Raw genomic sequence first — 56119 nt, 5'->3', positions numbered from 1 at the left:
GGCTAATGCCTTTTTTTTTGGCATGAACGCCGTCTCTTTTTTGGTGATCCCCATCTTAATCTGGTTGACGGTGAGTGAAAATATTGTCAGCTATTATTTGCTAGCCCTGACAGGGGCATGGGCTTATATGATTGTGACCTATATCATTAAACGCACTTTGTTAATCAATACTGCCGCCAGCATGGTGCTTAGCCTGACCTATTTTGCCACCACTTATTATGGCGCGTTTGCTTTGGGGCAGCTGTTGTAATGTCGGGTGATCGCGTTGTCGTCATTTTTTGTAAAGCACCGGTAGCAGGGCAGGTTAAGACCCGTCTCATGCCTTTTCTTAACGGTGAACAGGCGGCGCAAATCCATAGGGAGCTGAGCCTAAGAACCCTGCAATGGGTAACGGACAGCCAATTATGCCCTGTGCAATTGTGGTGTGCGCCCAGTATTGACCACCCTTTTTTTGCGGAAACCGCCGCGCAATTTCCTGTCACCCTGCATCAGCAGCACGGCCAGCATTTGGGCGAACGCATGCATCATGCCTTTACCAGCGCGTTGCAACATTATCGCCAAGTGTTGCTGATGGGCTGTGATTGCCCTTCGTTGACAGCTGACGATTTGCGCGCCGCTTTTTTGGCGTTGGATAGCCATGATGTTGTACTTGCTCCCGCTGAAGACGGCGGCTATACCTTAATCGGCTTAAAGCAAGCCCATCCTGCTTTGTTCACCGATATAGCTTGGGGAAGTGACCAAGTGTTGGCGCAAACGCGCTTGCGTATCGCCCAACAACAGCTGACGCTGGGCTTGTTATCCGAACAGTGGGATGTCGATCGGCCTGAAGATTTGCAGCGTTACCGTTTGTTGGTGGCTAAACCCGATTAGGATGTGGCGATGCAAACCGCCCGAACCTACCCTTAACTTAAAGATAAAAATATGCCCGGAATCAACAACGATCATGCCAAGCCTGTGCATCTTTATCTGAAAGTGTTGCTGGCGATAGGCCTGGGTGTGGCTTTAGGCCATTTTTATGCCGATTGGGCAGTGCTAATGAAGCCTTTGGGCGATGGCTTTATCAAGCTTATCAAAATGATGATTGCGCCGATTATTTTCTGCACGGTGGTTACTGGCATTGCCGGTATGCAGGGCTTGGATAAGGCGGGTCGGGTAGGCGTTAAAGCCTTGTTGTATTTTGAAGTGGTCAGCACATTGGCATTGGTGTTAGGTTTGCTGGTTGTGCATCTTGTGCAACCTGGCGCGGGTATGCATGTCGATGCCAGTACTTTGGACAGCAAAGCCTTGGCTGCTTTTACTGATCCTGCCAAGCAGGTTTCAATGGTCGATTTTTTGCTCAACATCATTCCCGCTAGCGTGGTGGATGCCTTTGCCAAAGGCGAGATTTTGCAGGTATTGCTGTTTTCCGTGTTGTTTGGTTTTGCACTGACGGCGATGGGTGAGCTTGGGCAGCCGGTGACGGCGGCTATCAATAAAGTATCCCTCGCCTTATTCGGTGTCGTTGAAATGATAATGAAGCTTGCGCCTATTGGCGCGTTTGGGGCGATGGCTTTTACTATCGGAAAATACGGCGTGGCCTCGTTGTTGCCTATGGCGAAACTGATGGGCTGTTTTTATCTGACTTGCGTGTTGTTTGTGGTTTTTGTATTGGGTTCGATTGCCCGTTTGGCGGGCTTTAAGCTTTTTAAACTGATTGCTTATTTCAAGGAAGAATTGCTGATTGTACTGGGAACATCCTCATCGGAATCGGTATTGCCGCGCATGATGGTGAAGTTGGAGCGCTTGGGGTGCGCGCGTTCGGTGGTCGGATTGGTGGTTCCTGCCGGTTATTCTTTTAATTTGGATGGCACGTCGATTTATCTGTCGATGGCGGCTATTTTTGTCGCCCAAGCGACGGATACGTCGTTAAGCTTTACGCAGGAGCTGACCTTATTTACGGTTTTATTGCTGACATCAAAAGGTGCGGCAGGTGTGACCGGAAGCGGTTTTATTACCTTGGCGGCTACTTTATCGGCAGTGCCCAGCATTCCTGTAGCAGGTTTGGCATTAATTTTAGGCATTGACCGCTTCATGTCAGAGGCGCGTGCGTTGACCAATTTGCTGGGTAATGCCGTTGCTACCGTGGTTGCCGCCCATTGGGAAGGCGAGCTGGATAAGGCCAAATTAACCGAGGAATTAAGTGTAGGACCGAAAGCTTAATGCGAGGCAGTGCTTGCAAAGTGTGGGGGCGTTCCGGCAGTTTCCTGCCGGCGCGGGGTGTAAATCTCTATTTATTCGTCGGTTAACAATTCGTCTTTATAAGCGGCGTGGTCTTCTGTTTTTTGCAGCTTAGGATGGGTTTGGAGTTTTAAGGCGATAGCCGCTTCATGCACGGCTTCAGACAAGGTGGGATGGGCGTGGATGGTGCGCGCCAAATCTTCACTGCTGGCGGAAAACTCCATGGCCAGCGTGGCTTCAGCGATCAGTTCCGAGGCTTGTGCGCCAATGATGTGGATGCCCAAAATACTGTCGTTATCGGCATGGGCGATGATTTTTACCATGCCTTCGGTTGCGCCCAAGGTTTGCGCCCGGGCCGTGGCGTTTAAGGGATAAATGCCAATTTTGATGGGTTCGCCCATTGCGCGTAAGGCTTGTTCGGTTTGCCCTACCCAGGCAATTTCCGGATCGGTGTAAATGACGCTCGGTAGGATGTTGTAATTGATCGGGCTGTGCAGTCCGGCAATTTGTTCGGCAACAAAAATGCCTTCTTCAATGCCTTTGTGCGCTAGCATGGGGCCGAGCAAGGTCAAATCGCCAATGGCGTAGACGTTTGGTAAATTGGTACGGCAATTTTCGTTGACGTGCGCATAACCGTTTTCGTCCAGCAGTAAGTTGGCTTCAGGTGCGGCAAGGTTTTCGGTGTTGGGCTTGCGTCCGCAAGCGACAATCAGTTTGTCCACACGCAAACTGTGTTGGCCTTCTTGGTCTTGGTATTCGACGACCACTTTTTTGCCGCTTTTCTTGGTGGAAGTCACCCGCGCACCCAGGCGCAAATCCAGCCCTTGCGCGGTGTAAATGCGGTAGGCTTCGCGGGCAATTTGTTGGTCCGGCAGCGATAAAAAGCTTTCTTGCGCTTCCAGCAAAATGGTTTCTGCGCCTAAGCGGTTCCAAATGCCGGCAATCTCCAAACCAATGACGCCAGCGCCAATAATTGCGAGTTTTTTAGGTACAGCGTTGAGGTTTAATGCGCCTATCGAATCAAAAATGAATTCATTGTCGATAGGTGCACAACGCAGCTTCACGGGCGAGGCACCTGTCGCCAAAATGATATGTTTACCTTCAATGACGCTGGGCGCGGATGCCAGCTCACCATTTGTGCTGGGAACAGGAGTTATTTCTACCCGTCTTGGCCCCAGCAATTTGGCTTTGGCATGGATGCGGTCAATTTTGTACAGTGCAAAGTCATCGGCGATTTTTTTCCGTAACCCATCGACAATGTTGTCTTTGCGTTGAACCATGGCGGCAATGTCGACGCTGATGTTGTCGGCTTGTATGCCGTGTTTGCCCAAGCCATGTTTGATGAATTGGTAGGCTTTTGCCGATTCCAGTAAGGCGACTCCGGCTACACAACCGGAGTTGAGATAAAAGCCCCCCAAGCCACTTTGCCCGTGTTTGTCACGCCAATTGTCCACGCAGGCGGTTTTTAGCCCCAATTGCGCACAGCGGATGGCGCTGGAGTAGCCCGCAGGTCCTGCGCCGATGACGATCACGTCGTAAACCGTCGCAGTGGGTTGGGTTTTGCTGGCAGAAGTGGGCTTTTTTGACATAGTTAAATGTTAAGCAAAAGGTGGGCGGGAGATTCCAAGCATTCCTTAATGGTCACTAAGAATTGCACAGCTTCGCGACCATCGACCAAGCGGTGGTCATAAGACAAGGCCAAATACATGATGGGGCGGATGACGATTTGCCCGTTTTCCACCACGGCGCGTTCTTTAATGGCGTGCATGCCTAAAATCGCGCACTGTGGCGGGTTAAGGATGGGCGTGGATAGCATCGAACCAAAGACACCGCCGTTGGTGATGGTAAACGTGCCGCCTTTCAAGTCATCGTAGCTGAGCGTACCGGCACGGGCTTTTTCGCCGAAGTCGACAATTGTTTTTTCGATGCCGGCAAAGTCGAGTTGGTCAACATCATGCAAGACCGGCACAATCAGGCCACGTGGTGTGCTGACGGCGATCCCCAAATCGTAATAGCCGTGGTAAATGATGTCGTTGCCGTCAATGGAGGCGTTGATGGCGGGGAATTTTTTTAAGGCTTCGATGGAGGCCTTAACGAAAAATGACATAAAGCCGAGTTTGACTTTGTGTTTTTCTTCAAAGCGGTTTTTGTATTGGTTGCGCAAGTCGATGACGTTTTGCATGTTGACTTCGTTAAACGTTGTCAACATGGCGGCGTTTTGCTGCGCCTGCAATAAACGCTCGGCCACTTTGGCTCGCAAGCGGGTCATCGGTACGCGCTGTTCGGGGCGGTGTCCGGCTGCGCTGGTGCTGATGGTTTCGGCAGGCGTTATTGGCGCAGGGATGGGTTCAGCGGGCGGTGGCGTACTTGGCGTCGGTACGGCCTCGGTGGGGGCTTGTACGGCGCTTTGTTTGCTTAAATGCTCCAAGATGTCGGATTTGGTCAGCCGACCGCTTTTGCCGGTGCCGACGATGGCGCTCGGGTCTAAGGTGTTTTCTTGAACCAAGCGGCGCACGGAAGGACTCAGTGCCAGATTGCTGGCAGTTTCGGAAGCCCCACTATTGCTGCTGGCGGCAGCTTCTGTGACAGGGGCTGTTGCTTGGGTGTCTATCAATGCCAGCAATTCGCCACTGGTGACGATGCTGCCATCTAGTTTAAGGATTTGGCTGAGCACACCACTGTCAGGCGCAGTGACTTCCAAAACAACCTTGTCTGTTTCCAGATCGACCAAGTTGTCATTTTTGTTGACGGTTTCACCGGCTTTTTTGTGCCAAGTGATTAAGGTCGCGTCAGCAACAGATTCGGGTAGGGTAGGGACTAGGACTTCAATGCTCATGTTATTTTCCTGAGGGTGTGCCGTAAAGGGCTGATTGTACGACAGCCTTTTGCTGTTCTATATGGACGTGGAAGCTGCCGACCGCAGGCGATGCCGAAGCGTCACGACCAGCATAAGTTACTTTGATTGCAGGGGGAAGGTTGTCAACGAAATGGTGGTTGGAATTATACCAAGCGCCTTGGTTTTTCGGCTCTTCCTGACACCAGACAAATTCTTTCAGGTTTGGATATTTGGCGATTTCCGCTTTGAACAAAGTGCCTGGGAACGGGTATATCTGTTCCAGTCGGGCAATCGCGACGTGTTTTAAGTCGTCTTGGCGGCGCACTTCCAATAAGTCGTAATAGACTTTGCCGGAACATAACACAAAGCGCGTGACTTTTTTGGCGTTGACTTCGTCTTGTTCGCCAATAATGGGTTCAAACTGCCCGCTGGTCAGGTCTTCTAAAGTGGAAACTGCCAGCTTGTGGCGCAGCAAGCTTTTTGGGCTCATCACCACCAAAGGCTTGCGGTAGGGCCGTATCAGCTGGCGGCGCAATAAATGGAAGATTTGTGAAGGCGTGGTGGGGTTGCAGACTTGGATGTTATGTTCGGCGCATAATTGCAAATAGCGCTCCAAGCGTGCCGATGAATGCTCTGGGCCTTGGCCTTCAAAACCGTGCGGCAATAGCATGGTCAAGCCGCATAAGCGGCCCCATTTGGTTTCGCCGGAGCTGATGAATTGGTCGATCAGCACTTGCGCGCCGTTAGCAAAATCACCAAACTGGGCTTCCCAAATGACCAATGTGTTGGGTGTAGTGGTGCTATAGCCGTATTCAAAACCCAATACGCCCGCTTCGGATAGCAGCGAGTCAAAAATCTGCGCGCGGCCTTGGTTTTTATCCAAGTGTTTAAGCGGCGTGTAGGTTTTGTGGTTGATTTGGTTATGCAACACGGCATGGCGATGCACAAACGTGCCACGTCCGACATCCTGACCGGTCAGCCGGATATTGTGGTTTTCCATTAACAACGTCGCGTACGCCATGTTTTCAGCAAAGCCCCAGTCCAAAGGCATGGCGCCCGCTGCCATTTTGCGGCGGTTTTCCATGACTTTCGCCACGCGCGGATGCAATTCAAAATTGCTGGGCAACCGCTGCATGCGGTCATTACAGAAGCGTATGCGGTCTAATGAAACAGCGGTATGGCAGTCTTGGTTCCAATGTTTGTTTAAGAACTGCTGCCATTGGCTGGAGTAAGAATAAGTCGGGTTGGGAATGACCGGACGCGAAACAATTTCGCCGGCATCGAGTTGCTTTTGGTAATCCTGTTCCATTGCCAAAGCTTCGTCGGCACTGACCACACCTTCTTTCAGCAAGCGTTCGGCGTACAGTTTGCGCGTGGTTTTATGCTTGCGGATGGTTTGGTACATCATCGGTTGGGTTGCTGCCGGTTCGTCGGCTTCGTTATGGCCTAGACGGCGGTAGCAAATCAGGTCGATGACGACGTCGCGGTTAAAGGTCATGCGGTATTCGACTGCCAGCTTGGTGACAAAAATGACGGCTTCCGGATCATCACCATTCACATGGAAGACCGGCGCCTGGATCATGCTGGCGACATCGGTGCAATATAAAGTGGAGCGGGCGTCTTTAGGGTTGCTGGTGGTAAAGCCGATTTGGTTGTTGATGACAATATGGATAGTGCCGCCGGTTGAAAACCCTCGGGTTTGTGACATGTTCAGGGTTTCCATAACAATGCCTTGGCCTGCAAAGGCAGCGTCACCGTGGATGAGTACAGGGATGACGGTATTGATCGCCCCTTCACCAGCACGGTCTTGGCGCGCACGAACGGAACCTTCTACCACGGGGTTGATGATTTCCAGATGCGATGGGTTAAAGGCCAAGGTCAAGTGTATCGGGCCTGCTTCGGATTCGATGTTGGAGGAAAAGCCCATGTGGTATTTCACGTCACCTGAGTTCATCCCTGGCGTGGCTTTGAATGTGCCGGCAAATTCGTCAAACAGGCTGGCAGGGCTTTTGCCCAAGATGTTGACCAGCACATTCAAGCGTCCACGGTGCGCCATGCCCAACACAATTTCTTTTGCGCCTTGGCTGCCCGAGCATTGGATCAGTTCGTCTAAAATGGGGATCAGCGCTTCGCCACCTTCCAGTGAAAAGCGTTTTTGTCCGACAAAACGGTTTTGCAGATGATGTTCAATGCCTTCGGCGGAGGTCAGTAGTTTTAATAACCAACGTTTTTTGTCGGCACTGAGGGCGGAGGTCAGTTTGGGGCTTTCCAAACGGTTGATGAGCCAGCGCCGTTCTTTGGTGTCGACAATGTGCATGAACTCGGAGCCGATGCTGCCGCAGTAGATGGTTTTAAGGCGGGCAATAATCTCGCGTAAAGGCTGGCGGCTATCGCCGTATAAGGAGCCGGTGTCAAACAAGGTATCCATATCCGGCTCGGTCAGGCCGTAATACGAAGGCTCCATATCTAACGGCGCTGGCGTGGTTTTGCCTAGCGGGTTGTTGTTGGCAATTTGGTGTCCGCGCACGCGATAATGGTTGATAAGCCGTGCCACCGCCGATTGTTTTTTGACGCTTTGTTCGGTGTAGCCTTGCAGCTGCGCCAGCTTTGCCGGTGATTTGGCCAGTTTGGCAAAGCGCTCTACAACAGGGCTGTGCGGCGTTTCGTAATCAACGCCCCGATGGATTTGGCGGAATTGTTGCTGCCAGCTTGGATCGACCGATTCAGGGTCTTCAAGATATTGTTCGTAAAGGTCTTCAATAAAGGTGGCGTTACTACCATATAAAGAAGAAGAGTCTTGAAAAAGTTTAAGCAAAGTACTCATTAGGGCTATCCAAAGGCTGCGGCGTGGGTTGACTGTGCGGATTGGGGCGATTGACCAGCGTTTGTGCCGATGCTGGATTGAAAATATCGGCTATTTTAGCAGTAAAGGCAAGCCTTGGGGGTAACAGAGTTGACTGCTTGGCAAGCCTTCACGGTGTTAAGCTGCGCAATTGGTCTGCTGGGTAATGCTAATAGTTCATTGTTATCGTATTTAAAGCAAAAATAAGCGCATTTTTAAAAGAGTTTGCCGTAAAATAGCCAGCTTGTTTTGCCGGGCATCCAATGTTATGTTCGGACGTTTTAATTAATAATAGTTTAGTAGTCATAAGACGACGGAGTCATACATGCGCATCATCCTGTTAGGGAGCCCAGGTTCAGGTAAAGGAACACAAGCCCAGTTTATTACCAAAAAATTTGCCATTCCACAAATTTCAACCGGTGATATGTTGCGGGCTGCGGTCAGGGAAGGCTCGCCACTGGGTGTTGAGGCCAAAAAAGTGATGGACGCAGGTGGCTTGGTATCGGATGACATTATCTTAGGTTTGATGAAAGAGCGTATCGCCCAGTCCGATTGCGCCAATGGCTTTTTATTGGATGGTTTTCCCCGTACCATTGCCCAGGCCGAAGGTTTGGACGCGATGAACATCACCATCGATAACGTTGTTGAAATTGTTGTTGCCGATGAAGAAATCGTCAAACGCATGGCGGGCAGACGCGTACACATGGCATCAGGCCGCACCTACCATATTGAATACAATCCGCCAAAAAACGAAGGCGTTGATGATGAAACGGGCGAACCATTAATCTTGCGCGATGACGACAAAGAAGAAACTGTCCGCAAGCGCTTGGACGTTTATCACCAACAAACCAAACCTTTGGTCGGGTTTTATTCTGACCCTTCCCGCCAAAACCGTTTCGCTTCCATTGCGGGCGTCGGTTCGGTGGACGAAATTACGGCTAAAGTATTTGCCGTTCTTGCTTAACTCCTCTTTACAAATCAAAGCCAACGCTTATGCCGGGTAAAACTTTATACGACAAATTATGGGAAGACCACGTCGTCCACAGCGAGGATGATGGTTCTTCATTGATCTACATTGACCGCCATTTGGTACACGAAGTCACTTCGCCGCAAGCCTTTGACGGCTTGCGTTTGGCGGGCAGAAAACCTTGGCGTGTTGCCCGCAATTTGGCGGTTGCCGACCATAACGTTCCCACTACGGACAGGGACAAAGGCATTGCCGACCCGATCTCGCGCCTTCAAGTGGAGACTTTGGATAAAAATTGCGCCGAATTTGGAATCACCGAATTTGGCATGGCAGATTTGCGCCAAGGCATCGTCCACGTAGTCGGTCCCGAGCAAGGCGCAACGTTGCCTGGCATGACCGTTGTTTGCGGTGATTCGCATACTTCCACGCATGGCGCATCGGGCGCTTTGGCGTTTGGTATTGGTACGTCAGAAGTGGAACATGCCTTGGCGACACAATGCTTAGTGCAGAAAAAAGCCAAAAATTTGTTGATTAAGCTGAATGGTCAAGTCGGCTTAGGCGTCACCGCGAAAGATATTGTCTTGGCAATCATCGGCAAGATTGGTACAGCGGGCGGCAATGGCTATACCATTGAGTTTGCCGGCGAGGCGATCCGCGCTTTATCAATGGAAGGCCGCATGACGGTCTGCAATATGGCCATTGAAGCGGGCGCAAGGGCCGGTTTGATTGCGGTCGATGACGTTACCATCGATTATTACCGTGACCGTACTTACTCGCCTAAAGGTGATCATTGGTTTATGGCGGAACGCTATTGGCAACGATTGCATTCCGATGCCGATGCTGTTTTTGATAAGGTGATTGAACTCGACGCGACCGCAATCAAGCCACAAGTCACTTGGGGAACGTCACCGGAGTTGGTCGCAGCGGTGGACGCTTGCGTACCTGACCCTGCTTTAGAAGCCGATGAGGTTAAACGCCAAAGTATGATCCGGGCATTGGAATACATGGGTCTGGAAGCCAATCAGGCAATCAATGCAATTTACGTTGATAAGGTCTTTATTGGCTCTTGTACCAATTCCAGGATTGAAGATTTGCGCGCCGCCGCCGCTGTTGCCAAAGGCAAAAAAATTGCCGGTAACATCAAATTGGCGATGGTTGTTCCAGGTTCCGGTTTGGTCAAGCGCCAGGCCGAAGCGGAAGGTTTGGACAAAATTTTTACCGAAGCAGGCTTTGAATGGCGCGATCCGGGTTGTTCGATGTGTTTGGCGATGAATGCCGACAAGCTGGAAGAAGGTGAACGTTGCGCGTCAACCTCCAACCGCAACTTTGAAGGCCGCCAAGGTTATGGCGGGCGTACCCATTTGGTCAGTCCGGCTATGGCGGCTGCCGCTGCTGTGGCAGGTCATTTTGTGGATGTCCGCGATTTATAACACTTCATTTGAGGAGTTGATGATGAGCAAAGGCGTTATCCTTGTTTTATGCATCGTTGCCGTTTTTACCGTGGCTGGCTGCAATACGATGGCTGGCATCGGTAAGGACATTCAAAAAGCTGGTGAAGCTATCCAAAAAACAACTAAATAATACTATGCAAGCTTTTACTTTATTAAACGGTTTGGTCGCGCCTTTAGACCGTGCCAATGTTGATACCGACGCGATCATTCCCAAACAATTTTTAAAATCCATCCGCCGTACCGGTTTTGGCCCTTATTTGTTTGACGAATGGCGTTATCTCGATCACGGCGAGCCAGAAATGGATTGCACAAACCGTCCGCGCAATCCCGATTTTGTACTTAACAAGCCGCAATACCAAGGTGCGCAAATTTTACTGGCACGGGAAAATTTTGGCTGCGGTTCATCGCGTGAACACGCACCGTGGGCTTTGGAAGATTTTGGTTTTCGTGCCATTATCGCCCCTAGTTTTGCTGATATTTTCTACAACAATTGCTTTAAAAATGGCCTGCTGCCGATTGCTCTGGCTGCAGATATAGTCGATATCCTGTTTAAGGAATTAAGCGAAGGTTATCGTTTGGTGATTGATTTGGATGCGCAAACGATTATTACGCCAAGTGGGAAAAGCATTACTTTTGCGGTAGACGAAACCCGTAAATACCGTTTGTTAAATGGCTTGGATGACATTGCTTTGTCGTTATTAAATGCCGATAAAATTGCCGCTTATGAAGCAGAACGCGCTAAACGCGCGCCTTGGTTGTTTGCCGAACTCTAAAAAATAAAAAAGGTTTTCAATGACAAAAAAAATTGTGGTGTTGCCAGGTGATGGCATTGGCCCGGAAATTATTGCCGAAGCGTTAAAGGTGCTGGATGTAGTTAGCACCGAAATGAAGTTAGGATTGGTGTTTGAAAGTGGCCTGATTGGCGGTGCCGCCTATGATGTTTATGGCACGCCTTTCCCGCAACAAACCATCGATCAAGTGAAAGCCGCTGATGCTATTTTGTTGGGTGCGGTGGGCGGCCCTAAATGGGAAGGCTTGGATATTTCAGTGCGTCCTGAAAAAGGCTTGCTGGGCTTGCGTTCCACTTTGGGTTTGTTTTCCAATCTGCGCCCTGCGATTTTGTACCCGCAGTTGGCGGATGCTTCCACGTTGAAGCCTGAGGTTGTATCGGGCCTAGATATAATGATCGTGCGTGAATTGACGGGCGGTATTTATTTCGGTCAGCCGCGCGGTGTGCGTGTGTTAGAAAATGGCGAAAAACAAGGTTTCAACACACTGGTTTATACCGAGTCGGAAATTCGCCGCATTGCCCATTCCGCTTTCCGTATCGCGCAAAAACGAAACCATAAAGTCTGTTCGGTTGATAAAGCCAATGTGTTGGAATGTACAGAATTATGGCGTCAGGTTGTGACCGAAGTTGGCAAAGATTATCCTGATGTTGCGCTTAGCCATATGTATGTTGATAATGCAGCTATGCAATTGGTGCGCGCTCCCAAACAATTTGACGTTTTAGTGACGTCCAATATGTTTGGCGACATTTTGTCCGACGCGGCCGCTATGCTTACCGGTTCAATCGGCATGTTGCCTTCCGCTTCCTTAGATGCCAATAACAAAGGCATGTACGAACCTATTCACGGTTCCGCCCCCGATATTGCCGGACAAGGCGTTGCCAATCCGTTGGCGACCATATTGTCGGCGGCTATGATGTTGCGGTATACGTTTAACGAAATCGAAGCGGCGGATCGTATTGAGGCTGCGGTTAGTGGGGCACTGGATGCCGGTTTCCGTACGGCGGATATTTATTCTGAAGGTACGCAAAAAGTGGGTACTGCACAAATGGGCGATGCTGTCGTCGCCGCTTTAAAAGGGTCATTGCATGAGTAAAGTTTATAATGTTGCCGTTGTTGGCGCGACGGGTGCGGTAGGCGAGGCCATGCTATCCATCTTGGAAGAGCGTAATTTTCCGGTCGGTGAGGTGTATGCGCTAGCTAGCAGTAATTCGGTAGGAAAACGCATCCCATTTAAAGGTGGTTCGCTAAAAGTGCAAGACTTGGCAACCTTTGATTTTTCTAAAGCCCAAATAGGCCTGTTTTCACCCGGTGCGTCAGTTTCGGAAGTGTATGCGCCGATTGCCGCTGCAGCTGGCTGTATTGTCATAGATAATACTTCCCAATTCCGCTATGATGATGACATCCCGTTGGTGGTGCCGGAAGTCAATCCCGAAAAAATTGCCGATTATAAAAATCGAGGCATTATCGCCAACCCGAATTGTTCTACGATTCAAATGCTTGTGGCGTTGAAACCCATTTACGACGCCGTCGGCATTACCCGCATCAATGTTTGTACTTATCAGGCCGTTTCCGGAACGGGTAAAGAAGCTATCGAAGAGCTGGGTCGGCAAACTCGTGATCTTTTGAACCTGCAACCCATAGAAAGTAAAGTTTATCCTAAACAAATTGCATTTAATGTCTTGCCTCAGATCGATGTTTTCTTAGACAATGGCTACACCAAAGAAGAAATGAAAATGGTTTGGGAAACCCAAAAAATCCTAGGCGACCCAACAATCAAAGTAAATGCTACGGCTGTACGTGTGCCTGTCTTCTATGGGCATTCGGAAGCGGTACACATCGAAACCCGCGAAAAAATAAGTGTGGAAGCCGTTAGGGCTTTGCTAGAGAAAGCTCCAGGATTGACTGTGATTGACGAGCGCGTCAATGGTGGTTATCCCACAGCAGTCACTGACTCGTCAGGCAATGATAATGTGTTTGTCGGTAGGATTAGGGAAGATATATCCCATCCTACAGGCATAGATTTGTGGGTGGTTGGCGACAACGTCCGTAAAGGCGCGGCTTTAAACAGCGTGCAAATAGCCGAAGAGCTGGTAAAAAATCACATCTAGGCTAAGCTTGTTCCTATATTTTACTATCGGTGGTATGAGACTGTGGCGACTATTGTGAAGGAGAGCATCGTGCGCAATTTAACAAAAACTATTGTGGTGGCATCGTTAATGTTACCCGTTAGTGCTTATCCGCTAGGAATTGGTGACATTAAGTTGCACTCGGCACTCAACGAAAACTTGAAAGCTGATATATCTTTAATGTTAGCACCCGGTGAAAAACCCGCTGATGTTAAAGTTAAGTTAGCTTCACCTGAAAAATTTATTGAAGCGGGCATACCTTGGACGAGTGTTTTATCAGATATTAAATTTGAAACAGTTGCGGGTGATAATGGTGTCGTTCTGGTCAAACTCAGCACCAGAAATGCCTTAAAAGAACCATTTTTAGATTTAATGTTGGAAGTAACTTGGCCGAAAGGAAGCTTGTTCCGTGAATTTACCGTGCTAGTGGATCCGCCGGCAGTTTATGAGCAACCGACAATTCCTGTAGCCAATAGTTATGACACGTATCAATCCAATCCTTACTTCCCTTCAGAAAGACCTCAAGCTGTAAGGCAGCAATCCAGATCAAAACCTCGGAGAACGGCAGCAGCTGTTAGCCATGATGGATCATTGGTTACTAGCAAAAATGACACGCTGTGGGGAATTGCGCAACGTGTCAACCGGGGCAGCGATGCATCGGTTGAACAGATGATGATTGCCATTTATCAGAACAATCCCCAGGCATTCTTTAAGCAAAATGTGAACGCCCTAATGGCGGGCAAAAGGATCAAAGTACCTGATCGAAACACCGTCATACAATTATCAAGAAAGCAGGCTTTAGCAGAGTTTAATCAGCAAAATAATGCTTGGAATAACCGCCAAGTTACCGATGTACCCGCTATGGCGCATAGTAACGCCGATTCAGAGCCTGATAACGAACTGACGCTGCATGCACCGAATCAAGCAACAGTAGCTGATAAAGTCGAAATCAGTGCTGAATCCCAGCAAACGGCGGAAGCCAAAAATACTTCAAAGCCAGTCGAGGTTGATGCGGGTACAGAAGATAAAGCGGATACTTCAGAACCTCTTGCAGGCAAATCAGGTGCTGATGCAGAAATAAAAGCCAAAATTGCTGAATTGGAAAAGCAGTTGGCAACTATGCAACAAATTGTGGCTTTAAAAGATCAGCAATTAGCCATTTTGCAAAATAAGCCCCAGCCCCAGCCCCAGGCTCAAGCGCAACAAGCCCCCGTTCAAAATCCTGAGCCTGTTGTGACACCGGCTCCGGTCACCGAAGCGCAGCCCCAGCCTGATACTGAGAAGCCAGTAGTTGCCCCAATAAAACCAAAGCCAGTTATTAAACCTGCACAAATAAAACCAGTAGAACCCAATGAGTCATATTACTACTTGGGAGTTATAGGTATTGGTAGTGGTTTACTAACTGTTTTGGGGTGGTTTTGGTTTAGAAATCGTCGTTTAGATCGAGATAGTGGTCTTGATGCTATCCGCGCTTACACAAGTGCATCAAAAGGCCAAACTAGTAAACCTACAGCTGAGTTAGAAAAAGCGGTTGATAACAATTTTGGTGCAGGATCCGACAATTTATTCTTGGCAGAATTTATTCCTGGCGAGTTTGATACCTTCGATATGGATCATGATGAAATTGATCCAATATCAGAAGCTGATGTTTATCTCGCTTATGGGCGCTATCAACAAGCGGAAGAGTTGATGCGTCAGGCTATCGAAGATCAGCCTGATCATGATGAGTACAAGCTTAAATTATTGGAAATTTATTACAGCAATAATAACAGCAAAGATTTTGAAAACTACGCGTGGCAATTATCCGATACAGGTAAAAAAGATGACCGTTTGTTCTGGTCAAAAGTTATCGAAATGGGTAGTGAGATTTGTGCTGATTCGGCATTGTTTAATCCGAATGGATCCAAGCTCAATCTTACAAAGCCTAGCTTTGATGTTAGCCCAGCAGCTACAGAACCGACTCCTGCAATCGAGGAGCAAAGTGTTGACATGTTTGCCTCTGAGTCTTTTGAAAGCCTTATCGAGTCAAGTGCTAAACAAGAAGAAACTGATGTATCAGGCGAGTTGTTTGATTTCGATTTAAGCTTCTTTGAAGAAGAGAGCAATGAAAGAAGTGGGGAAAGCGCAGAGAATCGCACAGTTGAGTTTGAGCTGTTTGATGAACCCAAGCCTTTGCAACAAGATTTTGCTGTCGAAGACAGTGAGCCATTTTCAACAAATATCATCGAATTTGATAAGCCTTCAGAACCTAAGATTGATGCCTCGCCTTTAAGTTATTCTTTCGAAGATGAATTTGATTTTGGCTTGTTAGGGGATGATAAAGGAAAGGGCGAGATACCTCCTCCTGCAATAGATCTTGGTAATATCGATGAAATTGAAACCAAGTTAGATTTGGCTATTGCTTATATTGATATGGGCGATAAAGAATCTGCAATTGAAATAGTTCAGGAGATCTTAGAAAAAGGTAATGATAAGCAACGTGATGTTGCGCAATCGTTATTGGCAGGATTGTAAAAACAGCGCTGTTTTTGTTAAGGCGATAAAAGCTCCTATAAATAGAGGCTTTGTACATATCTAAGAGCCGTTTATTTATGAGCGGTTCTTATCAATCCATACGGAGATATTTTTGACTGTTCTTGTGACGGGTGCTGCTGGTTTTATAGGGGCGGCTCTCTGTCTGAAGTTGTTGCTGCGTGGTGATAAGGTTGTCGGCATTGACAATTTAAATGGGTACTACGACGTCAATTTGAAATTGGCTAGGCTTGGACGTTTAGAGCAATTTCCCCATTTTCAGTTTTTAGAATTGGATATTGCCGATAGGAGTGGGCTTAATGCGTTGTTCTTGAGCCATTGCTTTAGTCATGTCGTTAATCTTGCCGCACAAGCTGGCGTCCGTTATTCCCTTGAAAACCCCCATGCGTATATTGATGCCAATATCGTTGGTTTTACCAACCTGTTGGAATGCTGCCGCCATTTCAAAATAGGCCATTTGGTTTACGCGTCATCAAGTTCGGTGTACGGGGCTAATACTAAAATCCCTTTCTCTGTGCGCGACAATGTCGACCACCCGGTCTCTTTATATGCGGCAACCAAAAAAGCCAATGAATTAATGGCGCATACCTACAGCCATCTTTTTAACATACCTACTACTGGCCTAAGGTTTTTTACTGTTTATGGGCCTTGGGGTAGGCCGGATATGTCGCCGTTTTTATTTACCCGGAATATCCTTGCCGGTAAGCCCATTGATGTATTTAACTTTGGCAATCACCGTAGGGATTTTACTTTTATTGATGATATTGTTGATGGTGTTGTTAATGTATTGGACAAGCCATCTGTCGCCAATCCGCGTTGGTCAGGTAGTTTGCCAGATCCAAGCAGCAGCCTCGCACCTTACCGCGTCTATAATATTGGCAACCATAACCCCGTAAAATTATTGGACTTTATTGAGTTATTGGAGTCATGCCTAGGTAGGAAAGCCATTAAGAACTTATTGCCGATGCAACCTGGTGACGTCCAAGATACCTGTGCCGATGTGGCTGATTTGGAAAATGATTTTGCTTTTAAGCCAAGTATCAGTCTGGCCGATGGTATTGCCCAGTTTGTTGCTTGGTATAAAAGCTACTATCGTTGTTGAAGATAGGGCGGGGGCAAGCCGATAAGGCCTTGCTTCGCCTTATTTTTGACGGCTAGTTAACTGTTTAAAAATGATGTCACGTCATTCTTGATGTTATCTGCATGTAGGCCGCATTCTTTTTTTGCACCTGACTCCCACCACCAGCGTCCTGACCTTTCGTGTTGGTTCGGTAGAACCGCCCTTGTGCAAGGTTCGCAGCCAATGCTAATAAAACCTTTTTCGTGCAATTCGTTAAAGGGGACTTCGTAAGCTTCAATGTAATCCCAGACTTGTGCCGATGTCCAATTGAGCAACGGGTTGAATTTAACTAATTGATGTTCTTCTGTTGAGAAGGTGGTGTCAATTTGAACCTCAGGCAAATCTTGGCGCGTTTCTAAGCTTTGGTCACGGCGCTGTCCGGTTATCCATGCGTCCAAATGGGCGACACGGCGTGATAGCGGCTCCACTTTGCGGATTTGGCAGCAATCCTGATGCCCATCTTCGTAAAAACTGAACAAGCCCTTTTGTTTGACGAACCGGTCTAATACATCGCGATCCGGTGTCAGCAGTTCAATGTCAAGATGATAATGTTTCCTGACTTTTTCAATAAAACGGTAGGTTTCAGGGTGAAGCCTTCCTGTGTCCAAGCAAAATACTTGAATGTTTTTGCGCAGGGCGACAGCCATGTCGATCAGCACCACATCTTCCGAACCACTGAAAGAAATGGCAATGTTGTCATAAAGTTCCAGTGCTTTTTTAAGGATAGCCCTGGGCTTTTTTTGGTTCAGTTCAACTTGTAGTTGCTGAATATCAATATCGGTCATGGTTTAAGCGCAAGTTTGCGTGAAATAACGGTTCAAAAATTCGTCGAAAGGCAATTGTGCTTGGCTTTCGATGGCTTGTTGTTTGGCATGGGACTCTTGTGCCATACCAATAAATTGTTGATTTTTTGAAGGCTTTAGTGTGCGGCCTGCAAAATAGTTTTTATGTTCGGCAGATTTGTTGATGCCAAAGCGTGCAAATGGCATTTTTAATTCCCCCATTTGCGCCAGCATTCGTGCTGATGCGGTCAGGTCTGGATTACTTGCAACGGCTTGCTGTGCTTGCAGCGCCTTGCTATAGGGCTGTTCAGGGTTATTTTGATCCAGTATGGCACAGAGTGGCTGCATGGATTCAAGAATTTCATGTACCCAATCTTGTAAGCCAATAGAGTTTCCGTTGTTGTTGAGCAACAAGCCGGGTTGTCTGCCTTTATTGGCAACCGCGAGTTGGTTATTGTTGAAAACTTCCCGGTTTTTTTCATCAACCGGAGGGCTGTCAGTACACAAACACGTCAGTAACAACGCTTCGATAAAACGAGCTTTGTCTTCATCGATGCCAATCGGATTAAATAAGTCCAGGTCGAGTGATCGCATCTCTACATAGCGCACACCGCGACGCCTTAAGGCAACGGTGGGTTTTTCACAAGATTCGGCAATTTGCTTGGGCCGCATCGTGCTGTAAAACTCGTTTTCAATCTGCAAAATGTTGCTGTTTAACTGGCGGTATTCGCCATTGACGACCGTGCCGATATTTTCATAATCGGGATAAGGCGTGTTGATAGCGGCACTTAGGCTGCTGACGTAGCCGTCGATGCTGTTGTAATCAATTTTAAGATTGGCTTGGTTTTGGCTTTTATAACCAATATCACTCATCCGTAATGAGGTGGCGTAGGGATGGTAAAGCGTGCCTTGGTCAAACTCTTCAAATTGCGCCATCAATTGCGGGCGGCTTTTGAAGAAATTTTTGCAGATGGCAGGCGATGCGCCAAACAGGTACAAAATTAACCAGCCAATGCGCTGGAAGTTGCGGATAAGGCCAAAGTAGCCTTGGGCGGTAAAGGCTTGTAGGTCGAGCGTCGAGCCTTCTTGTTGGTGCAGGGCTTGCCATAAGCCGACCGGTACGGAGTAGTTGAAATGGATGCCAGCAATGGCTTGCATGGTTCTGCCATAGCGGTGCCATAAGCCTTGGCGATAGACGTTTTTCATCCGTCCAACGTTGGAAGTGCCGTATTCGGCAATACGGATGCTCTCGTCGCCATTGATGCCACAGGGCATGCTGGTGGCTAACAACATCTCATTATCTAAATTGGCATAGACGAATTGGTGGATGTCGTCGAGATAAGTTAGGGCATCTTTAATATCTGCGAAGGGGGGGGTAATCAGCTCTATTAAGGCTTCGGAGTAATCGGTGGTGATGTAAGGATGGGTGAGTGCAGACCCTAATGCGTAAGGATGATCGGCTTGTGATATTTGCCCTGCTGCGCTGATCCGCAAACTTTCTTTCTCAATGCCTTTAAGGCCGCCGCAGAGCAGGTGCTGTTGTCCGCTGTGCAGAAGACGGTCTAGGCGCAAGGCGAGCGATTTGTTGTTATGGGTCATAGGAAGGGCGTTTGGTAGTGCTGTTGCTTAAGCCTTTGTCAGGGTTGACTGAGGGGCTGGTGCGGCAGTCATGTATAATCGGAGCATTATAATGGCTTTACCTAGCAGAAGAAATAACATCGTGGCCAAAGGCATGGATATTCATAACAGCAAATCGTTAGAAGTTTTAAAGTCCGTTTTCGGTTATGACAGTTTCAGGGGGCAGCAACAGCAAGTGATTGAGCAGGTCGCACTCGGCGGCGATGCCTTGGTGCTGATGCCGACCGGCGCCGGTAAATCGCTGTGCTACCAGATTCCTGCCTTGCTAAGGCCTGGTGTGGGTGTGGTGATTTCACCCTTGATTGCATTAATGCAAGACCAGGTCAGCGCATTATTGCAATTGGGCGTGAGGGCTGCGTTTTTAAATTCCAGCCAGACGTTGCAGGAAGCCCGCGCTATCGAACAAAGGTTGCTGGAAGGCCAGCTTGACTTGCTTTACATTGCCCCTGAGCGGTTGACGGCAAGCCGTACCTATGACCTGTTCGCGCGCATTAAGATTGCTTTGTTCGCCATCGACGAAGCCCATTGTGTGTCGCAATGGGGTCATGATTTTCGCGCCGATTACCTGCAATTGTCGCTCTTGCACGAACGTTATCCCGACATTCCGCGTATCGCCCTGACGGCGACCGCTGATGAAAAAACCCGCCAAGAAATCATCCAGCGTCTTCAATTGGCGCATGCCCCGCTGTTTTTGAGCGGTTTTGACCGCCCCAATATCCGTTATCAAATCGTCCAAAAACAAAATGCCAGGCAACAGCTGATTGAGTTTATCCGCAGCGAACACGATGGCGATGCCGGGATTGTCTATTGTTTGTCGCGTAAAAAAGTTGAGGAAACCGCAGAATGGCTTCGCAGCAAGGGTGTCAATGCCTTGCCTTATCATGCCGGAATGGGTAATGACTTGCGGCAAAAGCATCAACACCAATTTTTAATTCAAGACGATTTGGTCATCGTCGCCACTATTGCTTTTGGGATGGGGATCGACAAGCCGAACGTGCGCTTTGTTGCGCATTTGGATTTGCCGAAAAGCATTGAGGCATATTACCAAGAGACTGGGCGGGCAGGGCGCGATGGTTTGCCGGCCAATGCCTGGATGGCCTACGGGCTGCAGGATGTCATTACTTTGCGGAAAATGTTGGCGGAGTCGAATGCCGATGAAGTCCATAAACGCGTCGAATACCATAAGCTCGATGCCATGCTGGCATTATGTGAAGAAGTCCATTGTCGTCGCCAAGCTTTGTTGCACTACTTTGGCGACTTGCTCGAACAGGCTTGCGGCAATTGCGACACGTGCCTTAATCCGGTGGAAATGTGGGACGGTACGCTTGCCGCCCAACAGGCTTTGTCGTGTGTCTACCGAACAGGGCAACGTTTTGGTGTTGGCTATCTGATCGATGTGTTGCGTGGTAAAGCCTCTGAACGTATCGCCAGTTTTGGTCATGACCAACAATCGACTTTTGGTATAGGTAAAGATTTGGATGAGCAGCAATGGTCGTCTGTGTTCCGGCAATTGGTGGCGCGGCGCTTGGTGGCGGTCAATTTTGAACAATACGGAGCGCTTCAGTTGACGGATATTTGCCGCCCCATTTTGCGGGGTGAGCAAACGCTAATGTTACGCAAAGATTTACAGGTGGACAAAAAGCGCGGCAAAACCCAAGCCAAAAATAGTCTCCATGCTGGATTGGCAGGATCACAAGCGTCTTTGTGGGATGCTTTGCGGGAGAAGCGCAAAGCCATTGCCGAAGCGCAAGATGTGCCGGCTTATGTGATTTTTCATGATGCGACATTGATGGCAATGATGGAAGCCAAGCCGATGAGCCTGCAGGCAATGGGGCGCATTTCGGGCGTGGGTGCCCGCAAATTGGAGCTTTATGGCGAGGACTTTCTGGCGGTTGTCAAGGCTTATGCCGATAGTGAAGAAAACATCTCCGATACCACCAGCGAGTCGATTAATTTATTTCGTTTGGGTTACAGCATCGGTCAAATTGCTCAGCAAAGAAGCTTAAAGGAAACGACTATTTATAAGCATTTATCTGATGGATTGGCGCAAGGTTTGTTGGTGTTGTCTGAGGTTTTGGAATTGCCGGAAACGGATACTGCCCGCATAGAAGATGCGATTCTGGAGTTAAGCCCAGAGGGGAGTCAGTCAATAAGGCCGGTATTTGAAAAATTTGAAGCACAATACAGTTACGAGCAATTGCGTTGTGTAAAAGCGGCGTTATTGTTTCGAACAGGTTAACAGCTTATTGTCTTAAAAGTTGTTATTTTTTATGGGCTTTAAGGTGTATAAAAGCTTTTGGGCTTGGTGGTGCGGTCTGCTTCCAAGTTGAGAAAACAACAATTCTGTGTTGTAATGCAGACGTTTTACGTCTTATTGTGCCCCTTATTTTGCCTTGGCAAGAAGGGGTTGGTTTCGCCGCAACTTGTTTGGAGAGCAGGCTTATCAACTATGCGATTTACTATTAAAAAAGGTTTAGACTTACCGATAACCGGGGGGCCAAAACAAACCATTGAAAACGGCAATGCTGTGCAATCGGTGGCTATTTTGGGTATGGATTATGTAGGCATGAAGCCTACTATGATGGTCAGTGAAGGCGATAGGGTCAAGTTGGGCCAAATCCTTTTTTCTGACAAAAAAAATCCCGGTGTTAATTTCACAGCGCCAGGTGCCGGCGTAATTAAAGCCATTAATCGTGGCGCAAAAAGGGTATTACAATCTGTTGTTATCGAACTAAGCGGATCGGATGAAGTTAGCTTTGACCGCTATAACGAAGCTGAATTAGCTAATTTGTCGGTTGAACAAGTTAAGGCAAACTTGGTGGCTTCTGGTTTGTGGACAAGCTTAAGGGCAAGACCTTATGGCAAAACACCCAGCCTAGACAGCAAAGCCAGTTCGTTGTTCATCACTGCGATCGACACCAGCCCATTAGCGGCTGATCCTGCTGTCATCATCAAAGAACGCAGCCAAGACTTTATCAACGGTTTGGTGGTGTTGAGCAAATTGACCGAAGGCAAAACCTACCTTTGTAAGGCTGTAGGTGCAGATATTGCCACTGGCAATGCCCCTGTTACAGTTGCCGAATTTGAAGGCCCGCATCCAGCTGGCTTGCCAAGCACGCATATCCACCTTATTGATCCTGTTAATGCTGAAAAATTTGTTTGGTACATTGGTTATCAGGCCGTCATGGCAATTGGTGCGTTGTTTGTATCAGGCCGATTGAATGTTGAACGTGTGGTTGCTTTAGCCGGCCCTACGGCAAAAAATCCACGTTTGGTGCGCACCCGGGTTGGTGCAAACTTAACTGATTTGACAGTAGGCGAAGTGGCTGACGATTTAGAATCCAGAGTCATTTCCGGTTCCGTATTGTATGGTCATCAAGCCAGCGATTGGGCTGCCTATCTGGGTTGTTACAGCAACCAAGTGTCAATATTGCAAGAAGGCCGTGCCCGCGAATTGTTTGGCTGGATTGTGCCAGGCAAAGATAAATATTCTGCATTAGATGTTTATTTGTCCAGCCGAGATCGTAAATCAGGCCGTAAATTCCCATTGACCACCACTAAAAACGGCAGCAACCGTGCAATCGTTCCGGTTGGCGTTTATGAAAGCGTTATGCCGATGGATATTTTGTCTACACCATTGCTGAAATCATTAGTCGTGGGCGATAGCGACCAAGCCCAGCTGTTGGGTTGTTTGGAATTGGACGAAGAAGATTTGGCATTATTCACATTCGTTGATCCAGGCAAACACGACTTCGGTCCGGTGCTGAGAGCCAATTTAACTAAAATTGAAAAAGAAGGATAAGGGCAATGTCGGCTAGAGATTTATTAGATAGCATAGAGCCGCATTTTACGAAAGGCGGTAAATTAGAAAAGTACTACGGTCTCTATGAGATGGTGGATACTTTTATTTACACACCAGCGGATGTTACACGCGGAACCACCCATGTCCGTGATGGCAACGACCTGAAACGCACCATGACATTTGTGGTTATTGCCACTGCCTTATGTGTGTTTATGGCCATGTACAACACCGGTTATCAAGCCAACCTTGCAATGGAAGCAATGGGGCTGGATAAAATTGACGGCTGGCGTAGCATCCCCATGATGATATTTGGCTACAACCCGATGAACCCATTGTCTTGTATGGTTCACGGTGCGTTGTACTTTTTCCCGATTTATATCGTCACACTGGCTGTAGGCGGTGTTTGGGAAGTTCTGTTTGCAACAGTGAGAGGCCATGAAGTTAACGAAGGTTTCTTGGTATCTTCAATGTTGTACACCTTGATTATGCCACCCGACATGCCTTTATGGCAGGTTGCTTTGGGCATTTCTTTCGGTATCGTTATTGGTAAAGAAGTCTTTGGTGGCACAGGTAAAAACTTTCTTAACCCAGCTTTAACAGGCCGGGCATTTTTATACTTTGCTTACCCCGCATCGATTTCGGGCGACTCTGTTTGGGTTGCTGTCGATGGTTACACTGCTGCTACTCCATTAGGTTTGGCTGCGAATGGTGGTTTGGATGCGGTTTACGCTGCTAATTACACTTGGGTGCAAACCTTGTTTGGTTTTGAACCCGGTTGTTTGGGTGAAACATCTACCATTGCTATTTTGGTCGGTGCAGCATTCTTGTTATATACCCGCGTTGCATCTTATCGGATCATGGGTGGTGTATTGGGTGGCATGATAGCCACTTCTTTGTTGTTCAACGTGATTGGCAGTGACAGCAACCCTATGTTCTCGTTCCCTTGGTACTGGCACTTGACCGTTGGTGGTTTTGCGTTTGGTATGGTTTACATGGCAACGGATCCTGTCAGTGCGGCTATGACCAACACAGGACGTTGGGTTTTTGGAGCATTGGTCGGTGGTATGACCGTGTTAATCAGGGTTGTTAACCCCGCATTTCCAGAAGGCATTATGTTGGCAATCTTGTTCTCCAACATGTTTGCTCCAACCATCGACTACTTTGTCATTCAGGCCAATATTAGAAGAAGGATGAAACGTCATGCCTAATGAAAAAAAGCAATGTGAACATATGGTTAAACTGTGTGCCACACTTGAGAAATATGAAAGCTACCGTAAATTTAAAGCTTATGCACTGAAAGTGCTGGCTTTAGGTAACGATAGCTTGGAAAAAACTATTGCCATTGCTGTAGCGCTTTGTTTGGTTTGTGCGGTATTGGTTTCATTTGCAGCCGTTGCATTAAAGCCGCTACAAGTTAATAACAAAGAACAAGATATGAAGAAAAATATCTTGGACGTAGCGGGTTTGCTGGAAGAAGGCAGCAATATTGATGCTGCATTTGCAGAAAAAATCGAACCTAAAATCGTCGATTTAGAAACTGGTAGTTACGTTGATAGCGTTAATGTTGCTGATTACGACCAACGTAAAGCAGCAAAAGACCCTGCACAAAGCGTGGCAATCCCAAAAGAAAAAGATATTGCCCATATCCGCGTGAAAGCCAAATATGCCAAAGTATTTTTGGTTAAAGAAGGCGGCACTATCAAATCCATTATTTTGCCAATCAATGGCTATGGTTTATGGTCAACCCTTTACGGCTTCCTGTCTTTAGATGCTGATGGCCAAACCGTACAAAGCATCAACTTCTACGATCAAGCGGAAACTCCGGGCTTGGGTGGTGAGGTGGTTAATCCTAATTGGCGTGCCTTGTGGAAAGGCAAAAAAGTCTACGCAGAAACCGATCAGGCTTCTATGGAAAAAGGCTTGATTGAAGAAGCTGATGTTGGTGAACCCGCTTTGGCTTTAATTAAAGGTACAGTTGATAACACCAAACCAGGTTCACAATATCAAGTGGATGGCTTGGCGGGTGCCACATTGACCAGTACTGGTGTAACCAATTTGATTAGATACTGGACAAGCAAAGAAGGTTTTGCCCCGTATTTGAGTAAAGTAAGAACGGTTAAAGGAGCGAAGTCATGAGCGCCGTAATGAATGATGAATCAAAAAAAATCTTAAATGATGAAACCAAGAAAGTTTTGGTTGAACCATTAGTTACCAATAACCCTATCACTCTACAAGTTTTAGGTATTTGTTCGGCTCTGGCGGTAACTTCGCAGATGTCAACGTCATTAATTATGGCATTGGCATTAACGTTGGTGACAGCATTCTCCAGTGCAGCCATCAGTGCTATCAGAAACCATATTCCAAGCAGCATCCGTATCATCGTACAGATGACTATTATTGCTTCATTGGTAATTGTGGTTGATCAAATGCTGAAAGCTTTCGCTTATGATGTTAGTAAGCAATTATCGGTTTTCGTTGGTTTGATTATCACCAACTGCATCGTTATGGGTCGTGCTGAAGGTTATGCGATGAAAAATCCGCCTTTGGAAAGCTTCATGGATGGTATTGGTAATGGTTTAGGCTACAGCTTAATTTTGGTTATTGTCGCGTTTTTCCGCGAACTCTTTGGTTCTGGCAAATTGCTGGGTATTGAAGTGTTCCATCTGTCTAAAGATGGCGGCTGGTATGATCCAAATGGTTTGATGTTATTACCACCTAGTGCGTTCTTTATTATCGGTTTGATTATATGGACTGTCCGTCAATGGAAACCTGCTCAAGTCGAAAAAGTAGAATTCAAAATTATGTCGATTTCTCATGGTGAAGGAGGGCATCACTAATGGAAGCGTATATCAGTTTGTTTGTAAAAGCCGTTTTCATTGAAAATTTGGCATTATCCTTCTTCTTGGGTATGTGTACGTTTATCGCCGTATCTAAAAAGATTTCCACAGCAATGGGCTTGGGTATCGCGGTTATGGTGGTGCAAGCCATTACCGTACCTGCCAACAATGTCGTTTATCACGCATTGTTGCAAGAAGATGCCTTGTCTTGGCTAGGCATTAAAGGTGTTGATTTAAGCTTTCTTGCTTTACTTAGCTGTATCGGCATGATTGCGGCTTTGGTACAAATTTTGGAAATGATTTTAGATAAATTCTTTCCAGCCTTGTACTCTGCCCTAGGCATTTTCTTACCGTTGATTACTGTTAACTGCGCGATTCTTGGTGGTAGTTTGTTCATGATTGAACGTGACTATAACTTTGGCGAAAGCGTCACTTACGGTGTCGGTAGTGGCTTGGGCTGGGCCTTGGCAATTACTGTCATGGCCGGTGTGCGCGAAAAGCTCAAATACAGCGATATTCCAGCTGGCTTGCAAGGCCTGGGTATCACCTTTATTACTGCGGGTCTGATGTCGCTTGGCTTCATGGCTTTCTCTGGAATCCAACTTTAGGAAGGTATCGTAATGCTGGAAATTTTATTAGGCATTATTATTTTCACGGCTTTCGTGATTGCACTGGTCTTTATGATTATCGGTGCAAAAAGTAAATTGGTTGCCGCTGGTGATGTTGAGATTCTTATCAATGACGAAAAGAAAATCTACGTACCAGTAGGTTCAAAATTGTTAGGTGCTTTGGCTGACAACGGTCTGTTTGTGTCGTCAGCTTGTGGTGGTGGTGGTACTTGCGCTCAATGCCGCGTTAAAGTCCATTCTGGCGGCGGAGATATATTGCCAACAGAAACCTCACATATCACTAAACGTGAAGCAGCAGAAGGCGAACGTCTTTCTTGCCAAGTTACCGTTAGAAATAACATGTCGATTGAGGTTGAAGACGATGTGTTTGGTGTTAAAAAGTGGGAATGTACCGTTAAATCTAACCATAACGTAGCAACATTCATTAAAGAATTGGTGTTGGAATTGCCTGAAGGCGAAGCCATTAATTACCGTGCTGGCGGTTATATCCAAATTGAATGTCCACAACATGTCGTTAAATATAGCGACTTTGCTGTTGAAGAGCGTTTCCGTGATGATTGGGACAAATTCAATCTGTGGCGTTATGTTTCCACAGTAAAAGAACCTGCCTTGCGTGCTTATTCGATGGCTTCTTATCCAGTGGAAAAAGAAATCATGTTGAACGTGCGTATTGCCACTCCGCCACCGCGTGCCCCAGAAAATGTACCACCTGGCATCATGTCTTCGTATATTTTTGGCTTGAAACCAGGTGACAAATGTATCGTTTCAGGACCTTACGGTGAGTTCTTCGCTAAAGAAACTGAAGCAGAAATGGTGTTTATTGGTGGTGGTGCCGGTATGGCGCCGATGCGTTCACATATCTTCGACCAATTGCGTCGTATTGGATCTAAACGCAAAATCACTTTCTGGTATGGCGCGCGTAGTAAACGTGAAATGTTCTATGTGGAAGATTTTGACATGTTGCAACGTGAAAATCCTAATTTCACTTGGCATTGTGCTTTGTCTGATCCACTTCCAGAAGACAACTGGGATGGCTACACAGGCTTTATTCATAATGTAGTTTATGAAAACCATTTGAAAAACCATCCTGCTCCAGAAGATTGTGAATTCTACATGTGCGGTCCTCCAATCATGAACAGTTCAGTCATCAAAATGTTGTTAGATTTAGGTGTTGAGCCTGAAAATATCATGCTGGATGACTTTGGCGGTTAACCGTTAAAGCTGTCAAAACATTAAACCCTTCTGGGAAACTTTCCTAGAAGGGTTTTTGTTTTTAGAACGTTCAGTTTGCATTAACTCATTCCCGATAGATTGTGGCAACTATGTATCTTATAAGGCCACCTCTATGTATCAATTCTTCTCTGTTGTCTTGCTTCTTGGTTTAAGTTTGACCCAAACGGCTTTTGCATTTCGGTGCGATCATCAATTAGTGCAATTGGGAGACAGAAAAATTGAAGTGTCAAACAGTTGTGGTGACCCTGATTCGATTGACCAGCATTACGAAACCAAGTTGGTCAGAAATCTGATTAGCATTGGCGGTGGGACACCAAACAATTCTGGTGTGCAGATAGGTCAACAAACCTATTATGAAGTGCAAATACTTGTTGAAGAATGGGTTTATGATTTCGGTCGGCGTCGTTTCCAGCAATATTTAAGGTTTGAAAATGGTGTTTTGACGGAAATAAAAGAGTTGGGGAAAGGGAAAAATTAATGCATTTTTGTCCCGACAATAGTGCATACAAGCGACAATATTTGAGTATACTATCCAAGCGGATAGATTAAACACGATCCGTTTTATCATTTAACAGAAAAGAGTCTTGGTGCGTTTTTATTCGTTTCCAAGGAATACCCAATAAAGTCTGGGCTTTTCTATCCTGAGGTGAATCATGACTTATTTTTTTGTAACGTTCGTTATTATGTTAGTTGTTGTTGGCATCATGGCTATTGGTGTGATGTTTGGACGACGCGCCATTAAAGGTTCTTGTGGCGGGCTTAATAATGGCAATTGTGCCTGTGTAAAAAAATGCGATAAAAGAAAAGCGATGGAAGCGGAAAGTAACGCTTAAACAAAAATAAGTCGAGCATTCATGGAGGATGCGGAGTTCAGCAATAAACTCAAGAAGGAGTTGGATATGCTGACAAAAATTACCGTTGCCGATTATATGAGTAAAAGATTGGTTACTTTGTCAAAAGATACCGATGTTTTTGCGGCAATAAAAAAATTGCTTGACCATAAGATAACCTGTGCCCCAGTCGTTGACGACAAAGGCCATTTGTTGGGTATGTTTTCAGAAAAAGACGGGATGCATGTCTTTCTAGAAAGCGTTTACGACCAAGGCATGAGCGGAAAAGTCTGTGAATACATGACGACTGATACCATCAGCGTCAATGCCGATTCCAGCATCATTGAACTGGCGGAAAAATTTCTGCCTTCATCGGTGCGGAGCTTTCCGGTGTTTAGTGAAAATACCTTTGTGGGTATCATTAGCCGCACCGATGTTTTAAAAGCCTTAACAGAAATCAAATAAACCCACACACGTAGTAATGGCGGCAAACAGTTTTTTTTGGCATGACTACGAAACTTTTGGTACGGATCCTAGGAAAGACAGGCCAGTACAATTTGCCGGGGTCCGTACCGACGAGCAATTCAATATTATCGATGAACCCTTGGTGGTTTATTGCCAGTCGTCCGACGATTACCTACCGCAACCTGAAGCCTGTTTAATTACCGGAATCACCCCACAGCAAGCCGATACCAAAGGTGTTTGTGAAGCAGCGTTTATTCATTTAATTCACCAGCAGCTCAGCCAGCCCAACACCTGTACTTTAGGTTACAACAATATCCGCTTTGACGACGAAGTTACACGTAACGCCTTATACCGAAATTTTTACGACCCCTATATCCGCGAATGGCAAAACGGCAATTCCCGCTGGGATTTGCTCGATGTTGTGCGGGCGGCAAAAGCCTTAAGACCCGAAGGTATTGAATGGCCCATGGGCGCAGATGAAAAACCCAGCTTCCGTTTAGATCAGCTGACGGTTGCCAATGGTATTGCTCATGAATCAGCCCATGATGCTTTGTCTGATGTTTATGCGACCATTGCCTTCGCCAAACGCATCAGCCAAGTCCAACCGAGGTTGTATCAGTTTTTGTTGCAACACCGTTCAAAGCACCACGCCTTGGAATTGTTGTCATTAGGCAGTTTTAAACCAGTTGTTCATGTATCGGGCAAATATCCGGCACTTAAGCATTGTTTGGCGATTGTTTTACCGATCTGCAAGCACCCCATCAATAGCAATGGCGTGATTGTTTACGACTTGTCCGTCGATCCGCAACCCATGCTGCACTTATCAGTAGCTGAGATCCAACAACGGCTATTTATCGCTACCGATGACTTGCCTGAAGGTGTGGCGAGAATTCCATTGAAAACCGTCCACATCAATAAATGCCCGGTATTAGCGCCGATCTCAGTGATAAGACCTGAAGATGAACAGCGTTTGCAAATTGATTTAAGCATTTGTGTTGCCAATATTGCTAAGATTAAATCGGTAATTGGCCTAAACGAAAAATTAGCGGCAGTATTTGCTTTGCCGGACTCGCGTGAACAAGAGACCGATGCCGATTTGGCAATTTACAGCGGCGGTTTTTTCTCTGAAAGCGACAAGCAAAAAATGCATAAGCTGAGAACATTGACGCCTGAACAATTGGCAAAAACCACCTTCTGTTTTGAAGACAGCCGTCTGCCAGACATGTTGTTCCGTTATCGGGCACGAAATTACCCTGATAGCTTAAGCCAGACAGAAAAGCAGCAGTGGCAAGCCTTTTGCCGCGATCGGCTGACCGGCAAACGAACCGGCGCAAGCATCACTTTTAGCGACTATTTCGCCAAGCTTAAACAGCTGCAACAAGTAGGCACTGGCGATCCCGACATCCTGTCTGCGTTACAACATTACGGCTATGAAAAAATGCAACGTCTTGGTGTCACACTAGACTAACCGCTGCCTGTCCGTAACCTCAAACATTGCCATTCCATGCGAATCCATGCCCTTCCTAGCCAATTAGTCAATCAAATCGCCGCAGGCGAAGTGGTTGAAAGACCCTCGTCGGTCGTCAAAGAATTGGTCGAAAACAGCTTTGATGCCGGTGCCAGCCAAATCTGCATCGACATTGAACAAGCGGGCACGCGCCGTATCAGGATTCGTGATAACGGCTGTGGTATCGTCAAAGACGATTTGGCCTTGGCATTGTCACGCCACGCCACCAGCAAAATTAATAGCTTAGAAGATTTGCAACAAGTCGCCAGCATGGGGTTTCGTGGCGAAGCCTTGCCGAGTATCAGTTCGGTGTCCAGACTGACACTGATTTCCCGCATAGCGGCAGCTGAATGCGCTTGGCGGGTCAGTGCCGACGGTTCGGAAATTTACGATGACCCGCAACCCGACCCGCACCCACTAGGTACAACGGTTGATGTGCAAGACTTGTTCTACAACACGCCCGCCCGGCGCAAGTTTTTGCGTACCGAAAAAACCGAATTCGATCACATCGAAACGCTGATTAAACGTATGGCGTTAAGCCGCTTTAACATTGGTTTCCAGCTGCTGCATAACCAAAAGGAAATCCTCAATTTAAAGCCTGCTGTCAACGAAACACAGCAAGCGCAAAGGGTAGCAGGCATTTGCGGTTCGGCGTTTATCGACAATGCCGTCACCATTGATTACGAAGCCTCCGGTTTGCGTTTGTCTGGTTGGGTAGGGTTGCCGACTTTTTCACGCAGCCAGCAAGACATGCAATTCTTCTACGTCAACGGTCGGTTGATCCGCGATAAATTGGTGGCTCATGCTGTCAAGCAAGCCTATCAAGATGTGCTTTACCACGGGCGGCATCCGGTGTTTGTGCTGTACCTGCATTTGGATCCGGCCTTAGTGGATGTCAATGCCCATCCAGCCAAATTGGAAGTGCGTTTCCGCGAAGGCCGCATGGTGCATGATTTTCTGTTTTCGGCATTACATCGTTCATTGGCAGACTTGCGGCCTGGGCAAAATGAACCGGTATTGATTGACCCGTCGCCTATCGCGCCTACTTCTAACAGCCAGACACCATTTGCCGGCAGTTATCGGCAATCGCCGCAGCCCACGCAAACTGCGTTACCTTGGCAAGTGCAAGAAAACCTGCAAGCGTACGCCGCGCTGTCCCCGCCACCTGTTGCCGAACCTACTCAAGAAGCGCTGGTTGTAACAAACTCAAGCGCTATGCCGCCATTGGGTTATGCCATTGCCCATATCCACCAAATTTTTATTTTGTCGGAAACGGCAAATGGCGTGATTTTAGTCGATACCCACGCGGCGCATGAGCGCATCACCTACGAACGTTTAAAACAGCAATATCAACAAGGCGCAGTCCCTAGTCAGCCACTGTTGTTGCCTATTAAATTGGCAGTCAGCCAAGCGGAAGCCGATTTGGCAGAAAGCGAACAGGCTTTCTTCACCGCCCTAGGTTTTGAGATTAACCGCTTAGCACCGGAAGCTATCGTTCTGCGTGCCATTCCCGCTTTGTTGCGCGGTATTGATGTGGAAACATTAATCCGCGACGTTTTGGCAGATATGTGCGAACACGGTACCAGCCAACGTATCCAAGCCCAAGCCAACCAATTTTTGGCCACCATGGCTTGCCACGGTGCGGTGCGCGCGCGGCGCAGGTTGACCGTGGAAGAAATGAACGCCTTACTGCGCGATATGGAACAAACCGAACGCATTGGGCAATGCAATCACGGAAGGCCGACTTGGATTGCTTTGTCTCACCAAGATTTGGACAAGTTTTTTATGCGGGGGCAATAAGCTTGGCTAATCTGCTTCCACCCGCCATCTTTTTGATGGGTCCCACGGCATCAGGTAAAACCCGCTTGGCGGTCGAGCTGGCGCAAGCCTTAAACGGCGAGATTATCAGCGTTGATTCGGCCTTGGTTTATCGTGGCATGGACATCGGTACAGCAAAACCGACGTCTGATGAACGGCGTGGCATAACCCATCATCTGATTGATATTTTAGACCCTTCGGAAGCGTACTCGACCGGACAATTCAGAAGCCAAGCACTGGCGTTAATGGCAGATATAAGCCTGCGCGGTAAACTGCCCGTTTTGGTGGGTGGCACTATGTTGTATTTCAATGCCTTAAGCGGTGGCTTGGCAACATTGCCGGAAGCAGACCCCAGCATCCGCGCCCAACTGGATGCCGATTTGGCAATTTATGGTAAAGAAGCCTTGCATCAGCGCTTGGCGGCGGTCGATCCGCAAGCGGCGGCAAGAATCCATCCGCATGATCCGCAGCGCATACAGCGCGCGCTAGAGGTTTATGCCATCAGCGGCAAACCGCTTAGTTCATTTTTTGCCGATCCGCAAGATGCGCTGCCTTATCGGTTGGTCAAATTGGTCATCAGCCCGCCCGATAGAAAAATCCTCCATGCCATGATTGCCGAGCGTTTCATGGCCATGCTCAAAGCGGGTTTTCTCGAGGAAGTGGCGGTGCTGCACCAACGCGGCGATTTGCACGAAAAAATGCCCGCGATTCGCGCTGTGGGTTATCGGCAAGCTTGGTCGTACTTGCAAGGCGAGATTGACCAAGCCACGATGACGGAAAAAGCTATTGTCGCCACTCGGCAATTGGCAAAGCGGCAGTTTACTTGGTTACGCCGGGAAACGGATGCGATACAGCTGCTGACAGGGGATAGCGAAGTGCTGGCAAAAGCCTTGCAGGCAGTCGCCGAAGGCTTGGCTTAGAACTTATTGTGGTTGGAATGATGGGTTACTATTGGCTATTTCGGATAGCTGGTTCGGCCTTTTTTTAACAAGGCTGAACTGTGTCGAGCCTGCTGGCTGATCGGGCTTTTTTTGATCGACAACAAAGGCGGCGGCGTTTTTTTCATCACGCCCGAACCCTCGGTGCGGGCGGCAAAAGCAATGGCGGCCTGCTGGTGTTTGGTAAACGACAAATGCGGCAGGTGATCTTCCAGCAGTGTGCCAACAATTCTTTCCGAAGCCAAGGGTTTGGCAAAACGCAAGGCATTGGCGCGCATTTCCGCCAAGCGTGTCGGATTATCGAGCAAGCGTTCCAATTTAAAGGCTAGCGTGGTCAGGTCATTGCATTTGACGGCAATGCCTTCTTCCAACAGATGATCGCTATTACGTTCTTCTTGCCCAGGAATGGGCGACACCACACACATCGGCAAACCGCAGGCAATGGCTTCCGAAGCGGTCATGCCGCCGGGCTTGCCGATAAAAATATCGGATATTTTCATCAACTTGTGCATTTGGTCGGTATAGCCAAACACTTTAAATTTATCACTTTGCAGGCCAACAATTTGTTCGACGCGTTGTTTCAATTCTTCATTGCGTCCGCAAACCACCACGGTTTGTGCGTGGTGGCGCAAATTGAGCAGGCGCTCCACCATAAATTCGGTCGGCCCTTGACCTATTGCGCCCGCCGAAAGTAATAGCACCGGTTTGTCGGGATTAAGCTGCAAACTCAAACGCCCTTGGTGGCGGTCTATGTCTTGTTGGAACTGTGGGTCGATAGGGATGCCGGAAACGGTAATGCGTTCATCAGGAATACCCAGCATTTGCAAGTGAGCCTTGGTTTCGTCCAAAGCGACAAAGTAGCGGTGGAATGAGCGTGACAACCACATGGCGTGGAAATCAAAGTCGGTGACGACAATTGACAGCCGTGCTTGAATTTGGCGGGTGGCAATTAAATGTGAAACGATACCGGCGGGCATAAAATGTGTGCAGACGGTAATGTGCGGGTCGAAGTCTTGAATGAAACGCACCAAGGGCTTGGTGTTAAGCCGATCTAACATGATGCGCATGCGATCGGTACGCCAAGGCTCGTCGCTGGTTTTATACCACCAACCTAAAAAGTCAGGTGCCGAGCGGACGAGCGATTCGTAAAACTTGGAGTAAAAGTCGCGGAAGAGCTTGTTGGTGTATTGCAGCGCGTCATGATTGACCACTTCGACAACCCGGTCATCGGCGGCAAAGGATTTTTCCAGTGCGGCGGCGGCTTTGATGTGTCCGTTGCCTGCACCTGCCGATATGATTAAAACGCGTTTTTTCATCAAAGTGCAGGGTACTGACTGCGTAAAGGTGCAACTTGACCGGTTTTTCGAAACCGTAAGTAATCTGCCAAAACCAGGGCATGGTCAAAAGCCAGTTGTTCGGGTAGCTCATCCAACCTAAAAGCTTGGCAGTTTTTGGCGTCGTCGGCAGCTTTGGGCATACCGTTGGCTTCGGCGACATAAACGGCGGTGACGGTATGTCCGCGCTCATCGCGGCGCGGGTCGGAATAAATGCCCAGTAAAGCCGTCAAGCGTACTTCCAGGGTGACTTCTTCTAAGGCTTCACGTACGGCAGCATTTTCCAAGCATTCACCAACATCAACAAAGCCGCCAGGCAATGCCCAGCCGTAGGGCGGATTGGCGCGCTCAATCAGCACAATAGGGCGATCTGGCAAGTCGATCAATTCGATAACGGTGTCGGCAGCCAATAAGGGGGTGACGGGTTTGTACATGGATTGCTCCGAAAAGAGGTGCGACCAGAAAAAGTTGGGGAGGTGAGCGGCTTAGTGCTTGGCAACTTGGGTTTGCCAGTGTTTTTGGGTGAGCCAAGCCATTGCCGTACAAATGCTAAGCCCAAAGGCGAGCAGTATGGTCTGTACCGGCAGTTCGGCTTCAACCATCATAGCATAGGCCCCTAACATGAGCAGGATGCAGATGTTTTCGTTAAAGTTTTGCAAGGCAATTGAATGTCCGGATCCCATCATTTGATGGCCCCGGTGTTGTAACAGCGCATTCATAGGGATCAAAAAACTACCGGCTAAAGCACCAATGATGATGAGCAATACAATAGCCATTTGCCAGTTAATGACCCAATTCATCCCGATAATCATCATACCCATGCCGATGCCTAAAGGCAGGACTTTAACGGCCTGTTGCAAAGGCACCCATTTGGCGGCAACGACCGAGCCTATTGCCAAACCTACTGCGACGACGGCGGTCAGTTGCGTGGCTTGTTCCAAATTAAAATGTAAAGCTATCGCCGCCCAGCTGAGGATAAGAAAGCGCAGTGTCGTACCAGCCCCCCAAAATAAAGAGGTGACGGCTAATGAAACTTGTCCTAGCGGGTCTTGCCATAATTGTACGAAACTGCGCCAAAAATCAGCGCACAAGACTTTTGCAGAACGGCTGTCTAAGCGGTGTTCGATAGGCAATTTAGGGATTAACAAGTTAAACACGGCGGCTAGCGCGTAAAACAGCAAGATAATCAGTGTCGCTAATTTGGCGGCGCTATTGATGCCGGCATTAAAATCTAAACGGGCAAGATGGCTGGCTACCACAGCTTGGAATTCCGGGCCTATCAGCAAACCACCAATAATAGCGCCCAAAATCACCGCGCCCACTGTTAAGCCTTCCATCCAACCGTTGCCCCAGACCAGCCGTTCGGCTGGCAGGCATTCTGCCAGAATGCCGTATTTGGCAGGCGAATATAAAGCCGCGCCCATACCGACTACCCCATAACACCAGAGTGGGTGTCCACCCAGCAGCATGGCAAAGCAGCCGCCTACTTTAATGGCATTGCTGATGAACATCACTTTGCCTTTCGGTAGCGCATCGGCAAAAACGCCGACAAATGGCGCCAGCACAATAAAGGAAATCACGAAAAATTGTTGAAGGACAGGCGTTTGCCAAGAGGGTGCGGACAAGTCTTTAAGCAGTTCGATAGCGGCAAACAACAGCGCGTTATCGGCTAAGGCGGAAAAAAATTGGGCGGCAAGGATAACGCAAAAACCACGATTCATGACGCTATCCTACCCAACTGCAGCTTGTCAAGCCGTGCGCTTGAACCCTATCAGTATCCGTTATTGCCATTAAAGGGTTGGACTTGCTTCTAAGGGGTCTGGAATAGTGGCGTCTTGTAGTTTTTGCCAGCTTATTAACTCCAGCTCGCCACTAAAGTGTTCGACGATAGCCGTGCAGCTCTCAACAAAATCGCCAGTGTTAACGTATAAAAAACCACCAATGTCTTTGATTTCTGCATGATGGATATGTCCGCAAATAACGCCGTCAACGCCTTCGTTTTTAAGCGTGTTGACGATGCTTTCTTCGTAATCGGAAATAAACTGGACGATATTTTTAACTTTAAACTTGATGAACGCCGCCAACGAAAAATGCGATTGGATACCCAAAAAACGCCGGATTACCCTTAAAAAACGATTGATTTCCAAAAGAAAATCGTAACCGGAGCTGCCCAGTTTGGCGATCCATTGGTGATATTTGGCGATGGTGTCGTATTCGTCGCCATGAACCACCAAAAACCGTTTGCCGTTGGCTGTGGTGTGGATTTCGGAGTTTTTGACAATAATGTCGCCGAATACGTAATTGTCGTACTCCCTGACGTTTTCATCATGGTTGCCAGGTACGTAGATGACTTGTGTGTTATGTCGGGCTTTACGGAGTATTTTTTGGATGACGGTGTTGTGTTCGCGAGGCCAGTACATTTTTTTGGAAAGTGACCAAAAATCAATAATGTCGCCGACCAGATAGAGCTTTTCGCTATCGTTGAACTTCAGGAAGTCGAGCAGTATATCGGCCTGGCATTGTGTAGAGCCTAAATGCAGGTCGGAAATCCAGATGGTTCTGTATGTATTATTCATAAAATGCCAGCTTACTATAGGATTTTTGTTTATTAAGCCAAAATAATCAATGGCTTATTAGGCACTCGTTGTGTTGGCGGGTATTTCCAGCGTGAATAATGCTGGCAAAATAGCATAAAAAGCTTTTACCCGAATGGTAGAGCAGGGAATTTTAGTTTAAGCAGATGAAATTTATATGACAGCCAGTCAGGTAAATAATGGATAGGCGATTGGCTTTGTTATAGAAAATCCCATGACGAGAAGCAAGCCGCTTGGCCTTTAATACGGCCTTGCGCATCGTGAACATTCCATATGACGGCATTTTTAATGCTAAAACGCTGACCACTTTTGCTGATGCGGACGCCGTGGTAGTTTTCCGAGAAGCCAAATTTCGCCGCTTGCGCCAACAGCTGTTCGCGTTCAGGTTGGGTGTCCGCTTCGGCTGATAATTTTGACGGCAAGCCAATCAATTCATGCCATTGGTAGCCGAACAATTCCAAGGCTTTTAGGTTGGCGTAATTGAACAAAGGCTCGGATTCCCCGTTGTGGGACAAAACTGCTATGGGGGCGTGAAAAACCGCTTTGGCAAAATTGTCGTCTTCTTTTATATCTGCAAAACAAGGTTTGCCCAATAACTGTTTAAAGCTGTTATTCAAATCATCAACATGCTGTTGTTGATAGTTGTTTGAATCATTGGGTAAATCCATATCGGTTTAAACGGAATTGCTGCTACGGCGGTTGCGTTTTTGTAATAGCTGGGTTTCCAGTTTTTGGAAATAGACATAAATGCCCCACACAAAAGCCGCCGCGACAGGAACGGCAAAATACCAATGGGCTTTCGCCACAGCTAAGACGGTGAGTAATTGTTCGCCGAAGAAATAGGCGGGGGTAACGGTGATGGCAGCCCAAACCCACGCGCTCAGCAGGTTGATGATGGCAAATTTTTTGGCGGAATATTTGGTGATGCCAATCGACATGGGGATAACGGTGCGCAATCCGTACATGTAGCGTTGCATAAAGATAATGGGCCAGCCGTATTTTTTTAACAGCAAATGGGCAATGGCAAATTTACGGCGTTGGTTGTGGAGTTTGCGCTGGATATAGCTTTTATTGAATCTGCCGATGTAAAAGTAAATTTGGTCGCCCGTAAAACCGCCTAGTCCGGCCACAAAAATGGTGACGAGGTATTGCATATCACCGGTATGGGTCATGATGCCACCCATAATCAGACCTAATTCGCCTTCCAGTATGCTCCATAAAAACAAGATGACATAACCGTATTCTTTCAGCCAACCGAGTAATAATTCTTCCATAAGCCTTTATTATTGTTGTGTTTAGAATGATGGTGATAACGATATTGCAGGCGGTAACAGCCTGTAACCCGCTATTGAAGCGACTATCGTAGCACAGACTCAAGCGGACTTCTGCAAAATACCGACAACAGGAAAGCTTGTTGTAAGAAGAGGCAATTATTGGGGGATAAGGGGAGGTAGAAACAAAAAAGCCCCGATAAAATCGAGGCTTTAGTTTGTTCATGGTGCCCAGGGGCAGAATCGAACTGCCGACACGAGGATTTTCAATCCTCTGCTCTACCGACTGAGCTACCGAGGCAAAATAAATAGGGCTTGCAGGTGGTGCCCAGGGGCGGAATCGAACCGTCGACACGAGGATTTTCAATCCTCTGCTCTACCGACTGAGCTACCGAGGCAACGCTGCAAAGACCGATATTAGAACCGATAATGCAGTGATAGTCAAGATTTACTGTTGGTTTTATCGGTGCTTTGTGGGAAAAAATTTGCGCTTCCGTGGCCTGTGCAGGGGATTGGTGCAATGATTGCTTAAAAATCAAAAACAACCAACACTTAAAGCGTGGCTACTTTGCTATCGGAGGGTTTGTTTTTTTTAAAGTAGTCGCGCACGCCGTTAAAAATGGCGGTTGCCATTTTGCTCTGGTAATTGCTGCTCAGCAGGTTTTTTTCTTCATCAGGATTAGAAATAAACGCCGTTTCCACCAAAATGGACGGAATATCCGGTGATTTCAACACCATAAATCCAGCGTTTTGAACTTCGGTACGGTGCAAGCCGCAGACATCATGGAAGCTTTTCAATACCTGATTGGCGACTTCCACGCTGGCTTCTTGGCTGACGGATTGCGATAAGTCCAGCAATATGGTTGCCACGTTTTTCTCGGTAGTAACCAAATCAATATTGCCCAATTTGGCTTGTGCGGCATTTTCGTTATCCGCCAACCAACGCGCGGCTTCACTGGATGCGCCATGTTTCGATAAGGTAAACACCGATGCGCCTGTTACCGTAGGGTCTTGATAAGCGTCGGCATGGATGGAGATGAACAGGTCTGCATTGGCAGCCCGCGCTTTTTCCATGCGTTCACGCAAATCGACATAGTAGTCACCTTTGCGGATCATCAATGCTTTCATGCCGTGCGTTTGGTTGATGAGCTGCTCAAGTTTTTTGGCGATGGCTAAGGTCACCACTTTTTCTTCTGTGCCTTGTTGACCATGCGCGCCGGGATCCGTGCCGCCGTGTCCGGCGTCAATGGCGATGATAATGGCTTTGTTTTTCTGGGCGGGCGCAGGTGAGGGGGATACGGTCTTTGCCTCTTCGTCACGAACCTGTTGATTGTCAGAGGCTGGGGCGGTTGCTTTGCTTGCCAAATCGACCAGCAGCTGATGTTCGTTGCGGTTGTTTGAGCGCAAGGCAAAATGCTTGCCGTCAACCGTTTGTTTTAAATCCAAAACGATACGTAAATCGCTGCCATTTTTTACTGCCGTGTGGACTTTGGCAAACAGCGGGTGATCGGCAGGGGGCTGTGCAAGGTCTTGCGTGACACTGGCATTTTTTATGTCGATCACCAAATGCGAGTGGTTTTCGGCGACAAAGACCCGATGCTTGGGCGAGTGGCTGACATCCAGTTGCACAAAGTGGTGTTCGGCTTTGGTTGGGTAGTGGATGTTGCCAATATCAACGGCTTCAGCCACATAACTTGAGCCTAGCAAGCACAGCCCTAAAAAACCAGATGGATAAACGGAGATTTTCATAGCGGCGACCAGATGAAATAATAAAATGCATTAACTAATGCAGTTATCCTATTGTTTTGTTGATTGATTATAGGTTTTTTGCGGGGGCTGGGCAATCATTGATTGTCAATAATCGGCCTTGCTTGGCGGGTAATAAAGTGATGGTTTTATCGGCTGGCGGCAAAAAGCCCTGGCCTTTTTCAGGCCATTCGATAAAGGCAAGGCTGCCCTTGGCAAAATAATCGCGGATGCCTATCCATTCCAATTCTTCAGGATCCGCCAGACGGTACAAGTCGAAATGGTACAGTTTTCGGTCGCCCAACGAGTATTCCTCCACCAACGTGTAAGTTGGGCTTTTGATCGCACCGGTAAAGCCCGCCGCACGCAAGCAACCCCTGACCAAAGTAGTTTTGCCTGCGCCTAAATCGCCATTCAGAAAAATGACGCAAGTATCCGGCAAATGTTGCCACAGCTGCGCGCCAAAGCGTTCGGTGGCTTCGGTATCGGCTAGAAAGACTTCCATTAATTCACCAATCTTCGTAAAAATGGCAGCAAATCGCTGGCTAACAGACCGCGTTCACCGTCTGCTTGCGCGGCAAGGTCAGCGGCTTTGCCATGTAAATAAACACCTTGTCGGGCGGCTTCGGATAAGCCCAAGCCTTGCGCCAACAAACCGGCAAGAATACCGCACAACGTGTCGCCCATACCGCCCGAAGCCATGCCCGGATTGCCGGTATTGCACACCGCAAGGCCGTCGGACGCGGCAATCAAACTGCCGGAGCCTTTTAAAACGGCGACGCCTTGGTATTGCTTTTGCAACATAGTGGCGGCGGCGAAACGATCCTGTTGAATGTCGCTTGTTGAGCAAGCCAACAGCCGTGCGGCTTCGCCAGGATGGGGCGTTAGCAGCCAATGACCGTTTTGATGCGGCTGTTGTGCCAGCAGATTTAAGGCATCGGCATCGACAATTATCGGTTTGTTGCAAGTCAAGACGGCGGCGAACAGCTCTTTTGCCCACGCGTCTTGCCCCAAGCCCGGGCCGATGACAACCACCGAAGCCTTGTCGAGTAAAGCGTGCAGCTGTGTGGCGTAATCTACACCGTGGCACATCAGTTCGGGCTGTTGCAGATTCAATAGCGCAGCATGGGCTGGTTGCGTGGCAAGAGTGACCAAACCGGCACCCGTCCGCAATGCTGCCATACCCGCCAGCACGCTTGCGCCACTAAAACCATGATTGCCACCGACGACCAATACATGCCCGAAATTTCCCTTATGCGAACACCGAGCGCGGCGCGGCAGCGGCTGGTGGATTACCCGTAATGCGGTTGGCTGGGTCGTTTGAAAAACAGCAGCGGGCATTTCCAAATCGGCATAAACGATGTCGCCACAATAATCGGCAGCCTGACCAGTAAACAAACCTTGTTTTAAGGCGATAAAGGTCACTGTCACATCGGCCTTGACGGCAACCCCTAAGACATTGCCGGTATTGGCATTCAGACCCGATGGCACATCCACGGCAAGCGTCGGGGCAGGGTGCTGATTGATGGCCTCGATGGCTTGCGCAAACAGGTCAGTTACCGCCCTTGCCAAACCCGTACCCAACAAAGCATCGACCAACACATCGGCTGCAAAGGTTGGGCTTGCATCAAACGTCGCCACTTTCCCGCCAGCTTTTAAATAAGCGTGGTAAGCCTGCGCCGCATCACCTTTAAGCGATTGCGTATCGCCCACGCTCAGCACCGTGACGGTCAAACCAGCCTGAACAGCCAAGGCCGCCAGCAAATAGCCATCACCGCCGTTATTGCCTGCACCACAGAAAACTGTGATGCGTTTGGCGTCAGGCCAGTTTTGCCTTAATTGCACAAACAACGCATCCGCCGCCCGCGCCATCAGCGAATAACCGGCAATCCCAAACTGGCTGCTGGCAAGGTGGTCAAACTCGCGGCATTGTTCGGCGGAATAAAGACCTAACGGTAATGGGGACATAATGTTGGGAAGATGAATGTCAAAAATTGCCAAATGCGTTTGGCAAGGCATGTTAAGCGTTTTGAAAGCTGACAGAGTCAGAAATTATGATACATTAACGACCGCTGATAGGGGTTAAACAATTAAAATTAAACCGTCAGTAATAGTCAAACGTCTGCCCAACCAGACCGATCAACTAAATAATTATAAGGGTATAAAACTATGGCAAGTGTATTAAACGAAGTACTCAGCGCAAACCGCGATTATGTCGCCAGCTTTGACAAAGGCGACCTGCCTATGCCTCCAGGCCGTCATTTTGCCATCCTGACCTGCATGGACGCGCGCCTTGACCCTGCCAAATACGCAGGGCTTTCAGAAGGCGACGCCCACGTTATCCGCAATGCCGGCGGTCGTGCCAGCGATGACGCCATCCGTTCGTTAGTCATCTCTTACAAACTGCTGGGTACAAGCGAATGGTTTGTCATCCACCACACCAACTGCGGCATGGAATTTTTCACTAACGACATCATGAGCGACTTGCTGGGCAGCAGCTTAAAAACCGCCTCATTGGACGAAAACGCCTGCTGGCACGACGGCTGCGAAGGCCCAGGTTCGGCAGAAGGCAAATACATCAACTGGCTGACCATTAAAGACCAAGCGCAAAGCGTGCTGGAAGACGTGGTGCGCATCAAATCCCACCCGCTTGTGCCTGCAAACATCCCGGTCTATGGCTACATTTACGATGTGGCAACAGGCCGCCTGGTTGAAGTACCTGAAGCGACCGCCGCAGGAAAAGCCGCATAACCCATTGCCCACCCTAATAGTGGGCAATGCAACGGGCATAGCTTAATCGGCCCACTAAAAAACCCGCTAAGTCGTTAAGGCTGGCGGGTTTTTTGTTTTGGGGGTCGGGATAAAGCCAACCGTATTGCTGATTACTGCTGAGCAGTTTTATCTCTTAATGATGAGTGAAGTGTTATAGCCAATCCGCTATAAAGTGAAAGAATAAATTCGCAAAAAAGTACGGAATAACGTACGATATTTTTTTTGTATTTTAAAGTGCCATTATGCAAACACTAACCGCCAGCGAAGCCCGCGCCAACCTCTACCGCCTGATTGACCAAGCCGCCGAATCCCACCAACCCATCGCCATCACCGGAAAACGCGCCAATGCCGTTTTGCTTTCTGCCGAAGATTGGTCATCCATACAAGAAACCCTGTATTTACTGGGCGTTCCTGGAATGCGCGAATCAATTTTAGAAGGCATGGCAGAATCCCCCGATGAATGCAGCAAGGAACTGGATTGGTGAGTTGGGAAATCATCTACGCCAAGCAAGCATTGAAAGATGCTAAAAAATTGGCAGCGGCAGGATTAAAAGACAAAGCATTTCTGTTATTGGAAATCCTAAAAACCGACCCGTGCCAAAACCCGCCGCCTTATGAAAAATTGGTCGGTGACTTGGCAGGTGCTTATTCACGGCGCATCAACATCCAGCACCGTCTGATTTATCAGGTTTTGGAAAGTGAAAAACGGGTTAAGGTTTTACGGTTGTGGAGTCATTATGAATAGAAATAAGAAACTCTTCATCCAATCTAGGTAAAGTAATCAGAGTGTACATTGAGGTAAAAAACACACTCCCCAATAATCTTTCCACCTAACCACTGCTGAAAGCGAAGCGTGTGAATAGGAATTGGTCGTTCAGCCTTCAGGCAATAAAAAACCCGCTAAGCCTAACGGCTTGCGGGGTTTTTATTTTGAACATTCTAAATATTGAAATTTGGTGGAGACGGCGGGGATTGAACCCGTGTCCGTCTTAGTCAAATCAATCATTTAAAACTCGCGTTGGTTGTTCTTGTGTCAAATTCATAGCTAGCACTTTGCCAATTCAGCATACAAGCCGCCAAATTCGGCTAAGCTGTCATCAAATGCCTTTATAACCTGCCGTTCTTTTGTGGCCTTTACTTCACTGTGCGGCATTGGTTTTCTTTCTGTTCGTGGGTTAAAGCAAGCGCTTCATCTAAGCGTTCAGTCATCCGATTGGTCATCATTAGGCCTTATGATAGATAGCTTTAGCGCTAATAATACGCGGGCAACCGTTAATTTTCCAGCCGTCATACATGCTACTAAATAATAGGATTTTGTAATACTATATACGGTATTATGAGAATTGTCATGGACACCAATGTTCTGTTTGCTGGTCTTTATTCCGCTAACGGAGCATCTTACAAGGTTTTACAGCATCTGGCTGCCGGAAGGTTGAGTCTTGCCTTGTCTACGCCCTTGTTATTTGAATACGAAGACGTCTTAAAACGTAACCGTGACTTATTGAATTTGAACGATTTTGAAATAGAAACGGTTCTGGATAATTTGTGCGCGTTTGGGCAATCCCAAAAAATCCATTTTCTATGGCGGCCTTATTTGCCGGATGCCAAAGATGATATGGTGCTTGAATTGGCGGTTGCATCCAATGCCAATATTGTTACCCACAATCTGAAAGATTTTGCAGGTGTTGAGAAATTTGGTGTGGCGGCTATCCCGCCCAAAACTTTACTGGAGCGTTTAAGATGAGTGCGTTAAGTTTGCGTTTGCCGGATTCCATCCATCGGCATATTAAGGAATTCGCCCAAAAGGAAGGGGTGTCTATCAATCAGTTTATTGCCACGGCAGTCGCAGAAAAAATATCCGCATTGGCAACGGAAGATTATTTGCAGGCTAGGGCGCAACGGGCGGATAGCGCGGCTTTTGCTGCTGTGTTGGCTAAGGTTGCAGATAGGCAGCCGTTGGTGGGGGATGAGTTGTAGTCGGTTTAGACTTTGTTTGCTTTATAATTTTCTAATGATCGCTAGAAAAACGTACTGGTATTGCTAGACAAGGGTGAAAGTCCGTTAGCAGTTGCTAAGTTGCTCAATGTTTGTAGCGCTTCGGCTCTATGGCGGCTTAAAAAATTAGAGCCTAATATAAACTATAGATATTGTCTAATCGGCATTGTATTTTCAATGCAATCGATAACTCAACGGAGAATCATAATTGATTGACGATGCTGACTTAAAAAAAATAAAACCTAACGTGCCAACATGTTTTACTTCTGCGGAACATGTGCAAAGTGGCTTACCTATTCCAAAACCTGCGCGTATTATAATTTTTTCTCCAGACGAGTGGGAAGGGTTCATAGAAGAGTGGACTACTTCTATTGAAGACTCATATTCAAAAGTTAGTCGTCTGACTGGTTCTGGCGATCTAGGTGTTGATATTGCTGGATTCTGTGAAGATAATGGCTTTAAAGGAATTTGGGACAATTACCAGTGTAAACGTTATGACCATCCTTTACGACCAAGTGATGTTTGGGTTGAAATAGGAAAAATTATCTACTATTCACATATTGAAAAATACTCTCCACCACGAAAGCACTATTTTGTTTGCTCTAAAGGAATTGGTACAAGCCTTGAACAATTACTAAACAATTCAGGTGATCTAAAAAGCAAGACTATTGAAAATTGGGAAAAATATTGTCAGAAGGAGATTACAGAAAAAACTGAAATTATTTTGTCAGGAGATTTAAAACTGTTTCTTGATGGTTTTGATTTTAGTATCTTTTCTTCAAAGTCGTTAGTTGAGCTTATTAACGGGCATAGTCGCACAAAATACCACTCGGTACGTTTTGGAGGTGGATTGCCACCTAGGCCGAATCCTTCTATACCTCCCGACGCTCCAGATCACAAAGAAAGCCGCTATATTCGTCAAATTCTTGATGCTTATAGTGATCATCTTGGCTTAACGATCACAGGCGCTGCTGACTTAGAATCATACAATAAACTGAAACGTGATTATCTTCGCCAGCGTGAAAGGTTCTATCATGCAGAATCACTTCGTAACTTTGCACGGGATACAGTTCCAGAAGGAACATTTGAAACTTTACAGGATGAAGTCTATCACGGAGTGGTTGATATTTGTGAAGGAACACACGCTAATGGTTTCAATAGAATGAGCGCAACAATTGCCCAAGCTGCACTACTTAACTCCTCATCAAATCCGTTAGCGTCTTCTATTAAAACACAGGATCGACAAGGAATTTGTCACCAACTTGCTAATGATGACCGCCTTACTTGGGTATCGGATTATGAATAACGCTCATTTAACACCATTCAATAGTCCTTTGGAGACAGGGATGCGATCACTAGCTATTTTGGTGGTCGCATTCCCGATAGCTTTTGATCTTCAACGACTTGTAGAAATGGATTATCTTGTGGTTCATTCGGGTGATGCTAATGGGCCTCAGAGCTTACATGCGCCGCTACCACTTCGATCAGGTGAGTTGCTGGTTAGAAGAGGGTTAATCGAAAAAGGGTTGTTGCTTATGTTAAGTCGAGGTCTTATTCAAAGAATTCCAAAAGACGATGGATTTAACTATCTTGCGGGAGAAGTAGCAGCGCCTTTTATGTCTTCTCTTACAGCCGAATATTCACAACAACTCATGGTTCGTGCAAATTGGGCGGTTAAACAGTTTGAAAATGTTTCAACAGAGGATGTTAGGCGTATTACACATCGCTTGTTTGAAGAATGGACGAGCCAGTTCCAGCCAATCCAGAGGACAGGAACAAACTTGTGACAAATTGCTATCTTCAATTACGCAGGATTGAATTTTCCAACTCGGAAAATAAGGCAATTCTTAATTTTTTCCCAGGTGTTAATGTTATTTGCGGTGCTTCTGATACAGGAAAATCATTTCTAGCTGAGTCGATAGATTTCATGCTTGGAGGAAAGGATTTAAGGGAAATTCCTGAACGAAGCAAATACGGAAGCATTGAGCTTGATCTGGCTACAAGTAATGAAGAAAACTACAGACTCCACCGTTCTACATCAGGCGGAAGTTTTAAGTTTACAGAACTCAAAAACGCTGAGAATCAAAACGCTCTAAAACTAAAACCAGATCATGGACATGACAAGACGGATAATTTATCTGGCTTTTTGCTAGAAAAGATTGGATTACTTGGAAAACGAATTCTGAAAAATAAGAGTGGAGGAACTCTAAGTTTAAGTTTTCGTAATCTAGCCAGACTTGTCATTATTCAAGAGGGCGAAATTCAGCAAAAGGGTTCACCTTTTTGGAATGGTCAATATACCCAGAAGACACCTCAATTGGCTACTATAAAGCTACTTTTGACTGGGGTGGATGACTCAAGTGTTGTCTCTGCTAATACTCCGGAATTGGATAACTCAAAACAAATTGCTCTAATTGATGAGTTGCTTGCTGATCTTGCAACCGAACTTGCCGATGTTGATGAAGAAGAATTCGAACTCATCGAACAACTTTCCCGCTTGGAAAGCTCAATAGAAAGACAGCGTGAACAGCTTGATATTAGTCAGAGTGGGGTCAATATTCTGCTAGGCAATCGTGAAAATCTTTTGAAACATTGCCAAGAACTGAAAGGTCGCTTAATAGAAATAAAAGAATATTTAGCCCGTTTCGATTTGTTGCGAGAACATTATGAGGTTGATATTTTGCGATTAGAAGCTATACAAGAAAGCGGTTCAATGTTCGCTAGTGTTGAGCAAGCACCATGTCCGCTTTGTGGAGCAGAGCCTAAAAAACAGCATATAGTTGATTCATGCGATGGCGACATTGTGGCAATTGTGCAAGCAGCGTCTGCTGAAATTCAAAAAATTTCAAAGCTTAAGATTTAACTATCTAACACTGTTTCCGAGCTACAAACCGAGAAGTCAGAGCTTATGGAAGAGTTTAATACCCAAAATGCAAATTATGATCTCATTGATTCAGAGATTAAAGAAAAAATCGCTCCTCAGCTCGGTCAAGAACGCGAGTTATTTTCTGAGTTTGTGGAAAAACGAGCGAGTGTAAAAAAAGCTGTTGATTTATATGATAGAGTGAGACGACTAGAAGAACGAAGACTTGCTCTTTTGCAGGAAGAGGATGAAGGCTTTTCAGATGAACGCCATCAAATTACTACTGGTATTCCAATAGCCGATGCTCATTCTTTTTCAATGAAAGTCTCACAGGTACTGAAAGATTGGAATTTTCCCGGTGAATGTAACGTTTATTTTGAAAAAGACTCAAATGACTTTGTTATTGATGGAAAGCCGCGTGGTAGTCGTGGCAAAGGTTTACGCGCAATAACTCATGCTGCGATTACAATCGGATTAATGGAATATTGCCAAGAACACGGGCTTTCACATCCTGGTTTCGTGGTTCTTGATTCTCCTTTGTTGGCTTACTTCAAACCTGAGGGTGAAGATGATCTGACTTTACAAGGTACTGATTTAAAGGAATGTTTTTACAATTACCTAATAAAACACCATGCTACTGAGAGTCAGGTAATAATCATAGAAAATCAGCACCCGCCAACAGATGTCGAAAATATGATTGCAATGACGATATTTACAGGCAATCCAAATGAAGGACGTTTGGGTTTTATTTAATAACTTTTAGTATGTCTAGAAGCAAATAAAAGTCCATTAACTTTCCTAATACGCGGTATTATGTAGCAGGCGCACAAAGGATAGGGAATATAATTTAGCAGAGAAACTGACCGCTAAAGCGGTCAGAAAATCAAATCTTATCTTGAGAACTTCAATATATTTGATCCTTGTTGTTTAAGTGTTGGCTGCCCCATGTCTTGTTTACCTCTCATAAACCCACTAGGAAGCTCGCAAATCCTTTCAATTTCAGATAAATGAAAAGATAAGTCATTAGCTATTTGTTCTTTTGACTTAATATTTTTTTCAATAAGCATTTTTATGCTTTTAGAGATTAAATTTGGCATTTCAACGGGAGTAGAATCGTCAAGAGGTTCTCTGGACTTCCATTTTCTTCTATTTAAGTTAATCCATAAACGCTTTACCTGATCTTCGTCAATTATACCAAGATGCTTAGCCTTCATAATTTGCATCGCTATAGAAACATTCCATCTAGGCTTAAGAGATCGAAAAGCATCTAATGTAGGAGACCACAAATCATTGCTATATGGTACAGAAGGCAATAAAAATGCCGATGCAAACAAATGCGCCTGATCTTCTATTATTTTAAAATCTGTAGATTTATTTAGCGTCGTTTGGTCAACATTTCTATGAAGAATTAAATGTCCTAACTCATGAGAGGCATCAAATCTTGAACGAAAATAATTTGTTTTATCAGAAGACAAAACAATAACCGAATGCGGCTTTCTATATTCGGAGAAAGCGTCTAAAGCTTCGGCATCAAACACTGTCCTCCAAACAATTATTCCATTAATCTCTAATGTTCTTACAACATTGACTATAGGTCCATTTCCTAACCCCCAGTAATCTCTTACCTCTTGGGCGATTGATTCAATTTGGTTTGAATCTAATGATCTAAAGTTATCTGGCACAGATATATCAGGAAGGTTTGCTACAGGAAAATCAAAAAACTCCATTAAATAATCAATAATTTCTAGCCCCCACTCATATTGTGCTTCTGCTTTTGTTCTTGATATTTTTGTTGCAGAATTCATTGAACGATAAAAAAGCCTTTTAGGCTTTTCTATCTGAATTTCATTAAAGAAAAAATTAACCGGAACATTCAATACATTTGCGATCCGCTCTACAACATCAGGCTTTGGTTTTTGTTTGCCGCTTTCGTAAAGCGAAATAGAGGCTGTAGATATATCGACCATATCTGATAAATTTACAGATGACAGTCCTCTGGCGTTTTTTGCTTGTTCTAGCCGTTGACCGTTAAATGACTTTACTCCTAATGCCATTAGTCTTCCCCATTAATTTTTTTATTTGTTTTGTCTGTTTTTAGTGTTGGTTCGGCATCTTGTGATTGTCGCGACAAATCCTTGCTATTTTGAATAGCCTGTTGATCTAATATATCCATTAGATCAATTGGTTCTTCTATCCATGAGTCGAATTTATGATTTGGAAAACCAATATGAATAGAGTCAAATGTATCTTTTTTATTGGTTTGTTCCGTATGTACTAAAACCCCAAACAATTCTTCATTTTTTGGGCTTGATTCGATGACAAACAAGTCAGATTGAGATAGGAATTCATTAATAGAAGAGGCTTGAACTCTGTTTTCAGAAAAGGATGGGAAACCCGCTCGCGACTGAACATGACACATTACAAATGCGAACCTACCCATTCTTACCCTAATATGCTTGCATCCACCGTTTTCTGGCTGAACAATGTTTAGCTTTAAACCATGTTCGGCTGATAGTCTTTGTAACAACGTTTCAGAAGCTCCACGTCGGTAATATCCCATCACATAATTTGCTTGCTCTTCTCCAAGATTTGGATCGTTCTTGACTGTTTCATAAGAATCCTTATAAACAAGGGGCATCTTATTAAGCAAATCGCGAACAAAGCCGTGCGGTAATTCGTTAGCCAGTAATTGGCGAAGAGTGGGTGTAACTTTCATAAAAATTAGTTCCGTTTTTGGTTTAATGCACATAATGTACAAAATAATTTGGCCTAGCGCAACTTTTTGCAATTATTATTTAATTTCAAACTACGCATAAGTCCAAAATACAAAAAACTTAACTGTCGAATAAAATTTTAACCAACCCTCACATCATTAACCCCAATGGCCTTCATGCACTGCAAGAAAAATTGGAAAGTAAACGCGCCCCGATTGATCTTGGTGTTGATGCTGTTATAGCTTTCATCTATCCCAATATCCTTGAGTTTTTCGGCAAGCGTTTCGTAATCAACCCCCTTGCGGGTCAACTCAGCTTTTAAGATATTTTTTGCCGATGCTTTCCAGTCGTGCGTTTCCATAGCGTTTCCTTCTTAATTTCAAAAGCCAGCAGCATATCATAATAAAGCACAAATATGTCATATATGAAATATTTGTGTTGATTGTAATTTTATATATGGTATATTTGTGTCACATTTGAAATATGCAGAGTAAATCACATGGCACAACACTTCCTACTATCAGCAAAAGCCCATTCACTGTCCTTGGTGCAAATCTTCACCATGACCGACGAGGCCGCATTTGACCTGTTCAAGGAATCCCGTTGGGGCGATGGCAATCCGGTTTGCCCGACTTGTGGACTGATCGACAAGCATTACTTTATCAAGACCCGCAAGCAATGGCGTTGCAAGGGCTGTAACCATACGTTCAGCATCACATCAGGCACATTGTTTGCCCATCACAAATTGCCCTTGAAAATCTACTTGGGCGCGGTTGCACTGTACACCAACACGGCAAAAGGCTTTTCCGCCCTGCAATTGTCGCGGGATTTGGACGTGCAATATAAGACGGCGTTTGTGATGATGCACAAAATACGGGAATCCCTGATGGATGCCGAAGCTGCCAAATTAGGCGGCGAGGTGGAAATTGACGGGGCTTATGTGAACAGCTATGTGCGCCCTGAGAACGAAAAGGCCGACCGCAAAGACTTGCGCTTAGTCGAGAACCAAAACCCTAACAAGCGTTGCATTATCACGATCCGCGAACGCGGCGAGAAAGGCGAAGGTGCGGTGAAAACAAAAACCTTCGTGGTGAAGTCAGAAAACCAAGCCGACATTAAGGCATTGGCGGAAACCCATATTGACGGCGAAGCCACTATAAACGCCGATGATGCCAAATGCTATGACGCTCTACATGCCAAATTCGATATGAAGCGGGTCAACCATCAAGAGCGTTACAAAGGCGACAAGGGCGAATGCACCAACCAAGCCGAATCTTTCTTCTCACGTTTCCGCCGGATGCACAAAGGCCAAGTGCATAGAATGGGCAACCAAAACTTAAATGCTTACGCCAACGAATGCGGCTACCGCGAAGATACCCGCCGTTGGTCTACTGGGGAAATCTTTGCCGACATCACTGGACGTTGCGCCAACAAGCCGACTTCACGGAACTGGTGCGGGTATTGGCAGGGCAATAAGACGGTTGAACGGCTGGCGGCTTAATGGTTGCCCACAATTCCATTGTGGGCTAGACTCTAAAATTTACAAACTGTGGATATAAGACATGGAAAATAAAGAAACCGTTGCAGCAACTTTAGCCGCCGCCATTTACCAAAATCTTACCCAAAAGAAATCAGGCGGAAGCTCGTCACCTGTAGCGATGCAGCCAACACCACCAAACATAGATGCGGAAATCAGTAAAATCACTGAAATTTACCAAAATGTTTTAAGTAAACTCAACGCCACGATTGATTAATGCTAACAAGTTCTCTTGGTCGAGTTCGCTTGGGGTTTCGGATAGCCAAGGCAATGCGTTTTCAGAGAAGCGTATTGCTCCTTGAGCATCCCTAACACTCAAGTTTTTAACCGCTTCAAATATAAGCTTAATGGCCTCCCATTGCTCTTGGCTCATGCCGATATTTCTTAAGGCTTCGTTTTGGTGTTCAGTTCTTTCTATCATGGCCAATCCTTAAATTCTAAAAAAACATAATCATCCCGTCACGACACGCCGAAATCAATAGCCTAAGCCAATTTCCAAACACACCCCCCGTTAAAATCCCTTCCCGTAAACTCCACAAGGCCGTTTTTCCTTTGGTTATGTAGCGTAGTTAGTATAGTGGCCTGTAACGCCCTTTCTTGATCCTTGTCGAACCCCTTCAAGGCTGAAACAACCCTCGCAATCTCGACAGTGCTTAAGGGCTTGCCAGACTCCCTGAGAATATCAAGGATAGTCCTGTTGGCTTCCCCTCGCTTAAAAAAGGCGTTCTTTCTTTGGAAACGTTTTGGCTTGATGGTTTGTATCCGGTAACCTGGCTCGAACATCTTTATTGTGGAGTCCAGCAAGGCAATGTCTTCGGATAGCTTGGCTATCTCTTTACGGTGATGCTCCACCAGTCCGGCAAGCTCTGAACGCTTCGCCACCAGTGCGCTTATGACGTGGGTTTCTGCCATTTACTTTCCCGTTTAGGTGTATAATGGCTTGTATTTTAATGGGTTATGTTATGGATGGCTTTGTGCGTCTGCTACATAATACCTCTAATACGCACCTTATGTATGCTTTCTTTAAGATGCTAATACAGGTTATTTTCGTATATTGAAAGCAGCTATGATATGACTGAGCTTTTCAAGTTTTGATATATCTGTACGTTTTCAAACTAAGTACCTTAGCTGCTTATTTTGCAGTTTTTTTGTCATGAAATACGGGGACTTCGTTCAAATCAAGGCAATCTAACAATTCGAATTGACCTGCTTGTAAATTTCCATCGCAATTGAATTTATACCAGCGGACTGGGTTTTCTGTAGTTGCAAGAATATAGCTCATGTGTGTGCCTAAATTTAAGTTGTTAAAATAGCGTGTTATTAATTCTTTTTAATTTTGCGGTATCCACCGCCCATAAACTTTCCTAATTTGTCCCCAATCCTTATGCCCCATTTGCTGGGCGACCCAAAGCGGGTTTTCTCCTCTTGAAAGCAGAGTTGATGCAAATGTGTGTCTTGTTTGGTAAGGGTTGCGGTATTTCAGTCCGGCTTTTTTTAGTGCGGGTGTCCAGATAACTTTGCGGATGGCTTGGTCGTTTTTCCACGGCTCGCCGGTTCGGGAATCATGAAAAATGATGTCGTTGCTTTTTCCGTTGTGGGTTTGTTGGTTGAGTAGGGCTTGTTTGGCTTGGGGTTGTAGCATCACTTCCCGTGTTCCGGCATTGGTTTTCGTGCCTTTAAGATGTCCGCGTACTTTGGCATGGCGGACAAAAATTCGGTTGTTTTCCAGATCAACGTCCTCCCAGCGTAGGGCGATCAATTCCGACGTCCTCAGCCCCGACCAGAAGGCAAACTGAATCAAGTTCCGTTCTTGGCCTGCCAATTCGTTCAGGATTTTTTCGACTTCTGCGGCTGTGAAAGGTTCGGGTTCTCTGGTTTTTACGGAAAGGTTTTTAATCCGGTCTAGCGGGTTTTTGTCGATCATTTCATCCAGATACATTTCTTCGTACATTTGCCGAAGCGGTGTCAGGACATTGTTTTTGCGCTTGTTGGAAATAGGCAATTCTGACAACCATTGCTTAATCGTCATTGCCGTGAGTTCGGCAATTGCCAACGCTCCAAATGTCGGTATCAAATGATGATAAATCGCGCTGTTATAATCCCGCAGGGTGCTTTGTTGGAATCGCCCTTGGTTACGCTGAAACCATGCTTTTAAGCCTTCGCCTATGGTGTAGTGGTCAGGACGGGTTTTGCGGAATTCCTGTGCTTTTTTGCTGTGCGGGAAGTGTTTTAAATAGTCGAACGTGCCGCTTTTGATTTCGTACAAAATGGCTTGCCGTTTGAGTTGCAGCTCTTTTTGTGCGGCTTTGGTCGGCGGCATGGGCAAGGTTTCCCGACATCTCACGCCTTGGTAAGTAAAGGCGATTTGTGCGCTATTGCCGCGGATTGTTATGCCCCTTTGCCTGTTATCCATTCGTTGACTGCTTTGATATTGATATAAATTCTTCCGTTTGGGGCTTTATGCCAGTGGATTTCTTTCCGCCACTGCCCTTTTTTCTTGTATTGGCGTATTGCGTTTGGGGTAAGCCCTAGCAGTTCCGCGCATTTTTCAATCGTCACATAATTATTGCTAGGGATCATTGTTGCTCCTTGTCGATTTCAGCAACGCGACGCTCAACTTCTTCCTCGCTGTCAATCATGCCTTTGCCTTCAACTTTGCGTTTGCCCATGATGACCGCCCAAAAGCTGCCTAATTTTTCGGTGATGGCATAGCCGACGCTTTTTTTCTTGCCGAATTCGGTTATTTCTGGACACACATCTTTAAATTGGACGCCTAAAACTTTTTCATAACGTCGGTAAGTGGCGGGGTTGTGTATCAATTTAAGGACACGCCAGCCAAAATACTGCCCAAGTATCAGCGCACCCAGCGCACTTTCAAGGGTATTGCCTATGCCTCTAAATTCTCGGATTTGTTGCAAAATGATCTGTTCGGTTTCTTCGTTTAAAACGAGCAGTTTTTTAGGGTTGTTTTCCATTGCTTATAGTGACTTTAAAAGTTAATAGTGATTTTAATAATACACTATTGGTTTTAGTAGTCAATACTTCTAACAATCCAATAATTTGGCTTCTTTGTCGAATTCTTCTTTGGTGAATTGCTTTAATTCGTCATGAAACTTAACCACAACTTCGATTTGTTCGTTTAGTGTCAGCACGCCACAGACATGACCGATTAAGGTTATGTCGGTTTTTTTGGCGAGGGTGTTGGCATTTTTCTTAAGGACAACATGCCGATAAATTAGCTTAATGGCTTCATCGAGGGTGAATTCGTTCATGGCGTAGTTTTCCTGTAATGCGGGTTTAGTCATTTTTGTTTGCCTTCGTGTTGTGTTATTTGAGTCAGTACAGTTATTGATACAAGTCCAAGAAAAGCGGCTCCGCCCACGTTCCGTGAGGGTAAGCGTGCGGATTTGCTCGCAAAGTTTCCGAACGTTCTGTGGTCGACAACTGCGACGATGCGGGGCGGGGCGCGGCAAAAGCCGCCCCTTCCCGCACCGTCTCGCTGTCCCGATTGGTTGTTGTCCAGAAATGTTTGCGGGTATCGTGGCCTTGATTTTTCCAGATAATTCCGATGGCTTTGGGGGCTGGTTCGTTGCCGTAGCGGTCGGTTAGGGTAGGGATGATTTCACCGGTTTCTAGGTTGAGTTGTCTGCCGTAGCCATAGAATGGTTTGATGGCATGGTCACGGCGCTCCACTTCGTAACCACCCATTGCCAGCATAAAGGCAGCCCAATCGCTGGCGGTCGCTGTGGTTCGGATGGCTTCGAGTTCGCTATCATCGGTTTTCCCCAAGCGTCTTAGTTGCCGCCAAACGGTAACGCTAGGGCCGCCTATTTGTTGAAACTGACGGATTCCCCACGTGTTAGCCCATGCGGTGATCCGTTCGGCAGCTTCGTGGGCTTCGTTTCCGTATAGGTCTTGTTCCAAATGTTTCC

General features: G+C 46.6%; 59 protein-coding genes and 2 tRNA genes (2 of these 61 running past the window's edge). 35 read left to right on the top strand and 26 right to left on the bottom strand.

Annotated elements, in window-relative coordinates:
- The 3 genes in view from ACYQ1O_RS15700 to ACYQ1O_RS15690 are tightly spaced (at most 51 nt apart) and all read left to right on the top strand, a layout consistent with a single transcriptional unit that may run on beyond the window.
- Positions 1-250 carry the 3' portion of a hypothetical protein gene (locus ACYQ1O_RS15700; protein WP_459993104.1) on the top strand. It extends 248 nt beyond the left edge of the window, so 250 of the gene's 498 nt are visible here — the last part of the coding sequence; the start codon falls outside the window, past its left edge; it ends in the stop codon at positions 248-250.
- Positions 250-870 carry a TIGR04282 family arsenosugar biosynthesis glycosyltransferase gene (locus ACYQ1O_RS15695; protein ID WP_459993102.1) on the top strand — a complete coding sequence of 207 codons (621 nt, stop codon included), beginning with the start codon at positions 250-252 and terminating at the stop codon, positions 868-870. The genes ACYQ1O_RS15700 and ACYQ1O_RS15695 overlap by 1 nt, the downstream gene beginning before the upstream one ends.
- A gap of 51 nt (positions 871-921) precedes the next feature.
- Positions 922-2199, top strand: coding sequence for a dicarboxylate/amino acid:cation symporter (locus ACYQ1O_RS15690; protein ID WP_459993101.1), 1278 nt, complete (start codon positions 922-924; stop codon positions 2197-2199).
- A gap of 71 nt (positions 2200-2270) precedes the next feature.
- Here ACYQ1O_RS15690 and lpdA read toward each other — a convergent pair whose 3' ends face one another.
- Genes lpdA through ACYQ1O_RS15675 form a run of 3 tightly spaced genes read right to left on the bottom strand, consistent with a single transcriptional unit; the run spans position 2271 to position 7877 of the window.
- Positions 2271-3806 (bottom strand): dihydrolipoyl dehydrogenase, encoded by a 1536-nt coding sequence (gene lpdA / locus ACYQ1O_RS15685; protein ID WP_459993100.1) that lies wholly within the window; start codon positions 3804-3806, stop codon positions 2271-2273.
- A gap of 2 nt (positions 3807-3808) precedes the next feature.
- Positions 3809-5053, bottom strand: coding sequence for a 2-oxoglutarate dehydrogenase complex dihydrolipoyllysine-residue succinyltransferase (gene odhB, locus ACYQ1O_RS15680; RefSeq protein WP_459993099.1), 1245 nt, complete (start codon positions 5051-5053; stop codon positions 3809-3811).
- A gap of 1 nt (position 5054) precedes the next feature.
- Positions 5055-7877 carry a 2-oxoglutarate dehydrogenase E1 component gene (locus ACYQ1O_RS15675; protein ID WP_459993097.1) on the bottom strand — a complete coding sequence of 941 codons (2823 nt, stop codon included), beginning with the start codon at positions 7875-7877 and terminating at the stop codon, positions 5055-5057.
- A gap of 343 nt (positions 7878-8220) precedes the next feature.
- Here ACYQ1O_RS15675 and adk point away from each other — a divergent pair, with 343 nt between their 5' ends.
- From adk to ACYQ1O_RS15635, 8 genes are all read left to right on the top strand, one after another.
- Complete coding sequence (gene adk / locus ACYQ1O_RS15670) at positions 8221-8859, top strand: adenylate kinase (RefSeq protein WP_459993096.1); 639 nt, start codon at positions 8221-8223, stop codon at positions 8857-8859.
- A gap of 29 nt (positions 8860-8888) precedes the next feature.
- Positions 8889-10292 (top strand): 3-isopropylmalate dehydratase large subunit, encoded by a 1404-nt coding sequence (gene leuC, locus ACYQ1O_RS15665; RefSeq protein WP_459993094.1) that lies wholly within the window; start codon positions 8889-8891, stop codon positions 10290-10292.
- 19 nt (positions 10293-10311) lie between these two features.
- Positions 10312-10443, top strand: a complete 132-nt coding sequence (locus ACYQ1O_RS15660) for an entericidin A/B family lipoprotein (RefSeq protein ID WP_459993093.1) — start codon at positions 10312-10314, stop codon at positions 10441-10443.
- Between the two features lie 4 nt (positions 10444-10447).
- Positions 10448-11086, top strand: a complete 639-nt coding sequence (leuD, locus tag ACYQ1O_RS15655) for a 3-isopropylmalate dehydratase small subunit (protein ID WP_459993091.1) — start codon at positions 10448-10450, stop codon at positions 11084-11086.
- Positions 11087-11105: 19 nt separating this feature from the next.
- On the top strand, positions 11106-12197 hold the full coding sequence (leuB, locus tag ACYQ1O_RS15650; RefSeq protein WP_459993090.1) for a 3-isopropylmalate dehydrogenase: 1092 nt from the start codon (positions 11106-11108) through the stop codon (positions 12195-12197).
- Positions 12190-13212 carry an aspartate-semialdehyde dehydrogenase gene (locus ACYQ1O_RS15645; RefSeq protein WP_459993089.1) on the top strand — a complete coding sequence of 341 codons (1023 nt, stop codon included), beginning with the start codon at positions 12190-12192 and terminating at the stop codon, positions 13210-13212. Before leuB ends, ACYQ1O_RS15645 begins: the two co-directional genes overlap by 8 nt.
- Positions 13213-13281: 69 nt before the next feature.
- Positions 13282-15744, top strand: a complete 2463-nt coding sequence (locus tag ACYQ1O_RS15640) for a motility hub landmark protein FimV (protein ID WP_459993088.1) — start codon at positions 13282-13284, stop codon at positions 15742-15744.
- A gap of 112 nt (positions 15745-15856) precedes the next feature.
- The gene (locus ACYQ1O_RS15635) at positions 15857-16864 is read left to right on the top strand and encodes an NAD-dependent epimerase (RefSeq protein ID WP_459993087.1); all 1008 of its coding nucleotides are present in this window, start codon (positions 15857-15859) and stop codon (positions 16862-16864) included.
- A gap of 56 nt (positions 16865-16920) precedes the next feature.
- On the opposite strand, the gene ACYQ1O_RS15630 is transcribed toward ACYQ1O_RS15635, so the two are convergent.
- Complete coding sequence (locus ACYQ1O_RS15630) at positions 16921-17667, bottom strand: phosphoadenylyl-sulfate reductase (RefSeq protein WP_459993086.1); 747 nt, start codon at positions 17665-17667, stop codon at positions 16921-16923.
- Positions 17668-17670: 3 nt separating this feature from the next.
- A complete protein-coding gene (gene gshA / locus ACYQ1O_RS15625; protein WP_459993084.1) occupies positions 17671-19263 on the bottom strand; it encodes a glutamate--cysteine ligase in 1593 nt (530 codons plus the stop codon).
- Positions 19264-19354: 91 nt separating this feature from the next.
- Here gshA and recQ point away from each other — a divergent pair, with 91 nt between their 5' ends.
- The 13 genes from recQ (at position 19355) to miaA (ending at position 33343) form a co-directional block, all read left to right on the top strand.
- Complete coding sequence (gene recQ, locus ACYQ1O_RS15620) at positions 19355-21541, top strand: DNA helicase RecQ (RefSeq protein WP_459993082.1); 2187 nt, start codon at positions 19355-19357, stop codon at positions 21539-21541.
- Between the two features lie 210 nt (positions 21542-21751).
- Complete coding sequence (locus ACYQ1O_RS15615; protein WP_459993081.1) at positions 21752-23104, top strand: Na(+)-translocating NADH-quinone reductase subunit A; 1353 nt, start codon at positions 21752-21754, stop codon at positions 23102-23104.
- 5 nt (positions 23105-23109) lie between these two features.
- Positions 23110-24312, top strand: a complete 1203-nt coding sequence (locus tag ACYQ1O_RS15610; RefSeq protein WP_459993079.1) for an NADH:ubiquinone reductase (Na(+)-transporting) subunit B — start codon at positions 23110-23112, stop codon at positions 24310-24312.
- Entirely contained in the window at positions 24305-25240 is a 936-nt protein-coding gene (locus ACYQ1O_RS15605) for a Na(+)-translocating NADH-quinone reductase subunit C (protein ID WP_459993077.1), read from the top strand. Before ACYQ1O_RS15610 ends, ACYQ1O_RS15605 begins: the two co-directional genes overlap by 8 nt.
- On the top strand, positions 25237-25941 hold the full coding sequence (locus tag ACYQ1O_RS15600; protein ID WP_459993075.1) for an NADH:ubiquinone reductase (Na(+)-transporting) subunit D: 705 nt from the start codon (positions 25237-25239) through the stop codon (positions 25939-25941). The genes ACYQ1O_RS15605 and ACYQ1O_RS15600 overlap by 4 nt, the downstream gene beginning before the upstream one ends.
- Positions 25941-26549 carry an NADH:ubiquinone reductase (Na(+)-transporting) subunit E gene (nqrE, locus tag ACYQ1O_RS15595; RefSeq protein ID WP_459993074.1) on the top strand — a complete coding sequence of 203 codons (609 nt, stop codon included), beginning with the start codon at positions 25941-25943 and terminating at the stop codon, positions 26547-26549. Before ACYQ1O_RS15600 ends, nqrE begins: the two co-directional genes overlap by 1 nt.
- 12 nt (positions 26550-26561) lie before the next feature.
- A complete protein-coding gene (nqrF, locus tag ACYQ1O_RS15590) occupies positions 26562-27782 on the top strand; it encodes an NADH:ubiquinone reductase (Na(+)-transporting) subunit F (RefSeq protein WP_459993072.1) in 1221 nt (406 codons plus the stop codon).
- A gap of 133 nt (positions 27783-27915) precedes the next feature.
- A complete protein-coding gene (locus ACYQ1O_RS15585) occupies positions 27916-28281 on the top strand; it encodes a DUF2845 domain-containing protein (RefSeq protein WP_459993071.1) in 366 nt (121 codons plus the stop codon).
- Positions 28282-28456: 175 nt separating this feature from the next.
- Positions 28457-28636, top strand: a complete 180-nt coding sequence (gene nqrM, locus ACYQ1O_RS15580) for a (Na+)-NQR maturation NqrM (protein ID WP_459993070.1) — start codon at positions 28457-28459, stop codon at positions 28634-28636.
- A 66-nt stretch (positions 28637-28702) separates the two neighbouring features.
- A complete protein-coding gene (locus ACYQ1O_RS15575; protein WP_459993068.1) occupies positions 28703-29098 on the top strand; it encodes a CBS domain-containing protein in 396 nt (131 codons plus the stop codon).
- A gap of 16 nt (positions 29099-29114) precedes the next feature.
- Positions 29115-30566: an exodeoxyribonuclease I gene (sbcB, locus tag ACYQ1O_RS15570; RefSeq protein WP_459993067.1), complete on the top strand. Its 1452-nt coding sequence runs from the start codon at positions 29115-29117 to the stop codon at positions 30564-30566.
- 36 nt (positions 30567-30602) lie between these two features.
- Complete coding sequence (mutL, locus tag ACYQ1O_RS15565) at positions 30603-32405, top strand: DNA mismatch repair endonuclease MutL (protein ID WP_459993065.1); 1803 nt, start codon at positions 30603-30605, stop codon at positions 32403-32405.
- A 35-nt stretch (positions 32406-32440) separates the two neighbouring features.
- The gene (miaA, locus tag ACYQ1O_RS15560) at positions 32441-33343 is read left to right on the top strand and encodes a tRNA (adenosine(37)-N6)-dimethylallyltransferase MiaA (protein ID WP_459993205.1); all 903 of its coding nucleotides are present in this window, start codon (positions 32441-32443) and stop codon (positions 33341-33343) included.
- Between the two features lie 35 nt (positions 33344-33378).
- Here the strand turns inward: miaA and ACYQ1O_RS15555 are convergent, their stop codons facing one another.
- The 11 genes from ACYQ1O_RS15555 to ACYQ1O_RS15505 form a co-directional block, all read right to left on the bottom strand.
- On the bottom strand, positions 33379-34677 hold the full coding sequence (locus ACYQ1O_RS15555; RefSeq protein WP_459993064.1) for an MGDG synthase family glycosyltransferase: 1299 nt from the start codon (positions 34675-34677) through the stop codon (positions 33379-33381).
- Positions 34677-35129, bottom strand: a complete 453-nt coding sequence (locus ACYQ1O_RS15550; protein ID WP_459993062.1) for an NUDIX domain-containing protein — start codon at positions 35127-35129, stop codon at positions 34677-34679. The genes ACYQ1O_RS15555 and ACYQ1O_RS15550 overlap by 1 nt, the downstream gene beginning before the upstream one ends.
- Before the next feature lie 51 nt (positions 35130-35180).
- Complete coding sequence (lplT, locus tag ACYQ1O_RS15545; RefSeq protein ID WP_459993061.1) at positions 35181-36416, bottom strand: lysophospholipid transporter LplT; 1236 nt, start codon at positions 36414-36416, stop codon at positions 35181-35183.
- 69 nt (positions 36417-36485) lie between these two features.
- Positions 36486-37271: a UDP-2,3-diacylglucosamine diphosphatase gene (locus ACYQ1O_RS15540; RefSeq protein ID WP_459993060.1), complete on the bottom strand. Its 786-nt coding sequence runs from the start codon at positions 37269-37271 to the stop codon at positions 36486-36488.
- Between the two features lie 218 nt (positions 37272-37489).
- Positions 37490-37957: an MEKHLA domain-containing protein gene (locus ACYQ1O_RS15535; protein ID WP_459993059.1), complete on the bottom strand. Its 468-nt coding sequence runs from the start codon at positions 37955-37957 to the stop codon at positions 37490-37492.
- A 6-nt stretch (positions 37958-37963) separates the two neighbouring features.
- Positions 37964-38563: a DedA family protein gene (locus tag ACYQ1O_RS15530; RefSeq protein ID WP_459993057.1), complete on the bottom strand. Its 600-nt coding sequence runs from the start codon at positions 38561-38563 to the stop codon at positions 37964-37966.
- A gap of 222 nt (positions 38564-38785) precedes the next feature.
- Positions 38786-38861: transfer RNA gene (locus ACYQ1O_RS15525), tRNA-Phe, on the bottom strand.
- Between the two features lie 21 nt (positions 38862-38882).
- Positions 38883-38958: transfer RNA gene (locus ACYQ1O_RS15520), tRNA-Phe, on the bottom strand.
- A 154-nt stretch (positions 38959-39112) separates the two neighbouring features.
- Positions 39113-40309, bottom strand: a complete 1197-nt coding sequence (locus ACYQ1O_RS15515; protein ID WP_459993056.1) for an N-acetylmuramoyl-L-alanine amidase — start codon at positions 40307-40309, stop codon at positions 39113-39115.
- A 67-nt stretch (positions 40310-40376) separates the two neighbouring features.
- The gene (gene tsaE / locus ACYQ1O_RS15510) at positions 40377-40811 is read right to left on the bottom strand and encodes a tRNA (adenosine(37)-N6)-threonylcarbamoyltransferase complex ATPase subunit type 1 TsaE (protein ID WP_459993054.1); all 435 of its coding nucleotides are present in this window, start codon (positions 40809-40811) and stop codon (positions 40377-40379) included.
- Complete coding sequence (locus ACYQ1O_RS15505) at positions 40811-42274, bottom strand: NAD(P)H-hydrate dehydratase (protein WP_459993053.1); 1464 nt, start codon at positions 42272-42274, stop codon at positions 40811-40813. The genes tsaE and ACYQ1O_RS15505 overlap by 1 nt, the downstream gene beginning before the upstream one ends.
- Positions 42275-42475: 201 nt before the next feature.
- Here ACYQ1O_RS15505 and ACYQ1O_RS15500 point away from each other — a divergent pair, with 201 nt between their 5' ends.
- The 9 genes from ACYQ1O_RS15500 to ACYQ1O_RS15460 all read left to right on the top strand — a co-directional run bounded on the left by ACYQ1O_RS15500 (position 42476) and on the right by ACYQ1O_RS15460 (position 48689).
- Positions 42476-43057 carry a beta-class carbonic anhydrase gene (locus tag ACYQ1O_RS15500; RefSeq protein WP_459993052.1) on the top strand — a complete coding sequence of 194 codons (582 nt, stop codon included), beginning with the start codon at positions 42476-42478 and terminating at the stop codon, positions 43055-43057.
- A 263-nt stretch (positions 43058-43320) separates the two neighbouring features.
- Positions 43321-43563 (top strand): type II toxin-antitoxin system Phd/YefM family antitoxin, encoded by a 243-nt coding sequence (locus ACYQ1O_RS15495; RefSeq protein WP_459993050.1) that lies wholly within the window; start codon positions 43321-43323, stop codon positions 43561-43563.
- Positions 43560-43823, top strand: coding sequence for a Txe/YoeB family addiction module toxin (locus ACYQ1O_RS15490; protein WP_459993048.1), 264 nt, complete (start codon positions 43560-43562; stop codon positions 43821-43823). The genes ACYQ1O_RS15495 and ACYQ1O_RS15490 overlap by 4 nt, the downstream gene beginning before the upstream one ends.
- 603 nt (positions 43824-44426) lie before the next feature.
- The gene (locus ACYQ1O_RS15485) at positions 44427-44822 is read left to right on the top strand and encodes a putative toxin-antitoxin system toxin component, PIN family (protein ID WP_459993046.1); all 396 of its coding nucleotides are present in this window, start codon (positions 44427-44429) and stop codon (positions 44820-44822) included.
- Complete coding sequence (locus ACYQ1O_RS15480; RefSeq protein WP_459993044.1) at positions 44819-45055, top strand: YlcI/YnfO family protein; 237 nt, start codon at positions 44819-44821, stop codon at positions 45053-45055. Before ACYQ1O_RS15485 ends, ACYQ1O_RS15480 begins: the two co-directional genes overlap by 4 nt.
- Before the next feature lie 226 nt (positions 45056-45281).
- Positions 45282-46379 carry an ABC-three component system protein gene (locus ACYQ1O_RS15475; protein WP_459993043.1) on the top strand — a complete coding sequence of 366 codons (1098 nt, stop codon included), beginning with the start codon at positions 45282-45284 and terminating at the stop codon, positions 46377-46379.
- Entirely contained in the window at positions 46372-46860 is a 489-nt protein-coding gene (locus ACYQ1O_RS15470) for an ABC-three component system middle component 2 (protein ID WP_459993042.1), read from the top strand. The genes ACYQ1O_RS15475 and ACYQ1O_RS15470 overlap by 8 nt, the downstream gene beginning before the upstream one ends.
- Positions 46857-47936 (top strand): AAA family ATPase, encoded by a 1080-nt coding sequence (locus ACYQ1O_RS15465; protein WP_459993040.1) that lies wholly within the window; start codon positions 46857-46859, stop codon positions 47934-47936. Before ACYQ1O_RS15470 ends, ACYQ1O_RS15465 begins: the two co-directional genes overlap by 4 nt.
- 45 nt (positions 47937-47981) lie before the next feature.
- On the top strand, positions 47982-48689 hold the full coding sequence (locus tag ACYQ1O_RS15460) for a hypothetical protein (protein WP_459993038.1): 708 nt from the start codon (positions 47982-47984) through the stop codon (positions 48687-48689).
- 137 nt (positions 48690-48826) lie between these two features.
- Here ACYQ1O_RS15460 and ACYQ1O_RS15455 read toward each other — a convergent pair whose 3' ends face one another.
- The 3 genes from ACYQ1O_RS15455 to ACYQ1O_RS15445 form a co-directional block, all read right to left on the bottom strand.
- On the bottom strand, positions 48827-49990 hold the full coding sequence (locus ACYQ1O_RS15455) for a helix-turn-helix domain-containing protein (protein ID WP_459993036.1): 1164 nt from the start codon (positions 49988-49990) through the stop codon (positions 48827-48829).
- Positions 49990-50652, bottom strand: coding sequence for a hypothetical protein (locus ACYQ1O_RS15450; RefSeq protein ID WP_459993035.1), 663 nt, complete (start codon positions 50650-50652; stop codon positions 49990-49992). Before ACYQ1O_RS15450 ends, ACYQ1O_RS15455 begins: the two co-directional genes overlap by 1 nt.
- A gap of 137 nt (positions 50653-50789) precedes the next feature.
- Positions 50790-51011 carry a DUF6471 domain-containing protein gene (locus ACYQ1O_RS15445; protein ID WP_459993034.1) on the bottom strand — a complete coding sequence of 74 codons (222 nt, stop codon included), beginning with the start codon at positions 51009-51011 and terminating at the stop codon, positions 50790-50792.
- Between the two features lie 138 nt (positions 51012-51149).
- Here ACYQ1O_RS15445 and ACYQ1O_RS15440 point away from each other — a divergent pair, with 138 nt between their 5' ends.
- Together ACYQ1O_RS15440 and ACYQ1O_RS15435 are read left to right on the top strand one after the other, a co-directional pair.
- Entirely contained in the window at positions 51150-52151 is a 1002-nt protein-coding gene (locus ACYQ1O_RS15440) for an IS1595 family transposase (RefSeq protein ID WP_459993032.1), read from the top strand.
- 61 nt (positions 52152-52212) lie between these two features.
- Complete coding sequence (locus ACYQ1O_RS15435) at positions 52213-52404, top strand: hypothetical protein (RefSeq protein ID WP_459993030.1); 192 nt, start codon at positions 52213-52215, stop codon at positions 52402-52404.
- On the opposite strand, the gene ACYQ1O_RS15430 is transcribed toward ACYQ1O_RS15435, so the two are convergent.
- The 7 genes from ACYQ1O_RS15430 to ACYQ1O_RS15405 all read right to left on the bottom strand — a co-directional run.
- Positions 52375-52608, bottom strand: coding sequence for a hypothetical protein (locus ACYQ1O_RS15430; RefSeq protein ID WP_459993028.1), 234 nt, complete (start codon positions 52606-52608; stop codon positions 52375-52377). The two genes, ACYQ1O_RS15435 and ACYQ1O_RS15430, sit on opposite strands and share 30 nt — an antisense overlap.
- Positions 52609-52670: 62 nt before the next feature.
- Positions 52671-53099 (bottom strand): hypothetical protein, encoded by a 429-nt coding sequence (locus ACYQ1O_RS15425; protein ID WP_459993026.1) that lies wholly within the window; start codon positions 53097-53099, stop codon positions 52671-52673.
- A gap of 418 nt (positions 53100-53517) precedes the next feature.
- Positions 53518-54600 carry a site-specific integrase gene (locus ACYQ1O_RS15420; RefSeq protein WP_459993025.1) on the bottom strand — a complete coding sequence of 361 codons (1083 nt, stop codon included), beginning with the start codon at positions 54598-54600 and terminating at the stop codon, positions 53518-53520.
- Positions 54576-54767: an excisionase family protein gene (gene xisR, locus ACYQ1O_RS16905; protein ID WP_488199436.1), complete on the bottom strand. Its 192-nt coding sequence runs from the start codon at positions 54765-54767 to the stop codon at positions 54576-54578. The genes ACYQ1O_RS15420 and xisR overlap by 25 nt, the downstream gene beginning before the upstream one ends.
- Positions 54764-55162, bottom strand: coding sequence for a hypothetical protein (locus tag ACYQ1O_RS15415; RefSeq protein ID WP_459993023.1), 399 nt, complete (start codon positions 55160-55162; stop codon positions 54764-54766). The genes xisR and ACYQ1O_RS15415 overlap by 4 nt, the downstream gene beginning before the upstream one ends.
- A 69-nt stretch (positions 55163-55231) precedes the next feature.
- Positions 55232-55492, bottom strand: a complete 261-nt coding sequence (locus tag ACYQ1O_RS15410) for a hypothetical protein (protein ID WP_459993022.1) — start codon at positions 55490-55492, stop codon at positions 55232-55234.
- Positions 55493-55532: 40 nt separating this feature from the next.
- Positions 55533-56119, bottom strand: partial view of a replication endonuclease gene (locus ACYQ1O_RS15405; RefSeq protein ID WP_459993020.1) — the 3' portion only. 1111 nt of this gene lie beyond the right edge of the window; the window shows 587 of its 1698 coding nt (coding positions 1112-1698); the start codon falls outside the window, past its right edge — the gene reads right to left on this strand; it ends in the stop codon at positions 55533-55535.

This window comes from Methylosoma difficile (assembly GCF_054657615.1).
This window is presented reverse-complemented; position numbering and strand designations above follow the sequence as displayed.

Excerpts from the sequence above, each read along its gene's own strand:
- gshA (WP_459993084.1), bottom strand. The coding sequence starts at position 19,263 with ATGACCCATAACAACAAATCGCTCGCCTTGCGCCTAGACCGTCTTCTG.
- ACYQ1O_RS15540 (WP_459993060.1), bottom strand. The coding sequence starts at position 37,271 with ATGAATAATACATACAGAACCATCTGGATTTCCGACCTGCATTTAGGC.
- ACYQ1O_RS15660 (WP_459993093.1), top strand. The coding sequence starts at position 10,312 with ATGATGAGCAAAGGCGTTATCCTTGTTTTATGCATCGTTGCCGTTTTT.
- ACYQ1O_RS15690 (WP_459993101.1), top strand. The coding sequence starts at position 922 with ATGCCCGGAATCAACAACGATCATGCCAAGCCTGTGCATCTTTATCTG.
- ACYQ1O_RS15695 (WP_459993102.1), top strand. The coding sequence starts at position 250 with ATGTCGGGTGATCGCGTTGTCGTCATTTTTTGTAAAGCACCGGTAGCA.
- odhB (WP_459993099.1), bottom strand. The coding sequence starts at position 5,053 with ATGAGCATTGAAGTCCTAGTCCCTACCCTACCCGAATCTGTTGCTGAC.
- tsaE (WP_459993054.1), bottom strand. The coding sequence starts at position 40,811 with ATGGAAGTCTTTCTAGCCGATACCGAAGCCACCGAACGCTTTGGCGCG.
- ACYQ1O_RS15530 (WP_459993057.1), bottom strand. The coding sequence starts at position 38,563 with ATGGAAGAATTATTACTCGGTTGGCTGAAAGAATACGGTTATGTCATC.
- ACYQ1O_RS15615 (WP_459993081.1), top strand. The coding sequence starts at position 21,752 with ATGCGATTTACTATTAAAAAAGGTTTAGACTTACCGATAACCGGGGGG.
- recQ (WP_459993082.1), top strand. The coding sequence starts at position 19,355 with ATGGCTTTACCTAGCAGAAGAAATAACATCGTGGCCAAAGGCATGGAT.
- ACYQ1O_RS15500 (WP_459993052.1), top strand. The coding sequence starts at position 42,476 with ATGGCAAGTGTATTAAACGAAGTACTCAGCGCAAACCGCGATTATGTC.
- ACYQ1O_RS15600 (WP_459993075.1), top strand. The coding sequence starts at position 25,237 with ATGAGCGCCGTAATGAATGATGAATCAAAAAAAATCTTAAATGATGAA.
- ACYQ1O_RS15415 (WP_459993023.1), bottom strand. The coding sequence starts at position 55,162 with ATGGAAAACAACCCTAAAAAACTGCTCGTTTTAAACGAAGAAACCGAA.
- ACYQ1O_RS15550 (WP_459993062.1), bottom strand. The coding sequence starts at position 35,129 with ATGTACAAACCCGTCACCCCCTTATTGGCTGCCGACACCGTTATCGAA.
- ACYQ1O_RS15675 (WP_459993097.1), bottom strand. The coding sequence starts at position 7,877 with ATGAGTACTTTGCTTAAACTTTTTCAAGACTCTTCTTCTTTATATGGT.
- nqrF (WP_459993072.1), top strand. The coding sequence starts at position 26,562 with ATGCTGGAAATTTTATTAGGCATTATTATTTTCACGGCTTTCGTGATT.
- ACYQ1O_RS15450 (WP_459993035.1), bottom strand. The coding sequence starts at position 50,652 with ATGAAAGTTACACCCACTCTTCGCCAATTACTGGCTAACGAATTACCG.
- ACYQ1O_RS15430 (WP_459993028.1), bottom strand. The coding sequence starts at position 52,608 with ATGATAGAAAGAACTGAACACCAAAACGAAGCCTTAAGAAATATCGGC.
- leuB (WP_459993090.1), top strand. The coding sequence starts at position 11,106 with ATGACAAAAAAAATTGTGGTGTTGCCAGGTGATGGCATTGGCCCGGAA.
- ACYQ1O_RS15585 (WP_459993071.1), top strand. The coding sequence starts at position 27,916 with ATGTATCAATTCTTCTCTGTTGTCTTGCTTCTTGGTTTAAGTTTGACC.
- nqrM (WP_459993070.1), top strand. The coding sequence starts at position 28,457 with ATGACTTATTTTTTTGTAACGTTCGTTATTATGTTAGTTGTTGTTGGC.
- ACYQ1O_RS15480 (WP_459993044.1), top strand. The coding sequence starts at position 44,819 with ATGAGTGCGTTAAGTTTGCGTTTGCCGGATTCCATCCATCGGCATATT.
- miaA (WP_459993205.1), top strand. The coding sequence starts at position 32,441 with ATGGGTCCCACGGCATCAGGTAAAACCCGCTTGGCGGTCGAGCTGGCG.
- ACYQ1O_RS15485 (WP_459993046.1), top strand. The coding sequence starts at position 44,427 with ATGGACACCAATGTTCTGTTTGCTGGTCTTTATTCCGCTAACGGAGCA.
- ACYQ1O_RS15455 (WP_459993036.1), bottom strand. The coding sequence starts at position 49,990 with ATGGCATTAGGAGTAAAGTCATTTAACGGTCAACGGCTAGAACAAGCA.
- ACYQ1O_RS15420 (WP_459993025.1), bottom strand. The coding sequence starts at position 54,600 with ATGGATAACAGGCAAAGGGGCATAACAATCCGCGGCAATAGCGCACAA.
- ACYQ1O_RS15495 (WP_459993050.1), top strand. The coding sequence starts at position 43,321 with ATGCAAACACTAACCGCCAGCGAAGCCCGCGCCAACCTCTACCGCCTG.
- lplT (WP_459993061.1), bottom strand. The coding sequence starts at position 36,416 with ATGAATCGTGGTTTTTGCGTTATCCTTGCCGCCCAATTTTTTTCCGCC.
- ACYQ1O_RS15435 (WP_459993030.1), top strand. The coding sequence starts at position 52,213 with ATGGAAAATAAAGAAACCGTTGCAGCAACTTTAGCCGCCGCCATTTAC.
- ACYQ1O_RS15410 (WP_459993022.1), bottom strand. The coding sequence starts at position 55,492 with ATGACTAAACCCGCATTACAGGAAAACTACGCCATGAACGAATTCACC.
- lpdA (WP_459993100.1), bottom strand. The coding sequence starts at position 3,806 with ATGTCAAAAAAGCCCACTTCTGCCAGCAAAACCCAACCCACTGCGACG.
- ACYQ1O_RS15535 (WP_459993059.1), bottom strand. The coding sequence starts at position 37,957 with ATGGATTTACCCAATGATTCAAACAACTATCAACAACAGCATGTTGAT.
- nqrE (WP_459993074.1), top strand. The coding sequence starts at position 25,941 with ATGGAAGCGTATATCAGTTTGTTTGTAAAAGCCGTTTTCATTGAAAAT.
- ACYQ1O_RS15575 (WP_459993068.1), top strand. The coding sequence starts at position 28,703 with ATGCTGACAAAAATTACCGTTGCCGATTATATGAGTAAAAGATTGGTT.
- adk (WP_459993096.1), top strand. The coding sequence starts at position 8,221 with ATGCGCATCATCCTGTTAGGGAGCCCAGGTTCAGGTAAAGGAACACAA.
- ACYQ1O_RS15460 (WP_459993038.1), top strand. The coding sequence starts at position 47,982 with ATGGAAGAGTTTAATACCCAAAATGCAAATTATGATCTCATTGATTCA.
- mutL (WP_459993065.1), top strand. The coding sequence starts at position 30,603 with ATGCGAATCCATGCCCTTCCTAGCCAATTAGTCAATCAAATCGCCGCA.
- ACYQ1O_RS15445 (WP_459993034.1), bottom strand. The coding sequence starts at position 51,011 with ATGGAAACGCACGACTGGAAAGCATCGGCAAAAAATATCTTAAAAGCT.
- ACYQ1O_RS15470 (WP_459993042.1), top strand. The coding sequence starts at position 46,372 with ATGAATAACGCTCATTTAACACCATTCAATAGTCCTTTGGAGACAGGG.
- leuD (WP_459993091.1), top strand. The coding sequence starts at position 10,448 with ATGCAAGCTTTTACTTTATTAAACGGTTTGGTCGCGCCTTTAGACCGT.
- ACYQ1O_RS15605 (WP_459993077.1), top strand. The coding sequence starts at position 24,305 with ATGCCTAATGAAAAAAAGCAATGTGAACATATGGTTAAACTGTGTGCC.
- ACYQ1O_RS15425 (WP_459993026.1), bottom strand. The coding sequence starts at position 53,099 with ATGGCAGAAACCCACGTCATAAGCGCACTGGTGGCGAAGCGTTCAGAG.
- ACYQ1O_RS15630 (WP_459993086.1), bottom strand. The coding sequence starts at position 17,667 with ATGACCGATATTGATATTCAGCAACTACAAGTTGAACTGAACCAAAAA.
- ACYQ1O_RS15440 (WP_459993032.1), top strand. The coding sequence starts at position 51,150 with ATGGCACAACACTTCCTACTATCAGCAAAAGCCCATTCACTGTCCTTG.
- xisR (WP_488199436.1), bottom strand. The coding sequence starts at position 54,767 with ATGATCCCTAGCAATAATTATGTGACGATTGAAAAATGCGCGGAACTG.
- ACYQ1O_RS15645 (WP_459993089.1), top strand. The coding sequence starts at position 12,190 with ATGAGTAAAGTTTATAATGTTGCCGTTGTTGGCGCGACGGGTGCGGTA.
- leuC (WP_459993094.1), top strand. The coding sequence starts at position 8,889 with ATGCCGGGTAAAACTTTATACGACAAATTATGGGAAGACCACGTCGTC.
- ACYQ1O_RS15555 (WP_459993064.1), bottom strand. The coding sequence starts at position 34,677 with ATGAAAAAACGCGTTTTAATCATATCGGCAGGTGCAGGCAACGGACAC.
- ACYQ1O_RS15515 (WP_459993056.1), bottom strand. The coding sequence starts at position 40,309 with ATGAAAATCTCCGTTTATCCATCTGGTTTTTTAGGGCTGTGCTTGCTA.
- sbcB (WP_459993067.1), top strand. The coding sequence starts at position 29,115 with ATGGCGGCAAACAGTTTTTTTTGGCATGACTACGAAACTTTTGGTACG.
- ACYQ1O_RS15610 (WP_459993079.1), top strand. The coding sequence starts at position 23,110 with ATGTCGGCTAGAGATTTATTAGATAGCATAGAGCCGCATTTTACGAAA.
- ACYQ1O_RS15505 (WP_459993053.1), bottom strand. The coding sequence starts at position 42,274 with ATGTCCCCATTACCGTTAGGTCTTTATTCCGCCGAACAATGCCGCGAG.